This window comes from Deltaproteobacteria bacterium (assembly GCA_029860075.1).
GTDB lineage: Bacteria > Desulfobacterota > JADFVX01 > JADFVX01 > JADFVX01 > JAOUBX01.
The window spans coordinates 1-42,614 of the sequence record JAOUBX010000038.1 but is presented as its reverse complement, the minus strand read 5'-3'; the positions used below and the strand labels follow the sequence as shown (position 1 = coordinate 42,614).

Here is a 42,614-nt window from a genome sequence, read left to right as displayed (position 1 = left end):
TTAAGAAAGAAGAACATCGGAAAGCCGTATGCGGGAGAACCGCTAGTACGGTTTGATGAGGGGAGGCTGTGAACCATGTCTTATTATCGGCAGGTTCGCTGCCTTCTACTCTAAAAGTTAACTAGTTGATATTAAAGAGTAAAACCTTTGGAGTGCCCCTTTTTTGCCCTTAAAAGGCCCTTTTTAGGGGTGAAATGAGTGCTCTAAGAAATGGCAGAGGGGCCTCAGATATCCAGCCAGAGCCCAAGGGAGATGTAGCTCTCTTCGTCCTGGAAGAATTCCCCCATATTGGGACGCCCCTTGTAGTATTCAATCCCGAGCCGCCAAGTGCGGTCTCCCTGGTCCATGAGGAGGCCAAGGTGGAGCGAGGTGTCGACACGCCAATCCCTCTCCTCGGTAGCTGAAAGGTCAAGAGCGGTATACCACCCCATGCGTTCTTTCCAGAGACAACGGGCATTTTCAAACTCCAGGCCTAGCTGAAAGCGTCCGGGCTCCTGAAGCTCCTCATTTCGCAGACTAAAGCCCCAACCTCCTTCGGCGTAGGTCCGCCACTTTTCATCGATGGCCAGGCTAAGGCCGGCTAACAGTTCCTGACGTGTATAGCCGATACGCTTTCTTCCTGTTGACTCTACCGGAGTATCTACAACCGTCCCCTTCCCTTTAGATTTGATTTGACCCCATTGACTTTCAAAAAAAGGCAGAGCCGAAGCCCTGCCTTTTTTATTTACCCTATGCCAGGTAATAGCTGTTCGTTTTCTTCCTCGTTACGCATTATATGCCGTAATCAGGATTACATGTCTCTCCCATAATGGTTTGGTTAGGGCACGCATTGGACACTCCGGGACATCGCATCAGATGGCACAATGGGTGATATATTCGGATCGAAGCCTCCCACTGTCGCAATATTTCCATTGATCGTTGCACCGTATGACTTCCTCGAATTGATGGGTTCGTCAAAATGCCATAGCCCTATCAGCTCTGCCTTATCACCGCGCATCGGGCTGCACATGTTTGCCTGTATCTCTGCCTGTGTACGTGCTGTGTTCCACACACGGACTTCATCGATTTTTCCTTTAAAATGCCGTGAAGCCTCCTTGGCGCTCCGTTCCTGCCCGATACTGAAAAATGCCGTCTTTTTTGGTCTGCTGGTAGTGGAGAAAGATGCCTCCTGCACCCCATCAACCCACAAGATACCTTCACCCTTTATGTTAATCGTCACGGCCACATGGTACCATTTATCGAAAGCAAATGTGCCGGCACTACAAATCATACCGTTATCGCGATCATGATAACAAAAAGTCCCATTTGCGCCATCATAATACATCACGTGATGGCCATTCCCACCGTCCGATGCATTGAGTGCAAGAATAGCGGTCAGATATGGATGGTATTCAGGATAGACCCAGGCCTCAAGGGTCAGTGCCGAATCAGGAGCCCCGCTTATGTCACCGGAAAGCGTATCTGCCGCAACATACTGGTAATATCCTTCCAGACTCAATGCGTTTCCGGCTCCTATTACCGGCGTTACGCTTGTTTGATTGCTTTCATCATGAAACACACCAGTAACTTCCTTGATTTGGTAATAATAGATTGGTCCGAAGGTTATCTCCGTGTCTGTGAAAAATACTTTCGAATCGCTATAGAGGCCGTCATCAACATACCTTACAAGGCCAATTTGTTCCCACAGCGACTTATTTCTTTTTCTATATACATAATAATCATGACCACTACTGCCATATTTGCCTGGATGCTTTTTGGATATATCTGCAGGCTGCCAATGCAAATCTACTTTTCCATCCGATGCCCAGGCCGTTAATTCAGAAACGTGATATTTCCATACGGACAACAAAGTATCTTTATGGGTCTTTCCTCTTCCACCGAACCTTATTACGTCAAAATCCGTTTGGGCAAATGTTTTGTTTCTACCATCCTCAACCATGATCATATAGATCATCATGTCCGCAATGAGCCGATTCATGAATCCGGGATCATTAAAACCAAGTCCAGCATGATCGTTAGAAAGATAGTTCATGCGCATCAAATCATAAATTGCGTCATGAACAGCCGAACAGCGGACATAAAACGCACGGTTATCTTCAATGTTAAATGTATTCGCCGGCCTTGATGCGCCGTCCCATCGATAGCCCTTTTTTAGTGTCAAGATACCTTTTTCTAGTTCGATGAAGTCCCATTTTATGGGCTGATCAAAAACCACTCTTATATGATTCTGTATAGCAGTAAATTGCTTATCAGTTCCGAGCCATCTCCCGTAAAAAGCCGGTAGTTTACTTTTATCTGCAAAATATGCGTTTAAATCTATTGAATAGTCTTTAGCTACCTCATAGTAAAGAACCGTATCTAGAGCACCATGCCTGGGACCGATTTTATATTCCCACTTATTTATTTCATGGTAAGCCAAGTTGTCCACCGGCACTGGTTTTGTTGTCAACGCTGTAATGGTCACAGTATCCTCACTGCTGGCTTTGGCGCCGTCATTCACAGTCAGGCTTAAAACATATGCGCCATCAAGATCTGCGGTAAAGGTTGGATTGACCAGTGCAATATCCGACAACACAGCAGCACTGCCGTCAGGCAGCGAAACAAACTGCCACTGATAAGTGATGGGGTCAGCGTCTGCATCACTACTCAGCCTACCGTCAAGCGTTACCTCTGTGCCGGTTGCTACATTCTGGTCAGCCCCGGCATTGGCCATTGGTGTGGAATTGGATGATGATGCCGTAATTGTTACAACATCGGCTACACTGTCTACATCACCATCATTTACAATCAGACTCAAGGCATAAAGGCCGTCCAGGTCTGCCGTGAAGGTTGGACCATACGATGTGGCATCTGACAGCACGGCGGCACTGCCGTCAGGAAGGGAGGTAAATTGCCACTGATAAGTGATGAGGTCACCATCTGTATCACTGCTTAGGCTGGCATCCAGCTTTATTTTTGTGCCGGTTGCTACATTCTGGTCAGCCCCGGCAATTGCCATGGGTGCGGAATTGTTATCCCCTTCATTGTTTTCATTTTGTATATCACTGCCTGTTCCACCACCACAGGCGGTAACAAACACTGCGATAAAACATATAAGAGCAGCTTTACTGAATATGTTACTTAATCTTTTCATTTCAACATCCTCCAAAATTAAATTTAATTCTTGAGTTGTTATATTAAAAAGCGGACCTGACAGTCAATATTGTAAATCGTTAAAAAAATTGTTAAAAAAACTTGTATCTATAAGATTTTAAAGCATTATTTAGTTAGGCTTGCCACGATTGATTTTAAAATGAGGATAAAAAAGTGATCAGTTCTCCGAAAGTGTGGGTCAACTGGCAAGACTCATTAAAGCGACAGGACAAAGATAAATCGGGAACTCAGAGGATAGGTAAGAGAGAGATAAATTACGGTTTAATTGGAGTGTTGAAAATCATTAAGCGCTTTTTCCAGGCTTGTCCTAAGGGGGGATTCTTTTTCGCAGGCGTCGAGAATAAATTCAGCGCTGGCAGATACTTTATTCCAGCGAGGGTATTTTGGCAATTTTTTTATATCGAGGTATTTGTCGAGCGTCTGGGCACGTTCCCAGCCGTCAATGTTTGTGTAAATCTTCCATATATTTGACTCTTTGGCAAAATCGGTTTTCGTTAAACCAGTTGTCTCTATCCAATATTTAACAGCAAGGGTCATCACATTAACAGCATGTTTCTTTTTATTGGAATGGCTTCCTTCATTGAACAACTCCCGCCCAACCTTGTCAAGGACACCATCAATTGCCTTCATGTCTTCCTGAAGGTGTGGGAGATTCTCAAGCTTTTCCGGGAGCAAGCTCCCCATGGCTTCTTCAAGCTTGTGCATTCGCTCACGGTTACGGTTCAATTCATCGACAAGCGTCAGGGTATGAACGATTTCCTTTCCCTTCAGGTCCCCAGTTTTGAGATGGTCTGTTTTGCCAATGACCAGTAAAAAGAGTGTCTCCTCTTCAAGTTCAAGGGAAGTGCTCATCAGTTCAATTTCGATCTCTTTTCCGTGAGAGGTCTGTAATACAAAGGTGTGATTCCTTTGATAATTTTTATCAAATACCCAGTCTGATAATGAATTTACCTCATACTTTTGAGGAATTAGTTTATTGAAGTTTTTTCCAAGCAGGCTTTCGCTTGTATATTCCAGAAGTTTTTCACAATATTGATTGCAGAAGGTAATCTCCTCATTTTCATTGATAGCAATGATCCCTTCGTTAACATTATCTAGAAAAACAGACATTCGTTGTTGCATTATTCGAAGTTCCTGTTCTGTCTCTTTTCGACGTTGCAGTTCATCCTTGAGACGCTTGTTCTCTGCAAGTGTCGCGTAGGACTCCTTGATCTGCAGATGAGATTTTACACGAACCAGCAATTCCTCCCGGCTGAAAGGTTTGGTAATATAATCATTGGCGCCGACGTTAAAGCCTTCAACGAGATCTGATATGCCGTTTTTTGCAGTCAGCAGGATAACAGGAAGTTCCGAAACCGAATACTGTTGCCGTAGGTGGCGGCAGACCTCATAACCTGTCAATACGGGCATCATGATATCGAGTAAAACCAGGTCGGGGCTTTCTCCTTTTTCAATGTGATCCAACGCTGCCTTGCCATCTCTTGCAATTATCAGCTCCAGCCCTTCTTGTGACAGATGATTCATGACGACTTGAAGATTGATTGGCTCATCATCAACTATCATTACTTTAAAGGCACCTTCTTCGGGTTCTTGAATTTCAGTTAGATCAATTGTTTTATTTAATCCGGAAATGTGATCGAGATTAATATTAGTCCCACGATCTGCCAAAATGTTTTTTGTCATGTTGATCCCACTCCGATCATTCCCGCTGTAAATGGGAAGTGTTACAAAAAACACACTACCCTTTCCGGGCTCAGAGTTTACGTGAATCGAGCCGCCGTGCAACTCTATCAATTTTTTCGTAATTGAAAGACCAAGACCCGTTCCACCAAACTGCCGTGCCGTGCCTGAATCGAGTTGTTCAAATGAAAGGAAAATGTCCTTCAATTTGTTTTTCTCAATCCCAATACCCGTGTCAGAAACGGAAATTTCGATCATCTTCTCAACTTTTTTTGCTGATATTATGATGGAGCCTTCTGGAGTAAACTTGATGGCGTTTCCAATGAGGTTATAAAAAACCTGTTGAAGACGGTTCTCATCACCGGCGACATAGGGCAGATTTTCAGGAATGTTGTTTTTTATTGTAATCGCTTTACTTTGAGAAAGTATTTTGGTCACGTTGATCACCACCTTCGCGACTTCCCTGATTGAAATGGCTTTTTTTTGTATCTCAATCCCCCTTTCTTTGAGACGAGAGAAATCAAGAATGTCATTGACCAGGCCTGATAAGCGTCTTGCACTGTCAATTACAATGGTGAGGTTTTTTGCATTATTTTTTGACAAATCTTCTTTCCCGTCAACCAGGACAGACTCAGTGATACCGATGATCCCGCTCAGTGGTGTTCTCAGTTCATGAGAAGTGTTGCTTAAAAAATCATCTTTTAGTTTGTCCATTTTTGACAGGGTCATGTTTTTTTCTTTCAGTTCCACAGAAAGCTTTTCGACTGAAACAAAGGCTTTTGAAAAGCGCAATGAAAGAGCAAAAGACTGAAAAATAATGAAAAGCAAGAGTGCCAGAGGTGTCAGGTAAAGGGTCTGAATCACATAAGTATCATTAAGCATATCATTGGCACCGGAAAAAGCGACGATCATAAAACCAGTAAAGATGAGCACTGCGCCCTCCCGTCTATTTGAGATGGCCTTGATAAGAACAATGGCGCAATAAATGAGCAGTAAAAAAGTAAAAAAATGGTATATCTGAATGTAGCCTGTAAAAATTCTTACGGGCAACATTATTGCGGATAAAAAGAAACCCACACCCAGGGCCTGGTAAAAGTGAACAACCCTAACAGAACATTCCTTTGGATATAAAGAATGAATAAGCATCATAAGGACAGGACAGGATAGGTAATAAGCAGCAACAGCAACGGTGATTGAAAATTTCCACGGTAGATCGGGCCATACAAAGTTGATTGCCCATCCTGAGGGTGACCCAAATGTATTATTAAGTTCCCACAACAGACAGTAGATCGCAAGAAAGAGATGCGAAGGATCATTTCTTCTCATCATGAATTGAGCAAAATGATAAATCCCCATAAACAAAAGAGAAGATAAAACAAATATTACAAAAACATTGAAATTGTTTTCGTTATTTTGAATAATCGATTCAGGGCCGAAACTGATGGAAGTCGAAAGACCACCGGCATTGTAGTTATGATTAGAGACCTGCAGAATTAGTGTAAGATCAGTCCTCTCCGGTTTAAATGTGAAGAGTTCCCGAGATAGGAGTGGTACCTCCGAATTGTGGTCTTTTGCGACAATACCGCGTGAGACGATTTTTCGACCATTTATCCATAAGGTATAAGCGGATAAAATTTTCGATAAGCGCAGTGCATAAACGTCATTATATAAGTTATTTTTTATAATCAGACGAAAGGTTGCATAACCATTTTTATTCAGCTTTGTCCCATCAAAAATGTAGTCATTCCATACCATGGGATGATTAATGTAACCTGTCTTTTTCGGAGTCGCTTTGGCAAAATCCTCTGGAGCAAGAAGCTGATCCCAGTAAAACTCCCACTGGCCGTCAAGGTGGACAATGCCCTGTTTTTCAAAATCCCAGCCAGAGAGGTCCAGTACACCATTTATAGCTAGCGGACGTTTGTCACTTGCAGCACAACCTGATAAGAATAGAAATAGGAGTGCAATAAAAAAAAGACGACTTAAATGATTTTGTAAAATCATTCCCCACTCATCCTTCTCTTCAGTTTTTATCGATTTTTATGATCGTTCATTAGTTCGAAATATTGACAGAGTTTATCATATGGTGATGAAGTGTGTAAATTCAATCATCATCGACCAAAAACGGATTTGGTAATTCCGGGGATACAATACTTAATACTATTTTAAACCTTCCCCTCTCTACAAACTTGCCATAACCGATCCCTTATCGTAAAATCAAAACTATGAATAAAAGAAATCCGATAAAAAGCAGCACCCTTTTTTTTACCGTTCTTTTTTTCCTTTTCCCCCTTCCTGCCTCGGCAGGAATGCCTTTTTTCACCCTCACCGATGTTGCCCGCTTCCGGGTATCTACAATTTCTCTATTTCTAATTATTTATGTGTTGACCTCTTTCGGAGTTTACAAAATCTGGAATTTACTCCGTAAAGATTTTAGCCGCCTCCCCAAAATCTCCTTCAAAAGGGCTCTTGTCCTTGTCTTCATCTGGGGCATGGCATTTCACCTTATCCTGGTAATGATTTCAGGAACGAGAGAATTGATGACTCCCGACGCATGGAAAAAAACGGGTACAGTCTATAAGTTGTCGTCCGATACTATGCAGCAAGGGATGGATGCACGTCGCCTCAAACTGGAGCATTTAAAAAAAGTTCTCTGGCAGTATGCTGAAACGCATAAAGGCAGCTTTCCGCAGGATCAAAAAGGCGTTTCCATTCCCGCGACTTCCTGGTTCGATACTTCAGGACAGTTTGCCTATATATACCATAGTGGTTTATCGCCTGATTCTTCTGCCATCCTCCCCCTTGCCTATGAGCCTGACAGCTATGGAGAGGAAAGGTTTGTATTGCTGACAAACGGCCAGGTTGAGCTGCTCCCTCTGGATAGGATCTTCTCCCTGAAAGAAGGTAAATAATTATGGCCTTTTCGAAAGGATTTTCCAGATTTATTAAGCTTTTTTTATTCCTTGTTTTTGTCTTCATATCAGGTGCAATCGTTCTGCTTGAAATCCCTTTTTTCCTGGCCTTCGGATGGATTTATTACCTGTACAGGGTTTTTCCCAATATAGAGTTCAATATAGTTCCTATCCTTGAAGGGATCGGTGCGGCAATCATTTTGACAATAGCGGCCCACTACTTTCTGGCCTGGTTATACAAAAATTACGGAAGAGGCGATGTGGAGCTTGAGGGGGAAAGGTTGTGGAGTTTGAGATGGACCCTCATGGGGGTAGGCCTCTTCATCCTTATGTTTTCAACGAGCATCTCTATTACGGGACTTGTTCATCAGACAGGCTGGCTCCTGCGGGGGCCAATGATCAAGACAGCACAAAACTTTCGACCCCGTGCAACGGGAACGCAAATGAGAATAATCGGTGAAAGGCTTGACGCCTATTATGAAGAGTTTAAGCATTTCCCCCTTTCAGCGAGAAGTGTCAATCTCGAGGATGTGGGCATCCCTGCTTCATACTATGATGGGCCGGATAAAGATGCATGGGGTACGCCCTTTAAATACAAATCTGACGGCAGTTCCTATGTATTGAAAAGCCTGGGGAGAAACCGAGTTCCCGGCGGTGAAGAGGGTGATTTTGATGACCTTGTTTTTTCTGACGGTCTGTTTATTGTTTCTCCCTACTATAATGATTGATATATCTATATAACGCTTCTCTTTTAAGAGAAAGAATAAATTAAATTCTTAAATGTCAATAGCTTAGAGAGAGTACATAGATAAAAACAACCGTCCCCTTTTCTTCCTTTTACAGCGTATTTAAATATCTTTTTCAGACCAGACCCCGTATTCATTACCATTTGGATCTGTGAAATGGAAGCGACAGCCACCAGGGAATTCAAATGTAGGTTTTACTATTGAACCTCCAGCTTGCTCTACTTTTTGTTGTGTTTTCTTTAATTCCTTGCAGTAGATTACGATAAGTACACTTCCATTAGCTACGGAAGAATTTTGCTCTGACTTGAAAAATCCTGCATTCACGCCTGCATTCGCAACAACGGAATATTCATCGCCATAATCAGAGAATGACCATCCAAATACAGTTGAAAAGAATTTTTTAGTTGATTCAATGTCCTTTGTAGGAAACTCGATATAACTGATTTTTTCATTTTCATTCATTTATTTATCTCCATTTTAATTATTTTATTCGTCCTAATACTAATGGGGTAAGCTATCGATTACAAGAATTATCATCCCCCAAATGGCTATTTCCAGGAGTCTGTCGGACTTAGGGGCCATCATGGGCCATCGTGGGATCGGACCAAGTTAACTAGTCGATATTAAAGATTAAAGTTTCTAGAATACCCCTTTTTTACCCTTAAAAGCCCCTTTTTAGGGGTGAAATGTGTGCTCTAAGAAATGAAAGAGGAGCTTCACATATCCAGCCAGAGCCCAAGGGAGATATAGCTCTCGTCGTCCTGGAAGAATTCCCCCATATTGGGGCGCCCCTTGTAGTATTCGATCCCGAAGCGCCATTTGTGGACTCCCTGGTCCATGAGGAGGCCAAGGTGGAATGAAGTGTCGACACGCCAATCCTTCTCCTCGGTGGCGGAAAGGTCCAGAGCAGTATACCACCCTATATGTCCTTTCCAGAGACTGGGGGCACTTTCAAACTCCAGGCCTATCTGAACGCGTCCGGGCTCCTGAAGCTCCTCATTTCGCAGATCAAAGCCCCACCCTCCTTCGGCGTAGGTCCGCCACTTTGCATCGATGGCCAGGCTGATGCCGGCTAGCAGTTCCTGACGTGTATAGTTGATGCGCTTTCTTCCAGTTGTCTCTGCATATTCGTCGCCAATGTGACTCGATGTGTGAAGAAGGCCGAACTTAAGGGCCATGTGCCGGTTTTGGGCTCCCGTTAGAACCAGTCCGTAATTGCCGTCCCAGCCGATGTTGTCGTAGGCGTGGTCGGCGTCAAACTGTGCGTCATAACCGACTTCGAGACTCAGCTGCCATCCCCTGTCCGTTTGATCCGGTTGAAGTAATCTCATTAGGCCCAGCCTGCCCCCCGCCTTTAGGTTGTAGCGGCTGCTGCCTGATTCGGTTATTCCTGCGTGGGACATGTGAAGCCACTGGAGAGCAAAGCCTACCCTGTGCGGATCAGCGAGGTAGGGAGGATAGTAGATATCTCCCTGCGGAAAAATGATGAGCTTATGTTCTGAGGTAAGGTCAATGGCAGACTCTCTGTGAGCTTTTTCTTCCACTTGAGGATTGTCTTGGGCAGCTGCGCCATCTATAAAAAGGAAGAGCATGCTAAGGAGTAGAATGGGCAGCCAACGTTTCAGAATTATTTGCTGAGAATAGTGCATCAGCTACCTCCTTTGGTTAAGTTAAATATACCAAAAGTGTTACCTAATTACTAAGCATCTACAACAGCGACCATTTATTGTCTTTTTTTCCATATCTCACCTCATTTCCCCCCCCATTAGAGATAAAAAAAGAACCTCTAGCGGGGTAAAGTTCGCACAATCAGCCCCCCTCTGGTTGCCTGCCAAAGAATTAAGCAGCCCATTTTGATTAACCTATAAATTAATTTAATCTTGCAAAAATTAATTTTTATGTTAATATGATAGCTAGTTAAATTAACAAAGAGGTTAATTATGCTAAAGGATCGCAAGCGGCTTGTCCGTGAACAGCTTGAAAAAACGCTTTCGCAATTTGCCGGATTAAAATCTGTGTCTCTCCCACCGAAGGGTTGGATTCGTGCTATACGGGAAGCGCTTGGAATGTCGGGCGCGAACTTTGCCGACAGGCTCGGCGTTAAACCGCCGCGTATAACAAAGCTGGAAAAAGACGAACTGTCGGGCTCAGTTACAATCAAGAGCATGAGGCAGGCAGCGGAAGCACTTGATGCCGTCTTTGTTTATGCTTTGGTGCCGCGCGAAAGCCTGGAGTCAACAGTAAGGAGGCAGGCAGAGCGTGTGGCCGGAATGCGCCTGGACAGGGTCTCTCATTCAATGCGGCTTGAAGATCAGCAGCTGTCGGATGAAGAGATGAAAAAGGCCCTCAATGAGGCTGTGGAGGAACTGATACGCACCATGCCGAAGGATTTGTGGAGTAAGTCATGATGGATATGAACGGCGATGACGGGGCCACCCCGCTTACGCCGGAAGAGTCTGAGGGACTCCGTCTTACCCATATCACGACACGGGGTGAGCTAAACAGATGGGAACAGGACAATATAGCAGAGGGAGAGGCATGGGCTTTCGGTCGCAGACAAAAGGATATCCTTAGTGAAGGGTTTCTGCGGCGCCTGCATAAAAGGATGTTCGGGGATGTCTGGCGCTGGGCCGGGGAGTTTAGGATGAGTGACAAAAACATAGGCATTCACTGGCGTCATATCCCTGTTCAGTTAAGAGAACTCCTTGAAGACGTCAAGGCCTGGGTAGATCATGGCAGCTATTCGGCTGACGAGATAGCCGTCAGATTTCATCACAGGCTTGTTTTCATTCACCTATTCCCCAATGGCAACGGCCGCCATGCCCGTACGATTACGGATCTCTTGCTGGTCCAGGTTTTGGAGCGCCCCGGATTCAGCTGGGGAGGTGGTGATATTGTCGACGTCGGTAACTGCCGCAGGTTCTACATAGAAGCGCTTCGGGCTGCCGATGCGCACGAATATGGGCCTCTCCTCGAATTTGTCAGGTCCTGAATGTAATTCTGGGGACATAATACTTATCTTCCACCTTAATCGACTCTTTCAAAACAAAATACAACCCGACAAAAGATGAGAAAAAGGAAGAAACGTGGACGCAACCCGTTTTTTTCACCTGTCGCATAAATAGAGTCAACGACTCTTTAAACACCTCATTTCCCCCACAGATTTGCTTTTCACTGATTGGTCATGTTACACTGGCGTCAGCAAATCAGTAATTTACTGAAAATATTAACAGAAAAAAGAAGTTTTATTTAAGGTGTTAAAGAGCGCAGGGCCCTGAATATTGAGGGCCCTTTTTTTAAACTTAAACCAGGAGGATCATGCAGAATGCTGAAAGAGTAACCAATGAAGAAAGCTGCCATAGCTGGCAGGCAGAACTGAAGAACAATGTAACAACCATTGAAGAGTTGAAAGACTTTATAGAGCTTGGTTCCGAAGAGGAAGAAAAGCTTGAAAAGGTGGTCGGTAACCATCCCATGAACATACCCCGCTATTACCTTGGCCTTATCGATAAAGAGGACCCTCAAGACCCTATCCGAAAACTTGCAGTGCCCACAGAGGACGAACTGGTTCTGGCCGGCTCAATGGGCGAGACGACACCTGACCCTTACGGCGACGACAAGCACGACAAGGGAAATGGAATCCTGCACAAGTACCCCTATTCGGCACTCGTCGTTGCCACGGAATACTGCTCCATGTACTGCCGCCACTGCTTCAGAAAGCGGATGGTGGGCCTGCCTAACGACCAGACGGTAGAGAACTTTCAAAAGGCCGCCAAATATATAGCGGAGCATGACGAGATTACCAATGTAATCATCTCCGGCGGCGATCCCCTGTTCCTTCCCACATCGTCATTAAGGAAGATGCTCGAGTCGCTTGTTCATATCGACCATGTCAACTACGTGAGGATCGGCACCAGGGCGCCTGTCGTTTTTCCCCAGCGGCTCATGGATGACGAACTGATAGAGCTTTTCCGGGATTTCAATTTAAGGAAAACCCTTTATGTTCCCACACATTTCAACCATGCAAGAGAGATAACTCCCGAGTCGACTAAAGCCGTTGCCAGGATAAGAAGCGCAGCTGTGGCCGTCAACAACCAGGCCGTTTTGCTAAGAGGTGTAAACGACTCCGCCCTGGCCCTGGCAGAACTCATGAACAGCCTTGTCAGGATAGGTGTCAACCCCTACTACCTGTACCAGTGCATGCCCGTATCGAGGGTAAGGCACCACTTCCAGGTGCCCCTGGCCGAAGGAGTCGATATGGTGAGCGAGGCGAAGCGGCAGCTTGACGGTTATGCCAAAGGCTTCAAGTTTATCATGGGCCATGATATCGGCAAGATAGAGATCTGCGGCAGGGATGGCGACAAGCTTGTCATGAGCCAGATACACGCCAGGCCGGAATACCCCGAAGAGGCATCGAGGATACTTGTGCGGCAGTTGATGGAGAATGCCGGCTGGCTGGAAGATATGGCGACGGTTGAGCTATGAAAAGAAGAGAAAGGGGGAGCATTTTCCTCTTTCAAAGCCCTTTCTTTTACTCTTAAAAGCCCTGTTTTAGGGGTGAAATGAGTAGTTTTAAAAAAGTAGCTTTCTTGATTAATCTATAAGTTAATTTATTCTTGGAGTAATTAATCTTTAAAAATCCCCGTCCTTTGGGCGGGCTGAGAATTAAAAGACTATGCCATAACAAGTTTTACTTTTCTTTTGCGGACAAAGAAAAGTAACAAAAGAAAGGCCGCCCTAAAACTTGGTCCCACCAAGGCGGGACTTCCTTCGCTTCGGCTTTAGCTGTGGCGGGTTTATAAACTCGCTTTGCTCAGACAGTATAAACCCTTTTCTCCACAGATAAAGCCTTCACTCAGCTGCGTTTTAATGGGAAGGAAAAGCAAGCCCTTTTAGGGCTCAAACAAAGCTACGCCCTTTGGGCGTGGATTCTTTACTATCTCACCCCCGTTAGAGGGAAACCTCTAACGGGGTAAATCACAATCAGCCCCCGCATTTGCCTGCCAACGAATTATGAGATAACCTTTTAGTGAAAGCCACTTTATTAACTAGGTAATTAAAGGTGATGCAATTCACCCCTCCTTGGTAAGGAGGGGACAAAGGGGTGGTCAAAATCCAGCATGCCTATTCTAAGTGGCAGACGGCAATTCATACCCCCCTCACCCTAGACCTCTACCCTCAAGCACCCCTGCGGAGCATAAAGGGCATCGAGATCCCACCAGGGGAGAGGGGATTATAAGGTTCAGTTTAATGAAAAAGCGCTTCTCTGCAGCCATATTGGTAATGGGATTTAGCGGACTCGTTGCCCAGATACTTCTTTTAAGGGAGCTGCTCATTGTTTTTTCAGGCAATGAACTTTGCATCGGCATAATTCTGGCCAACTGGCTTATCCTGGAGGCGTTTGGATCATACATTCTTGGCAGGAGGGCCGAGCAATCCCAATATAAACTTGAAGCATTTACCCTTATTACCATTCTTTTTTCTCTATCGCTCCCCATCGCAATCTACCTGACTCGCATACTGAAAGGCGTCATGGGCATTTCCATTGGTGAAAGCATAGGATTTTTGCCCATGCTCTACTCCTCCTTTCTTGTCCTTTCTGTCGTCAGCATACTTCACGGCGCACTCTTTACTTACAGTTGCCGCATTTATTCCCTCTTTTCCAGCGTCAACGCATCCCCCGGCGCATCTTCTGTGGGCAGGGTTTATGTCTATGAGACGGTGGGCACCATTATGGGCGGCATTGCCTGCACCTATCTCCTGGTTCCCTATTTTAATAGTTTTCAGGCAGCTACAGGGCTCGCTCTGTTGAACTTTATAGTATGTCTTGTTTTACTGGCTCCTTCCCGGCTTAGCGGACTATTTCAAAAAACAGTCCTCGCTGTATTGAGTCTGCTTATCCTTTTTTCAGGCTATTTACTCTTTGCCGGCAAGGCGATTGAGCTGCATCATTATTCAATCAAGGCGCAATGGAAAAACCAGAATGTCGTTCATTACCAGAACTCGCCATACGGCAATATATGCGTTCTGGAAAATGAGGGCCAATACATTTTCTTTATCGACGGTATTCCCAATCTCATCACGCCCATTCCTGATATCCCAACAATGGAAGAGTTTGTTCATCTTCCGCTACTTGCCCATCCTTCTCCGGCAAAACTCCTCATCTTGAGCGGAGGAGCAGGGGGCATGATAAATGAGGCGCTAAAACATCCATCAGTAGAAGCCATTGAATATGCAGAACTTGATCCCTTGATTCTTGGTCTTGTAAGAAAATTCCCCACGCCCCTCACTGAATCGGAACTGAATGATAGTAGGGTAAAGATAAAACATATTGATGGCCGACTGTTACTTAAAACAACAGGTCATAAGTACGACGTCATTTTCGTAGGGATAGAGGAGCCCTCTAATTTGCAGGCAAACAGGTTCTTTACCAGTGAGTTCTTTTCCCTTGTAAAAGAAAGACTAAGTAGTGGGGGCATACTTGTCCTTCGATTGCCCGGTTCTATGACTTACTTAAATGAAGAACTGAGAAACCTGAACAGCTCTATTTTCAATACCCTGGAAAGTGTCTTTTCTCATATAAGAGTGATTCCCGGTGACGGCAGGAACCTTTTCCTTTCATCAGACTCCCGGGAAATCAGATCGATTGACAGGGACCTGATTATAGAAAGGCTGACTGAGCGGAATATTGCAGCCAATGTGATTGTTCCCTGGCATATTGAGAAAAAGCTGCACCGGGGATGGCAGGACTGGTTCTCCCGTTTTATTGAAGGGGGCAGTGAGAAGATCAATTCAGATTTCACTCCCCTGGGACTGTTTTACAGTATTTCTCACTGGAATGCCGTCTTTGCTCCTTCACTACGGGGGATGTTTAGTCAATTTGAAAAGATAAACCTGAAGGTTGTTGTTCTTCTCTTTGTCCTTTTACTTCTTGTCTATTTTTTTATCCGGCTTTTTTTTGGGCTTTTTCCCCCGTTCTTTTTCCGGCCCCAAAAGGGGCAATTCTTCCGGGGAGGCATTGCCTTAGCCATTATGACAACAGGCTTTGCCGGAATGATGTTTGACCTTATGATTATTTTTACCTTCCAGTCCATTTATGGCTATGTCTTTTCATGGATCGGCATTCTTGTGGCAGCCTTTATGGCAGGGGCAGCCTGTGGGGCAATGCTCATAACAACACTTCTGGAGCGAATAAAAAATTATTTTAAAGTTTTTATAAACATTGAATTGGCCATCATCGGTTTTTCTATTGCATTCCCTTTTCTATTTCTTGCCGTGCCGACATATAGGGGCAGCCCGGAGGTTTTCTTTTATTTCAAGATGCTCTTTTTGCTCATTTCCTTTATAAGCGGATTTTTAACGGGTTCGCAATTTCCCCTGGCAAATAAGTTATACTTAAAGTATAGGGGCAGTTTAAGTGAGACGGCAGGGCTGCTTTATGCTTCCGACCTGCTGGGCGGATGGTTTGGAGGCATTGCAGGGGCTGTCGTGCTTTTGCCTGTTCTTGGTCTAGGTGATACCTGCATAACCGTTGGGCTTCTTAAATTGACAAGCTTCACCGTGATAGCTACCCGGCGTGACCGGCATCTTGCGGAAGGGGAGAAATGAAGGATTTTTGCCCAAAAAAGATGACACGAAGATCTTTTCTGGAAAAGGCGGTCAAACTCTATTTCTCAATAGGGTTGCCTTCCCTTTTACTTGATTTCGGTAAGGCAGAAGCTTCCCTTAATGGGGGCACAGCTTTTGAACCGGCATACCTCAAACTTCACAAAACAGGGGAGCTTAAAAAGCGGGCGGAAAAACTCTGGGCCATTATGGAAAGCTGCCGGCTCTGTCCGAGAAGATGCAGAGTTAATCGCCATAAAGGGATGCGCGGAGTCTGCCGGGCACCCGGCACACAACTTGTTATTTCAGCCTCTCATCCCCACTTTGGCGAAGAACGACCCCTCGTGGGAAGGCGCGGTTCAGGGACAATCTTTTTAACCCATTGCAATTTACGGTGTGTATTTTGTCAAAACTGGGAAATAGCCCACCTTGGCAGGGGGGCTGAAAGAAGTATTGATGATTTCGCCACAATGATGCTTGAGCTGCAAAGAATCGGTTGTCACAATATAAATCTTGTGACGCCGACGCATTATTCGGCACATATCCTTAAGGCTATTGACATCGCTGCAGGGCGGGGTTTAAGGCTGCCCATTGTATACAACACCTCCGGATGGGAACGTCTTGAAATCGTCAAGCTTCTCGATGGAATCGTTGATATCTACCTTCCTGATTTCAAATACTGGGACAGTAAAATGTCGGCCAAATATTCCTATAAAGCAGAGAGTTATCCTGAAATTACGGCTAAAGCAATCCTTGAGATGCACCGTCAGGTGGGTGTGGCAAAACCTGCAAAAGACGGGATTATGCAAAGAGGCCTCATGATTCGGCACCTGGTTATGCCCAATAATACAGGTGGCTCGGAAAATGTGATGGAGTGGATAGCCCGAAATTTGCCGAAAGACACCTTTGTTAATATTATGGCACAGTATAATCCGCTCTATAAAGCCTATGATTATCCGAAGATATCAAGGAGAATTACGAGAAAAGAATATGTATCGGTTGTAAAAAAAGCAAAAGATTTGGGGCTTACCAATCTTGATATTCAGGGATACTGGTGGTTGAAAGGATGAGGGAGGTTATTTCATGCTACGATGCTAAAAATGCATATCCGCAAAAGTGCAATATAGTAACAGCTTATCTGCGAAAATAATAGGGAGTTGAATCATGTCAGAAAAAAAAGGACGACCGGTTCCTTATCAGATGGTATCCCCCGGTTTTGAGGCCGTATATACAGGCGAGAAGTCTTCATCTGAAGGCGAAAGAGTGGAAGTAAACACCACCCTTACTGCCGATGAAGCAGGTAATGAGATAATAAAGTGGTCCGTCTTTTCCTGGACATTTCCCGGCCGGGAAAAAGACTGGGATGAGGAAATCAAATACATCAACAACATGCAGAGCAAGTTAGGGGATCTCGAAGACGGCACTCGCCAGATTCGCACTCACATCGCAAGCCTCGTACCCTGTGATAGTGGATTCCCCGTTACCGTTGACGAATTGCTCAACGCCATTGGCCGGGGAAAACTGGATGAGCCCTCATTTCGCAACGGCTGCTGGTGTCCCGGTATGTGGTGGAAACAGAAAACCACCCAGCCCTTTCATATGAAGAGCATGAGGGCAATATATGCCGTATTAACCGGTTATCTTGCGGAAAAGAGCAGGGAAAGTCTTATCAAGGAATTTCCGGACGCTGTAGGATTCATCAGCCGCGCCTATGAATGGCTCGGCCCGGTATCACAGTTGACGGAAGCCCGGAAACTAATGATGGATCGGATGCTTCTTACCATTGATTTCTTTACAAAGATCAGCGATACAGTGCCCTGTTCTCTAATCTCCGATGTCTCACAAATGGAGCAGGGAGAGGCACTTGTAAAGGAGCTTTTTGAAGAAGGCGGGCAGGGAGCTCGTCTCGATCTGGAAATATCAAAGAAGGAAAACCTGCCGCCCATCTATCCGCTATGGAAACGGTCGTATTCTGAAAACCTTGAACGCCTCGAGGATTCCCGGAAAAAAGAGTTGTATAAGACCTGTTGTTCTATCGCCTCTGGTGTATGCACCTTATCCGATTGCCATCATAACACTTTTCGTTACATCGAAAGCTGGATTCATGGTATCGGCACCGGCCGGTCAGGCATTCCAACCCGGAGAGCGGGGACCGAGAGAGAAAGACTGGGGCATTTACTCTTCGGCTATGTGCTGGGGCTCGATAAATGGCTGTCAGGCGTGCCGATGCAGTTCTTGCTCCTTGATTTGGGCCATATAGACCTGGGCTTCGATCCAAGAAATGAGATACTTCGCGTATACGCTTATCTCGGTGAAGAAAAAACTCCTGTGAAAGAATGGCTCGCCGCTTGTTTGTGGCACAATCTCATGTACTGTCCTATAGACGCCGGCAACCCTGGTGGCCTTATCCGCCACAAGGTTCTGATCGACGGCGCTGCTCAGGCAGGGATCAGTCTGCGAGAGTGGATGGATTCCCGGCTCGCAATACCGTAGGGTACCTTGTATGATGCTATAGGCTGCAATTTTTGTCTTGAACCTGACTTTTTTGATTCCTTTATATACTCGCCCGGAATTATTAGAGGTTCCCTAAATAAATATGAAAAGAAAATTAGCCTATAGCCTTTACATTTTATCGGTGCTATTAATTACTTCATGCGGTACGACTAAATTGCCCGGTAAAGATATTTCTGATTTTGAGGCCGGCAGGAAAGCAATAGTAAGAGCAGATAATATGCCTCTATGGGCAGAGATCTTATTGTGGAAAAAACCTGTCGTAAGAATAAGAGCTGTAGACGGAAAGGATGTTGTTTCAGAGATATTTAGTTTAAATGACCAGATCGTGCTTGATGCAGGACTGCATAAAATAGAGTTCAGTTGTTCAGATCGCGCCGGTTATAATGAAAAAGATTTTACCGAAATACTTGAATTAGATCTTAAGTCTCACCACGAATATTTAGTCGACTGCTGGTTTGAATCCGGTTTTCGTGTTGAAGAAAAGAGTTTGGAGTAACCAGGGGCAGCCCGCTTGATTGCTTTTAAGCGATTCCTGATTCCTGTATAATATTTTAAGAGATATTTATTGAGAAACAACCCTATTGGCTCCGGTTATTTACAAGCTATGTACTATGGTGAAAAATTCAATAGCATTACTCATCTGGTAGGCGCCGTCTCGGCGCTTGTCGGGTTTGGCGCCTTGCTGGCTGTCAGCATCCAGCAGAGAGACCCCCTGTTAATCCTGAGTTTTACCATATTTGGGCTTACACTGGTCCTTCTCTACACCATGTCTACCCTCTATCACAGTTTTCATCCCCCTAATCTAAAAAAGTTATTTCAAAAATTTGATCATATTTCAATTTACCTGCTTATTGCCGGTACCTATACGCCCTATATGTTGATATCGCTCAGTAACGGCAATGGTCCCATTATGCTTGCCTTTGTCTGGGGACTTGCCCTTGTCGGTTTACTCTTCGACACCTTAATCCCGAGACGAATTGAAGTGCTGCAATTGCCCATTTATCTGGTCCTGGGCTGGGTGTGCATACTGGAGTATTCCAACCTTAAGGCGGTTATCCCCATGCCGGGCATGGTGTGGCTTACCATTGGCGGTGCGGCCTATACGGCAGGCGTCATATTTTATGTTTTAGACGATATGAACAAGCTGCCCCATGCCCATGGAATTTGGCACTTATTTGTCCTCCTGGGTTCTATGAGCCATTTCATCTCTATTGTTGGATATGTGAGATCGTAGAGCTTAAGCCTGAAAAAAAGAGACCTAAAAAAGTCAATTTCTTCGCTTCCTGCCAAATACCACTGGAAATGAAGGCTAATTTTGATGCTCCGGGAAGAACCTCGCAGTTGAGAATATCACTTTAATCTATATTTAGATTGTGCTTCCGTGACAATTCTAAAAGCGATAGGTTTGTAATCCCTAACAGGGTGCCCACTGCACCTCAACTCTGCCTCTGACCAGTTACTAGATAAGGGATTATCAGGAATGATTCTTTGGACAGAAACAAATTGCCAATATTTACATTCAGGGTGTTTTTTAAGTTCATCGTTAAGGATATTGAGAAGCTCAAATTCACAGATTGGTTTTTTATTAAGCAATACTACCTCCTGCTGAGTATTTATTATTATGAGTCTCCAATTCTAAAAGGCATGATTCTAAGTTCTTAATGCTAACTGACTGATTAAATTAGCAGCAATATTGTCTATTGGGGACGAACCAAGCCAACCACCCGATAATAAAGAATAATCCCCCCCGTCTTTTAGTCCCTGGAATTCAGCTGTATTTGTTAACTTTAAATTTGGGCAATTTTCAAGCCTTACAGTATTGCTTGCGTCTCCTTTGCCCTGTTGGTTTCTTCAAATTGACATTTATTTGCCAATACAGGGAACCTCTATTAATTCTTAAAAGCCATCCATCTTTTGTTCATTATCGACTCGGCGTCCATTAACCTGATTATTTCATCTGCAACATCTTCACTAAGCTCCAGATGAGTCGAAAAACCGACGCATGACGAATTTATTTCACCAAGTATATATTTGTCATCTCCTGATTTTTTACAAGTGTCGAGTATGAAATCGGCTGTCCAAATTAATGGCACATCAAAATCTCCCAGCCGTTCTCTTAACATGGGAATATTTCCCTCCATAAGTTTCACAAGTTCCGGCCACTTCTCAGGAGATTCATAAGTATACTTTGCACCAGAAAATAGTGTGGCGGAAAAGGCGTCAGGAGTCTCGGCAGGTTTTTTATGAACAATATTCACAACCTTGTTTCTTAACATGAAAAGCCTTATTTCTCCCTCCGTGATTCTCTCTAAAAAAGGCATATCCAGAAGCATTCCATTCTTTCCATCGAGATATTGGACGCAAAAATCGATAAATTCACCTAAGGGCATCTTTTCAACATGATTATCTGCAGCTTCAGTGCATTTGACTATTGTATCGAGAAGGCCTTTTTTTGATTTCTTGTTTGAGTTATTTAAAATCTCCACTCTCCATATTCCCTCACCGGCTGATCCCCGGTTTTGTTTCAGCACTCTAGTCCCTTTTTTTAATGCTTTGGGAAAGTTCTCTTTAAAGGTATCAAAGTCATAATATGTGTAGACATCATTTGGAACGATATCGGTGCCCTTAAATTTTTCAATAGCATTCTTTGCTCCATAATTTACCATTACATCAGGGTGTGGCAACCCTTGTATTCCCCTTTTTACCAGCTCTCTCAGCAATTGAAAATAGGCTGTCTCATCTTTAAGGTTACCCGGGTTAACGCGGCTAATATAGGCGCCGGCTTTTTCCACAGTGTACATAAAAATTTCACCTCTGCTTTCGTCATCGTAAAAAATTATTTCCGATGTCCAATCTCTTTTTTTCAGAGAGTCAATTATTGCTTTTGAATCCGGTCTGTAACCATATGCGCCTTTATCTGTGCCACCTCTTGCTTCAAATATTACAACATGCGTTTTCATTAAAAATAACCTCCCGGTAGAAATTTTTTACTCATTAATAATTGTCTGATAGGCAATTTCATAAATATACAGGAGAATATTATTGATGTAAGTCGGGGTACTACTTTTTTTTGTGTAGATGTTTTGGTGTTATCCTGTCAGGATTAAACTTACAAAAAGAAATGGTCCGGCGTCCGGCCACGTTAACTACTTGAAATCAAAGAGAATCATACTTATATTTTTGCCCCTTTTTCTGCCAATAATGGGGCAGGGGAGAGATCAGTATGTGCAATTGGCACAGCAATACGCAGCGACACATATGCCTGATGAAACCGGTAAATTTGCACTGCTTGAGGCGTCGGCAGTGGGTGGATCAATGACAGTACGTGATGATTTAATGGACAGGGTTTCCGAGTCAATAACAACCTGCGATCCGTGGCCAGGCAAAATCAGCGTGACATTCAATCTGGTCGAAGCTATACCGCATATTCCCGATTATAATAAGCAGGGAGGCAGCGCCTGGACTGAAACGCACGACCTGCGGTTGTTTGCCGATCCCTCTGCTGCGGTCGGTGACCCGCCGGTCTATACGGTGACCGGCGACGATACGGTAGATATTGCGATGCCGCTAACCACCTATCGAACGATACTGCTACATGCCGGTTGTCCGGATGGTTTTGATGAATAGCAACCTCTTTTCCACTCCGGAATCCAGTAATATCAATCTTGCCATCTATGGCACTTATTGTCCGCAGGGTTCCGGCTTTGCTTTTAGCAGCATTAAAAAGCGGTTTTGGGGGGCGGCTGTCCAGAGCGTTCGGATTGACCGGCGTTTTACGCATATCAAGCAACAATAGGACAACGCTCAGCTAACCATTGAGGAAATGCCTCGGTGTCCCGGTCACTGCCAGGAACCTGAAGACCACTGACAAACTTTCTGAAATGATGAAAAAAATGTGACAAGGAAAACCCGGGAAACTTCCCTGCCGCAGAAATGCAGAATTGGTTGTGTTGCCGGAACTATTATGAAAGGAACCAATAAATTCTAAAAAAAACTGCAATTTATTAATTACGCTTGTCAGGATAAAGCAATTGTGATAGAAGGTAGAAAAGATATAAATCAAAGGTGGTGGGGATGAATTACCAATCTATTGAGGAAACAATAAAAAGCTTGATACAGTTAAACACTGTAAAGAGCTTTTTTTGTTAAATGCAGGGTCCACCTTTGCAATTAATGGAAATCAAAATAAATTTAAAGGAGGGGGGGAAACTAATAAAGTATTTGATCAAATAACTATCGATTTTTTGTTAATTTATCAAAATATTCTATTTTAAGGAGGTTTGTCATGAAAAAGTTGCTTGCTTTATTTTTAATATCTGTATTTAGCATTACCGGTATCGCTGTGACGGACGCAAAAGCGGTAGGCCTGGGGTTTTTCCTGGAAAAAGGTACCGGCAGCGGTGAAAGCACAACCTATGATGTCTTTATCTCGGGCAACGATATTGATGATGATTATGATACGGATCACTTTGCCCTGGGCTTTCAGCTCGACACAAACCCTTTTGATGAAGGCACTTTCAATTACAGACTTAGTGTTGGCGTCGACTCTATTGAAGGAGATGCGGATTCAGGGAATGATGTCGAGTTGGATGGTCTCACCATAGAAAATGATTTCGGCTTTAGAGTAGGAGGAAATGACAAAATCAGAATATGGATAGGGCCTGAAGTAAGAGTCGGGTTTTATGAAGGGGACAACGATGCAGGCGGGGATTTAGATCTTGTTTCTTTAGGGGTAGGTCCTGTAGTGGGAGCGAACTTTGGTGTCTCTGACAGCGTGGCGATTACCGTAAAAGCCGGATACATATTCAGCGCTTTTTACGGTGAAGTAGATTACTCTTTTGATTCTTACGATTATACGGGGGAAGTAACAATGCTTTTCATCAGTGCAGGGATGCTTTTCATACCTTAAACCCTGCTTGTATTTATGAGGTTAACTTTCTTTATGAGTACGCTTTTATCATTACTATGGGGGGGGATCCCCTCCCATATTTTTGTTGATGATTAAAATATTTAGTGTTAGCCTGTTCATAATAGTATTTTCCATCCTGTTAACGAGGGATAATTATGAAGCGTTCCATTGCAGAAGGTATATTCCTTGTCTTTGCGCTTGTGCTCTTATTGCCTGTGCTCTCCTGTGACTGGCCTGATGACAGCGGTGAACGGACGGCGGCGCCTGCCTTTAGCGGGAGCAACTATCAAGTACACAAGGGGCCCCACAGGATCACAGCAAGCCCCCACTTCTGATAACACTGCAGGGATAGAATATAACCAGCCCCTCAGCATTGACGGTACGACGACTATCCACACGGTTTGCTTTAAACCCGGTATGCTTGAGAGCGTAGCATCAGCAACCTATATCATTACCGGGTGCGACTGTCAAAACGATCTTTTTTGCTATGATTTTGAAACAAACGATCTTTTCGGGATCTGTCCCGGATACTGGCAGACCGACGGCAGCAATTATACGTCCAGGGAGGTCCTTCCCAATGCGGGCCAGAGCAGCAGTTTCGGCTTGACCCTTATCGGGTCTTCAAGCCGTGCGCGTGATGGTCTTTTTCACCACCTGAGCGACATTGCCCCTTCAGAGATCAGTTTCTATGTGGCGACAATGACGACGACCGGAAATACGGGATATTTCTCGCTCAGTCAGAGTATCGGCGGCACGGGCCATTACGGCATCGTTTTTCATTTCGCCGATGACGGCACAATGCATGTCAATGATGTTTCTTATGATAGTTATCAAATAAGCCGGTATTATTTTATTGAATTCAGGAACATTCAGTGGAATAACCTGGCTGCGTCTTCTACATTTGATTTTTATGTTGATGGAAGCCTGGTTGCGAGCACTATAAGTTTTATGGACCCGAACCTGACAGGCTTTGATTTTCTCATGATATACAGTCTGGATGCCACGCAGGTCTGGTACGACGATATTATAATGTTTTAATAGGAAATACAGGCGCAGGGTGGGCAAAGGTTGTCTCCGTGCTCATAGCCCCTTGCCTGGTTCATGAGAGACTTTTTCATAAACGTCAAAAAGCTGCCGGATTATTGGGTTTTTAAAAAATGTTTGACATTGCAGCAATTTGTGTTTTACTTTAGTATAAACATAATTTAGTAGTTGGGAAGAAACAATCGATCCGAAAGGTAGGCCAAATAAAGGTTGTAGGTTAGAGGATAGTTTTAATACAACGATTTCCGGGGTGGGCCGATGACGCTTTATGATGCAAAAGGGGAATGGGGAACCGGTGATTGAAGTGATTCCCATATTTACTGTTAATCAGCATTGCTGGACGAAGAGGGATTGTAAACCGAAGTTTTTTTGTCACCCTTAAGGGGTAAAAAAATAGTCTGCTCAGAGCAAACTCCGGGAAACCGAAGGACGCAGAGCCGCGGGACTAAGAATATCGCTGATGATAATGTTTGCAAGGTATACTGCCGGGCCATATAGTCATGCGGTCGTTCATGTCAGCCGGGCCGCCAGAAAAAAAATCTGGCGGCTTTTTTTGTTTATGGCTCTTATGTTAACGATAAATTAAATCCCTTGCGGGATAAGGCTGGAATCTAATCACCTTGCTCATAACTCCTTAGCCGGCCCGTGTTTGGACAGATTGATTTATACTTAATTAAGGACAGAAGGAGGAAAAGATGAAGATCAGAACTAAGTTATTATTACTGTTTACCGCTCTGCTGCTGGGGGCATGTTCACCCAAGATACACGGCACCATAAGTTTAGTTGATGCCGGTATGAATCCCGTTACCGATGAGAGTCCGGAAGGGACTGTCATCAATATGATTAACACTACCAGTAATCTGGAGAATGCTTCTTATTCAACAAAGGCAGATGAAAAAGGAAAGTATAAATCGGAAAAGAAGGCTATTTTCAAGGGTACCTATAAAGTGGAAGCCCGCAGATTAGGCTATGAAACGGCAACGGAAACCGTTGAAATAGGCGGCAGTACAAAAAAGAAGATCAACTTTAGCCTTAAAAAGATTGCCGAAGGGGATCGAAAATCCCTTGAGGGCGCTTCCTCGGATGAGGACAAGATCATTAATCCGGGCGAGGTAAACATACAGCCTCCATCCATGTAAAAAAACAGGATGCGCCTTTTGAGGTTTGTTCAAGGTTATGCAGTTCCAATTCTTTTCATGGATTCGCTGCAAAAAAATTTTGATACTAATTTAGAGGAGTGATTAGGATGCTTAAAAAAGATATTAAATGGCTGCTTCTTCTCATTATACCGGTAATGTTCCTTGCCTGTACATCTGATAAGAAGGCTGAACCGGAAAAGAAAGAGTTTCAGCTTGATTTGACCGTTAGGCTTGAAGGCAAGGCATTGGATGGCGCCAAAGTCACCGTTAACGGTATTGAAGAAGGGACGACTGATAAAAAGGGGAAGTTTTCAAAGGTATTAAAGGAAGCGCCCGGGAAAGAGGTTACTTTTTCTGTGAGCAAGGAAAAACCTGGCTACAAGATCAATTCCTGGACCCAATCTTTTGTAATGAAGGAACCTGGTGAAACTCCCCTCAAATACGTATTTGAGGCAACTCTGGAGTGGTCAAAGTATATAACGCTCTTTGTCTCCGAAGATGGGCGGCCTTTGGGGGGCGTATCGGTTACTATAGGCGGAAAAAAGAGCGGTGAGACTAATCAAAAGGGGGAGCTTGTCTATAAATACAGGAAGGCCCCGAAAAAAGGACTTGCCATTGCCGTCTCCCAAAAGGGGTACAGCAGTTGGAAGAAGAGAAAAAAGCTGAATGCCGGAGAGCGGGTAAACATTGAGCTTTATAAACAGAGCGTCGTTGCCGTCAAGGCCATGACCGATGAATATGGTTTCACAAAGGGCGTCCCCGGCATTACTGTGGCTATTGACGGTAAAACAATGGGCAAGACCAGGGCCAACGGCTCCTATCTTTATAAGTATAAGGGTAAACCCGGTAAAAAGGTTCTCCTGTCACTCTCCGCCCCCGGCTTTATTCCTGACAGATGGGAACAAAAGGTTGTTCTCGACGACGACCTGTATGTACAGAGGTATTTCTACCCCGCTACTCCCAAACCGATCAGGGTCGGTATTGTGGGATATGTGAACAACAGCCCTGAAGAACCTATGGATAATGTGATTTCCCGTATTGAAGAGGCTGTCGGAAACCGCCTTTTTAGCTATATGAGCTTTAAGGGGGTCCCCCGTGCCAAACTACTTCAAAAGATGAACAAGTCAAAGACGACCATTGAAAAAATGACAACCAGGGGATGGCAGAAAACAAAGCTTATGCGAACAGTCGATATGGTTATCCTGGGGAGTGTCGCGAAGAAAGAAAAGGGCTATATCTTTGAGACAAAGGTCTATACGTCGAGTGGAAAACTTTTACTCAGCCAGATCAGCACGGCTAAAAAGGCAAAACATATTAAGAAGGTGGCCAAGAAACTGGTTAATAACATTATGAGACAGTTCCCTTTTGAGGGAACGGTAGCGGCTGCTGAAGAAGATGAATATAAGATAAATCTCGGCAAGGTTGACTATGGGGTGAGAAAGGGGATGGAATTTTCCCTCATGGAGGCCCGCCTCGACAATCAAGGCAAGGTTAAGAGTTTCAGTGAAATTGGGACTTTCAAGGTAAAAAGCGCTAAAAGTGATGTGTCATGGGGTGAGGTGGAGTTTCTGAAAGCCAAGGGGGATGTCAAGGTTGGCAGCAAAGTGGTGAGGCGCTTGTTTAAAGAAGAAGAGCAAAAGGCAGCCCGGAACTTCTTTATCCTTAAGGTAAACGGAGGACTGCCGCCGGACGTAACGCCCCTTGCCGGAACAAATGTTTATCTCGATGGCAGATGGGTTGGAACGACGGACCGCAATGGTAAAGCCAAAGTACCGGTCAAGCTTGGTAAAGGGATGGATATTGTTTTATACAGGCATGGGTACAAGCAGTTGGTTGATGAGGTATGGATAGAAAAAGAGATGGAAGAGAAGGCCTTTGTTCTTAACGTAAACAACGCGCTCTTCAAGGTTGAATCGGCGCCGAGCAATGCCGCCGTCTTTATAGACGGCAAAAATGTGGGGACAACGCCTATCGTTGAGGGTAAATCGGTTACATTCGGTTTTCACAAAATAAAAATTTCAGCGCCCGGTAACTACCGCCATTGGGAAAAGATAATAGATTTTAAAGAAAAGGTGGTGGACCGTACGGGCAGCAAGAAAATCGTTCTATTTAAGGATACGCTCAAGATCGGCAGGGAAGCGGAAAGAAATGGAAATGTTGACGCCGCTATCAAGGCCTATGCCAATGCGGAAAAGAACCACCCTGACTATTCTGATATCCGTCACAGTCTGGCCCGGCTCTATATGGATGAAAAGAAAGATTACGTTGCAGCCATTCGGGAATTTGAAAATGTGCTCACGCTTCCTGAAAACAAGCAATTGGTCTATAAACAGTTTGCCGTTACCTATACCAATCTTGGACACGCCTATTATGAACATGGAAATAGTCTGCTAAAGTCCGACAAAAGGGAAGCCGCTAAAAATTTTGCGGCAGCCATAAAAAACCTGGAAAGAGCGAAACAAAATACAAGGTTCTTCCCCACAGCGCACTATGATGAAGCGGTGCATGACACTTATTATTATCGGGCCATTTCATTTCACAAGCTCTACATGGCAACGAGAAAAAATTCAATACTTAACAAGGCTGACCTTGCCTGGAGGGAATATTTTGACTTTTTCCCGAAAAAGCTGGAGAGCGATGGCAATTTTGCCGGCATACGCGAGGCGGCCCAAAAACGGTGGACCCAGATTAAAGACCTTATGTAAGGAGGGAAGATAGTGAGCAGAGGCACTGTGATTGCAGCTTTGGCCGTTTTTACTATCATTCTGTTCTATAGCAATGCTTCCTTCTCGGAGACCTGTTCCCCCGTCGAACCCTCCGCCGGCCGGGTTTCGGCAAAGGGGGAGACCTTTGAAGAAAGTGGCCCGGGGGAGGGCAAGGCATTGGATGAACCCGGCCGCCCCCCTGTATGTGAGGGAAGTGAAGGAACGGGCCAGTATGAGGAGGCCCTTCCGGAGAGCGCTGTAGAGAGAGAAACAATAGCCGGGGGAGTTCAGAAGGAGGGCAGTCCTCAAGAGGAAGAAAGCGGAGTTAAGGCTGTTAAAAGGGAAAAGGGCGCCGTGCCTGCACCCAGGTTCATAGAGCCGCTCTATGTCCGCCCTCTGACAAAGAGCAAATCGGGCAGCAATGATTCCAATCCCGTATGGTCCCCGTCGGGAGATCTGCTTGCTTTCGAGAGAAGCAGCGGCGGGAAGAAGGAAATTATTATATCGAATTTGTTTGGGTCTGTTATGGAGAAAGTATACTACCGCTCCTCAGATGAGGAAGGGGGAATGGATTTCTTTTTTTCAGGCGTTCTTGAAGAGATGAGCTACAACTCGGGAATAAGCTGGTCCCCCGGAGGAGACAGGTTCGCCTTTATGAGTAACGGCGGGAACGGCAACTATGATCTTTATCTTCGTAATATGGGGAATGAGACCATCAACAGGCTTACCGAAGATGAGGGAAAAGACGGCCATGTGCAGTGGTCGCCTCTTGGCGATACCCTGGTGTTTGTATCGAGCCGTTCGGGTAAAGCAGAGGTCTATTTTCGAAGCCTTGTAAAAACTGAAACAAGGAAGGTAACGAGTGGTGAAAAGTCTTATCTCTATCCCCGGTGGTCTCCTGACGGCAAAAAACTGGCCATGATTTACGGGAGTAATGAAAACCATGATATTTCTGTAATACATAACGTAAAAATTCCCCGTAAGTCGGTGGGGTTTCTAACAACATGGAAATATGACGACCTCCGGCCCAGCTGGTCTCCCGACGGAGAGAAGATCGCATTTTATTCCAACTATAATGATAAAGATGATCCCAAGGTCTGGGCGCTTGTCGTCGTTTCTTCGGACGGTTCCGATCCTGCCGGAGGAGAAGGGCTGGCAGCGAAGGTGGTGGCCAAAAATGTAATACCCGATGTTGAAACAGGGCCGGCCTGGATGCCTGATGGCAAAAGGATCGTCTATGTTAAAAACGATGAGAAGGCCTTCAATCCAATCTATATCGTTGATATTGAAAAGAAAAGCGAAGTTCATCTCAAAACGGGAACAAAGATGAACCATGACGTAACGAGTTCAGTGGCCGGGATAATTGCCTTTCGGGCGCAGGTTGAACAGTGGGACCACATTTTTATTGCGGAACTGAAAAAAGCGGTGCCTCTTGTCGATAGCAAGGAGGAGAAAGAAACCGGCTCGGATAAATTTAATGAAAAGGCTGATGATCTGTAGCAAACCTTAATAATTGTAATTGATAATTGATAGCCCAGGAGCAAGCATGAAAATATTTTTATCTGTAATGATCTCGGCAGCCCTCGTATTCCCTGCCCATTCAGCGACAGATCCGGTGAAGGGAGCGTTGGCGCTCTACAAAAAGAACCATTATGAGGATGCGGCGGGTATGCTGCTTCCCCATGTGAGTAAAAGTAAACCGGCTGAAAGTGGCGCGGCAAACCTCACCCTTGGCATGATCTTTCTGAACAATGCCCGTTTGCATGACAAACTGTACCAGCTCTCGCTCACGCTGCATAATGATTACCTGGAAAGACTCTCTAAAAGATCGGGCAAGGACAAAAGCCGTTTCATCAGGCTCTATCTGGGGGAAGCTTTTCTGGAAGCGGGCCGGTCGAAGAAAGCGGCCGCCTATCTCGGTAAATTTATTGGCTATAAAAAAACACCGAAGAAATACAGGGACATTGCAAGGGCCAAGCTCGGCCTTGCCTACTTTATGCAAGGGAAGAAAAAGAAGGCAAAAGCAGTCTGGTCCCGCCTGCCGGGTTCCGACCCGGAATTGCTGTCGGAACTTGCCCATATTTACGTTAAGGCTGGAATTAGCAAGCCTGAACCGGTTTCACTCTGTAAAAAAGCGCTTCAACTTTTAAAGAAACGGCAAGGAAGGCCTTCCGCGCGAATGGTAAAAAATATTATCGGTGTTTATGCCGACAAGGGGCTTGTCGATGAAGGGCTTGCCCTGCTGGCCCTTTCCGATCTGAAAGGCTATTCCTATGAAGAGAGGGCGGCAAAAAACAAGGTAATTCGTTATTATGATATCGACCTGCTGAAAAACCTGTCTCTTTTCTATGGCGCTGCGGCTATTCATTATCTCGACAAGGCGTCAACAGACGCTAAGGTCAAAGGACCCTCCGCCTATTATCTGGGTGAAGCCTATAGTGCCTTTGGTTCCCTTGACAGATCAATTGTTGTAACGGATTCCTTTTTATCGTCAGCGGGAATGCCCGGACCTTTCAAGGTGAAGGCCAGAAGCAGGCAGGCATACAACAGCTACAGGAAAGGAAACAAAAAAGCGCTGACCTCTTTCTGGAATAACCTTTCCCCTAAAGAAAAGGCCAATGCTGATCTCCTTGCAGAGGTCCTCTTTGCCTGCAACAGGCTAAAAATCGATTTCCCCCAGGTCTTTTCAAAGGCGCTGGCTGTGGCAGCGCAAAAGAAAGGAAAAAAGCATTACGCTCTTAACTTTGCTATCGGCAGTCATTATCTTGGGAAGAAGGACTACAAAAATGCCGTTATTTATATGGAGTCCGTTCGCGATAAGGGGAATAAAAACAGGATCGAATTCAATGCTCCCCTTTTGCTTGTCTCCCTTTCCGAGGCCTATTACAAAACAAAGCAGTTTTCCGAGGCCCTTGAAATATATTTTGAAATGAGTAAGCAGTTTTCCGCCCTTCGGCAGATACAGGTTGTTATGCAGGGAATCTATTCACTTGAACAAAAAAGCGCGGGAGATGTAAAGATATTTTAAATAGTGTTCAATGAGAAAATCCCCCTTGTTCGACGGGGAAGACATTTATTTCCCTTTTTTGAAAAAGGGGGGTGAGGGGGGATTTGAAGTTCACCGATGAAAACCAAGTAACACTTTAGAGGCTGTTTAATATTAAAAGAAGCATAGATAACGTTGGAGGAGGAGTTTATGAAAAAATTACAGAGGATTTCCTTATTAATGGCTGCCGGTGTCTTGCTGCTCATGTTTCCCCAGGCGGCAGCAAGTGAAGAAAGTGGCGCCAGACCGGACGGTGGAACGATGAACTACGCTGAATACGGCAGACCTGCAACGCTGGATCCTGTTACCAGTAATGACATGATTGCGCTGAGGATCAGTGAGCTTGTCTTTAACGGCCTTGTGGGGATTAATGAAAAACAGGAAATAGTGCCCGAACTTGCAGAGAGGTGGGACATATCGGAAGATGGACTGCTTTATACCTTCTATCTCAGGAAGGACGTTACCTGGCATCCGAAGGATGAGAATGAAGAAAAACTATTGCTCACGGCCGACGATGTTGTCTTTACTTTTAACGTAATGATGCATCCCAAAACGATCACCGCTTTAAAGGTGCGTTACGAATTTATTGCCAGTGCGACAAAGCTGGAAGAATATACGGTTCAGTTTAAATTGAAGCGGCCCGTCCTCAATGCCCTTGCAAAATTCAGTTTCAAGGTTATTCCCCGGCATGGGCCTGTGAACCCGGAATACCTGACCCGGGAAGATCCCTTCGTGCATAAACCTATCGGCACGGGACCCTACATGATAAAGAATATCACTTCCGACAGGGAAGTCATTCTTATGGTCAATGAAAACTATTTCAAGGGCCGTCCTCATATCGATAAATTCATTGCCAAGCCCTTTGCCGATCAGAACATCATGTCACAGGCGCTCATGTTTAACGCAATCGATATGATGGTACTTGTTAATCCCCGTATTATTCCTGAAATCCAGGGAGACAAGCGCTTTGTCCTTGAACCTTACAATGCGCTCTCCTACTCGTTTTTCGGCTACAATATGCGCAATCCCGTGCTTTCAGACAAGCGTGTCAGGAAGGCCTTCTCCTATGCAGTCAACAGGCAGGAGATGCTTGACTCCTTTTTCAATGGGCAGGGAACGCTCATTTCAGGGCCTTTTGCTCCCGGCAGTTGGGCCTATAACCTGGATGTGCAGACCATCCCCTACGATCCGCAAAAAGCGAAGGACCTTTTAACGGAGGCGGGATTTAAAATGGGGAGTGACGGTATTATGGAGAAGGACGGCAACAGGCTTGGCCTTACCCTTAAAGTCCCCATTGAAAAAGAGAGTGAGGCCGTCAAACGGGTCGTTCTCGCCTTCGGCAGTTATCTTAAAAAGATCGGTGTTCATATTAAGGTCGACTTCAGGGAATGGTTGTCCTGGAAAGAGGACGTTTTCCTAAAGCATGATTTCGACATCATTTTTGCGTCATGGGTATTTGATGATTCTGCCGATATATCCTCCCTCTTTCACTCCTCTGAGATAGGACCCTGGAAAAACAATTTTTCGGCCTATTCCAATCAGCAAGTGGACAGTCTCATTGTGGAAAGTAAACTGACGCTCGATCATGAGAAGAGGCGGACCATCAACAGAAAGCTTCATGCCCTTATAGCGGAAGAAGCCCCTTATACCTTCCTCTGGACTTTGACTAACTATGCCGCTTACAACAGGAAATTGAGGCATGTGGCGATCCACCCGTACAAGTTCTTCTCTTTTGCCGACGGATGGTACATCCCGAAAGAGGAGCAGAAATGAGCGTTTCCGGATAATTAAAAGAGGGCTTTTCAGTACTGAAAAGCCCTTGAACCTGAAAAAAGTAGTGGCATCACAGTATGTAGCGCCAGCTTTTGATTGCACAGTACTTCCCCCTCAATGTCTGTTCGTCTGTGGGTGAAGCCAGGGGTTTTTAAAAGCGCTGTGAACGCCATATATTGCGCTCGCTATGGGCGCCCAACATTTTTTCCAGGTTCAAACAACCTCAACAGAAGCTTATATGTCATGAAAATTTCCGCCATAAAACCGGTTGCCCTTTTGCTTGCCAGAGAATTTGGAATAACGGCGCTGCTGCTCCTTGGCGTCAGTTTTGTTGTCTTTATTATTCTCTACCTCTCGCCTGGCGATCCTTTCTCTCTCCTTTTAAAGGAGCAAATGGCTGATGATGGGGCAAGGCAATCCTTGCAGAAAGCAGCAGAAGCGTCAACCGCCTGGTATGGACAATACTTTTCCTGGCTTGCAGGCATGCTCAGCGGAAATTTCGGGACCTCTTTAAGAACAGGCCTCCCTGTGCTGGGCGAGGTCGTCAGGGTGGGCATAAATACACTCTATCTCACCGTCGGGTCCATGTTTATCACCTTAATTATAGCTGTTCCCATTGCTCTTTTTTCTGCCAGAAGGGGTGTTAACGTTTTGAGCTGGTCTTTTACCATCTTCGCCTACGTCATTTCGGCGCTTCCTGTTTTCTGGCTCGGCTATATCGCAATCTACGTTTTTACCCGTAAGTTAGGGCTCTTCCCTATTGCCTTCGGCTCTTCGGGAACAGAGAAGTTCGGCTGGCTCTATTTTATTCTTCCCATGTTTGTTCTTGGAATCGGCAACGGAACCGTCAGTGAAATTGTTCGTTACCTTCGTGAGGAAATGTCAAGGGTCTTTTCTGAAGATTATATCCGGACGGCGCGTGCAAAGGGAGCTTCGGTATGGCGTCATGCTTTTAAGGAGGGAATCCTTATCCCTGTCTCCTCCATCATTGCATCAAAGGTTCCCTTTATTCTCGGTGGTGCCGTCGTCGTGGAACAGGTCTTTAACTGGCCCGGCATGGGCAGGATGGCATGGCAGGCTGCGCAGGACAGGGATTATCCGCTCATTATGGGCATTACCATTATTGCCGCCGTCATCGTCCGTTTTGGGAGTCTTATGCAGAAGGTCGTCTATATCATGGTTAATCCCAGGGCGTCAAAAGGACATTAATAAAAAGGTGACCCATTAATGAAGAAATACAGTCAGACTTCAAGGGAGATAGGCGAATTTTCAGACCTCCCCTTCTGGAAGAATACAGACAAGCTGGACCTCCTTTATATCGGCTATGGTCTTTTCGTTGTCATCCTTGTAGTGGTTTCTTATCTCCTGGGCACATTTAAGCTGCTTCCTCACGATCCCGACGAAATGAGCTTTGATCTCCTTATGGCCGCTCCCGGCACATCGGGGTACATACTGGGAACCGATTATATGGGGCGGGATATCCTGTCGAGATTGATTGTCGGCATCCAGGCATACTTTCTGCCCGGCCTGCTGGCTGTGGCGATCATGCTTTTTTTAGGTACTCTATTGGGAACGCTGGCCGGTTTTAAGGAGGGCTGGATTGAAACGGTCATTACCTATGTGACAAACCTCATCGATTCCTTTCCGCGCCTTGTCCTTATTCTTCTAACTGTGGCTGCCTTCAAGCCTGATATCTATTACATTATGATCATTGTGGGTATCACCAATGTTCCTGCCGTTGCGCTTCTTGTAAAGGGGAAAATCCAGTTTCTCAAACAGAAAAATTTTATTGAAGCAGCCATAGCGCTCGGTCTCTCCAATGGCGATATTATCGTGAGGCATGTTCTGTGGAACAACTGCCGGTCCATTCTGATAATTCAGGCAACGCTCGGCATGGCCGAGGCCATATTGATGGAGACCAGTCTCAGTTACCTCGGTTTCGGCGTTCAGGAGCCCGTCCCTTCCTGGGGCAACATGGTGCAGTCCGGTTCAAACTACTTTTTGCAGGGGAAATTCTGGCCCTCTACGGCGCCGGCTCTTGCCATACTCTTTACCATCATGGGTTTTCATCTTCTTGGCGACGGGCTGAATAATGTTTTGGAGAGGAAGAGAGGACGATGAGCGAAACGCCGGTTTTAAAAGTGGAAGAGCTCAAAACCTATTTTTACTCAAGCGGTAAAAAGGCTTTCATCCGTTCCGTAGACGGCGTCACACTCCGCATAAATCAGGGAGAAACCCTGGGTATTGTCGGTGAGAGCGGGAGCGGCAAGAGTGTTACGGCCCAGTCCATTATGGGTCTCATCGAGGCAGCGCCGGGCGTCATTAGCGGCGCTGTGGAATTTAAATCCAGTGGAATGTTAAAAAGCCTGCTCCACAATCTTGATAATTATGTGAAGGTAAAAGAAATTGACGGCATGATCATGGCGCTGCAAAAGGACAATGGGGGCTGGCAAAAAAAAATAGACAGGGTCATGAAGGAGATACGGGGCAGAGAAATATCAATGATCTTCCAGGACGCGAAGGCGTCCATGAATCCATTTATGACGGTAGGCAGCCAGATTACGGAGTCCATACTGCTAAATACTGAGATTAATCAGAAAAAGGAGGCCCGTGAAAAGGCCCTCTACTGGCTTGAGAAGGTGAGAATCGATTCACCGGCGCTGCGATACAACACCTATCCTTACGGGCTGTCGGGAGGGATGTGTCAGCGGGTGATGATCGCCATGGCGCTGGCGTCGGAGCCTTCTCTCCTTATTGCCGATGAACCGACAACGGGTCTCGATGCGACCATACAATCGAAGATCGTCGATCTCCTTGCGGAGCTCAAGTCGACACTCGGTATTACTACCATGCTGATCAGTCACGATATCAATACCATTTCCCGTCTTTCAGACAGGGTGGCCGTCATGTACGGGGGAAAAGTCATGGAATCGGGGCCGGCAAGGGGACTGCTCTCCACTGAGACTGAATCAAAGCACCCCTATACGGCAGCCCTGCTCGCATCAATTCCGACGGAAAAGCATATCAATGGGGAAATCGATCTGCAAGCCATTGAGGGGGATGTTCTGGATACGATAAACATACCTAATGGCTGCAGGTTCTACGCCCGGTGTAATCGCATTAACGAGAAGGTAAGGGAAAAGTGCAGGTCCCGGGAACCGGAATTGAGGGCTGTGTCGCCCGGTCATGAGGTGAGATGCTGGCTCTACAATTCCGAAAGCCGGGAGCCAAATGCGGGCTAAAAGTAAAAAACCGATTATCAGGGGAAGAGATGTCCAAAACGATACTTGAAGTGAGAAACCTCAAAAAGCATTTTCTTCAGCCAGGAAGGTTCTTTACTCCCTTTGGCGGAGAGACGGGGACCATTCCCGCCGTTGATGACGTTTCCTTCTATATTAAGGAGAATGAAACAATGGGGCTTGTGGGGGAATCGGGCTGCGGGAAGACGACGATCGGCAAGTCCATACTAAAACTGATGCCTGTTACGGCAGGGAGCATCAACTTTGATGGAAAGGAGATTGTTGATCTCACAGAAGGGGAATTTCGCCCTTACAGGCGTCAGATGCAGATGATTTTTCAGGACCTCGACGCCGCCCTTAATCCCAGGATGCGGATCAGAGCTGTTCTCAAGGAAGCCGTCTGCATCGGCGGCAGACTGAGTGACTCGGAAGTCTCCCGGAGGATTAGTGAACTGCTGGAACAGGTGAACATAAAAAAAAACAAGCTTTCCAATTATCCCCACGAGCTTTCCGGCGGTGAAAAGCGGAGGATAGGAATTGCCCGCACCCTTGCCGTCGGCGCCCGGTTTATTGTCGCCGATGAGCCGACAAGCGCTCTTGACGTCTCTATTCAGGCCCAGGTGGTAAACCTCCTGAAAGACCTGCAAAAGGAACTCGGTCTTTCCTATCTCTTCATATCTCACGACCTTCCCATTGTGGAGCTTGTCAGCCACAAGGTGGCCGTCATGTATCTTGGGAAGATAGTAGAGACGGGGCTTTCCGGGCGTATTGCTCATGCACCGCGCCACCCCTATACGAAAATACTCTGGTCGTCGCTCGTTGAAAGACAGAGCGAAGAAGCCTCGAAGGTATCGAAGAGCCTGCAGGGACTTTTTGATTTTGAAAGACCTTTAAGGGGCTGCCGCTTTTCCCCTCGTTGTCCTGTATTTGAAGCCAGGGGGCGGCCCTCCCTCTGCACCGATCCTGACAGTGAACCTTTGCTTGAAAATGTTGATGATGTTCACAAGGTCGCCTGCCACTTTCCCCTTTAGAAAAATGAGAAAAAGAAATTAAAAGCTTGTTTCAGGCGGGATTGGCAGGATAAGGGCCGCAAGAAAAGGCTTGTCCTTCCTTCCCGGTAATTAAGCATTATGCTCCCGGAATTCTGTCCTGAAATTTCAATTGCTAGTACTGCGTTGCTATTTAAATTGAGTTTGATATAATAAGTGAGTTTTGTGCCGAACTTTCGGCGGGAATATTTGATTTGCAAGGTCTGAGATGAAAAAGGGCAAATGCAATATAGTTTCTAAAAACAGCTTTATCCTTTTATTTGTTTTTATACTGTGCCTCTTTTCAGTTTCCCTTAAAGCGGCTCCCGGCGTAGGGGACATGGCCATGGATTTTGATCTTAGAGAGCTTGGAGGGGAGAAAAAGTATTCCCTCTCTGATTTTAAGGGACAGGTTATTTTGTTAAATATATGGGCAAGCTGGTGCAGCGGTTGCAAGGAAGAGATGCCCCACTTTATCTATTTTCAGCAATTATATAACAAGGCAGATTTCCTTATTGTCGCTGCCTCTGTTGACAGGAAAGAGGAGGACTCCCTTAAATTCTTAAAAAAGCTTGAAAAGAAAGCAGGAAGAGAGGTCAACTTTCTTGTTCTTATGGATGAGGACAAGAAGATTGCTAAAGACTACAATCCCTTTGGATTACCGGCTTCTTACCTGATAGACGGGGAGGGTAAAATAATCAAATCTTTTTATGGTTCCTTAAAAGAATCGTCCCTTAACGATTTAAAGGCAAAGATAGAAAATCTGGTTAAAGAAAAATGATGAATCGTCTAGTAGCCATTGTATTATTATTGCTTTTGACCCCGGCTTGTTCCAGCCGCCTGGAAAGAGTGAAGCCTTATGAAAAAGAGGCCTTTTCAAAGGACAAGATGCTTTTAAATCCCATGCCCCTGAAGGTGGAATATGAGGAACATATTTTAAGTATCCGGGAGGCTTCTCAGGGTGGAGGAAGCTCTTTCCAGGGTGGATGCGGGTGTAAATAAATGATGAAGCAAACTTCCCTTCTGGCCATCCTGTTGCTGCTTTTCGGCACGATTTTGAGTTATGCCGAAGGACTTGAGGAAAAAGTCACCTATTCTTTAAATGCTTACCGTGATAATAGCGAAGGGTTTATTCTTACCAATAAACTGGGCATGGTTAAGTCAATAAAAGAGAAGTTTGCAATCGGGGTGAATGGCGGTGTAGACGCTATAACCGCTGCGTCATCTTCAAACAAGTCAGACAGGGGCCCCTCTGAAAAATCGCAAAGCTACAGGTCTTATGCTTCTTTATCAGGGATTTATGATGACAGGGAAAACAGTCTGATTCTTGGCGGTTACCTCTCTGAGGAGAATGATTATTCAGGACGTTCTCTGTTTATCAATTATGTGCGTCAGCTTAATAGGCAAAATACATCTTTGGCGATAGCCCTTTCCACGCTATCGGACAGGTGGAAGATTAATACCCTGCCCCGTGATGACAGAAAAGGGACTCAGGCCGACCTGTCGATAACACAATTTTTATCACCCACGGTACAGTTTCAGCTGGGCTATTCAAACATTTATTCCCGGGGTTACCTGGCGTCACCCTATCGTTTCATAGAGCAGCCCACGCCGCTTCCTTTGATTGAAGAAAGCCTTCCCGCGTCAAGAAGGGGTGAGGCTTATAGTCTGCGGGTGGTAAAGGCGTTAAGCGGGGCCACAAGCCTGAACCTCAGTTATCGCTACTACCGTGACGACTGGAAGATTACCTCTCATACGATTAATACGGAAGTCTACAGGGACCTGCGGGATAATTATACCCTTGGAGGGCGGCTCAGGTTATACCGGCAATCCGATACGGCTTATACAAAAGATATCGGCGCCTACACAGGAACCGAAAAATACGTACCTATTGACTACAAATATTCAGCCTTTGACTCTTACATGGCCGGGGTAAACCTTATCTACACGATTGAAAGGCCGGACTTGAAGCGTTACGTCATTAAGGGGAGCCTCGATTATTACAGGACATCAAACAATGATTTCATCAAGTACTGGTACCACAATAGCTACCTTGACGCCGTGATTTTTTCCTGTAGTGTCGATTATCTTTATTAATCCCACATATTCAGAATCTCTCCATTTTAGCGGAATGTGGGATTTTCATTATGGCCCTCATTCAGGGAAGAATATACTCGCTGTTAATTTAAGGCGAATAGCCTCCCTTTTCCCTCTCTATTTATTTCTTCTTTGATGCCTTTACTTCTTTAAAATAGCCAACTATGCCCTGGACCACTTTTTTTCCGAGGCCCTTCTTTAAATATGTGGGAGGGATTAGCCCGGTAAAAACCGAAGCTGAATTTATCGGGGCTGAAGGTTATGTTACTTCATTTATGGAAGCCCCATAAGGGAGGTTAAATTTATTACCTTTGCAAAGTTCAGCCGATTAATGTATAAACAAGTGGCAAAAAGTTTTGTGGAGAGTAGATAGATGAGGAAAGGGGAGTTGAAGGAAAAGTGTAAAGCCCGGACCGGTGATGATTGCCGGTTCTTTCTTTAAAGAGTAAAAATATATTGAAACGTAAGGAGTATAACATGAAAAGATGGGTTGTAATTATTGTATTACTGGTGTTTCCAGCCGTTGCATATTCGGGAGAGTTAAATAAGAGGCACAAGGTTGAGGCCTTACTGGTGCTGACTAAAATAGACACAATGGTTGATTCAATGTATTCACAGATGGATCAGATAATGAAAGGCATGTCCCGGCAGCTGGGTATAAAGCCTTCGGAAGAAGAAATGTTTAATAAATTCATGTCCAGATATGTTTCGATTATGAGGCAGGAGATGAACTGGGAGAAAATGAAAGGCCCGATGATAGATGTATATATGAAACATTATAGTGATAAAGAAATACAGGATATGATTACTTTTTACAAGAGTGAGACGGGGAAATCCATGATAGAAAAAATGCCGGAAGTTATGAAAGATTCGATGCTTATATCCCAATCGATGATGAAAGATTTTGTTCCTAAAATGGAATCCATCTTTCTGGAAATAAAAAAAGAAATAGAGAAGGAAAGAGAAAAGCAGAAGTAGCAGTGAGGGGAAAAGGGGGCTTTTTTCAAAAGCAGCAAGCGTAGGGCAAGTTACGTCCCCTTTTGCCGCTAACTAATTCCTTGAATTAAGTTATTTTTATATGAACATGCCTAAGCTACATCAGCCCCGCCCTGGTTACGGGTATTATCAAAAGTGATGGGTTCGCAGTTGCAGCATGTGCACGGTAATATTAACCTTTATATTGTGTGCATGACGCACGCTGCGAAGCTGTCAAGAAAAAGAATTTCAGACGGGATTAACGGGATGAAGAGCAAGAGAGTAAACTGGGGGTATTGTTCATGTTCTTCTGCGACATTATATTCAACAAGGTAAGAGTAACAACAGAGCTTATCAATGCTTTTTTAAATGCCTTAGGTTCCGCTTTGTCGGTGGTGCCCTGCTAAAGGTTAAAGGAGTACGAGTCTACAAATAACTAAAGGATAGTATATGAAGAAGTATCTATTACTAATAACAATGATTATTGCAGTTACCTTGCCTTTCATGTTAGAAGCAAATGATAAAAAAGGCACATTTGCCGACCTTCGAAATCTGGTTTTTAGCCTGAATCCAAATGATATTGGACTTTCGAAAGAAAGTTTTACTTATCCTCTGTGGGGAATAGTTATGGAAACGGGATTTGTGGAAGGTTCATTTACCCTTGTTTCTCTGGCAGATGGTGCAACAAGTCTGTATTTTAGTAATGGTAGCGAAAAGCGAAGCGAAAAGCGGGTCAGACTTGACTATTGACTTAGTGGTCCATGACTGTTAAGTTGGTTACATGCCGAGAAAGCCGAGGATAGAATTCGAAGGGGCCTTTTACCATGTAACTACCCGTGGTAATCAGCGGCAAAATATATATAAAGATGAAGAAGATTTCCGTAAATACCTGGAGATACTGACCCGGTATAAGAAACGGTATGGATTTAACCTATATGCTTATGTACTAATGAGCAATCATGTTCACCTACTGGTCGAAACGGGGAGCATATCACTTTCAAAGATTTTTCAGGGGATCAATCAGAGCTTTACGCTCTATTTCAATAAAAAATACAATCTGTCAGGTCACCTCTTCCAGGGGAGGTACAGAGCAATTCTATGTGAGAAGGATGCCTACCTCCTGTCATTGTTGAAATATATCCATCTCAATCCCGTCAGGGCCGGGATGGTGAAAGATGTTAAAGATTATCGTTGGAGTTCTCATAAGGTATACACAGGGGAGACCAAACAAACTGAATTGATCGATGCTGATGATGTGTTGGGCATTTTTTCGATAAAGAGATCAAATGCCCGAGAACTTTATCAATGCTTTATCAGCGACGCAGAGACAATAGAGAAGCAGGATGTTTATCGAACTGTTGATCAACAACTGTTAGGTAATGAAGCTTTCATTGATGAGGTGATAAAAAAATCGTCAAGAGTAATTGAAAAGAAGAGAATGACGAAGGAATACACCCTGAATGAGATTGCAATTGCAGTGGAAAGGATGTTTTGCGTTGACATTGAACAGTTAAGAGGAAAAGGTAAGTCTGAAAACAGCAGGAAAGGAAAAAAGCTGTTCAGTATTGTATCAAATGAATATGGATATAAAGGAAGTGAAATTGCCACCTTTATAGGAAAAGACCCATCCGTCATTACAAGGCATCTGAAAGAGAAAAAAGAACTGGAAAAGGAAGTTGAAGAAGTGATAAATTCTTTGTCAAAGGCTCAGGAAAGTCAATAGTCAAGTCTGACCCCTTCCTTTCCTTTGCTTCCTTGTACTTCCTTGTACTTCCTTGTACTTCCTTGTAAAAGGCGGCATCTTCCTGCTAGCTCAAATATTTTGGCCTGAAACAGTCCAGAACCAAGGCTACATGGCTTTCTTTGGTGTATTGGTTTCCTTCTTTATATTTGCAACTGTCATTGCAATAATATCTTTTTGTGGCGGTGTTGTAGGCCGTATAAGCCTGCGCCATACGCCGAATGATTAAATAACACTGATAGAAAAGACGGATAATACTCAAAAAGGAGTGTTATCGGGAAACTCCAGAATAACTTGTTGAACTCAAC

The 42,614-nt window shown here is 44.9% G+C and carries 36 protein-coding genes and 1 riboswitch; of the genes, 29 read left to right on the top strand and 7 right to left on the bottom strand.

Annotated features, from left to right (window positions below):
* Positions 1–224: 224 nt before the first annotated feature.
* From OEV42_12315 to OEV42_12305, 3 genes are all read right to left on the bottom strand, one after another.
* Positions 225–569, bottom strand: a complete 345-nt coding sequence (locus tag OEV42_12315; protein ID MDH3975056.1) for a DUF1207 domain-containing protein — start codon at positions 567–569, stop codon at positions 225–227.
* A gap of 248 nt (positions 570–817) precedes the next feature.
* The gene (locus tag OEV42_12310) at positions 818–3,133 is read right to left on the bottom strand and encodes a PKD domain-containing protein (protein ID MDH3975055.1); all 2,316 of its coding nucleotides are present in this window, start codon (positions 3,131–3,133) and stop codon (positions 818–820) included.
* Positions 3,134–3,414: 281 nt separating this feature from the next.
* Positions 3,415–6,837, bottom strand: coding sequence for an ATP-binding protein (locus tag OEV42_12305; GenBank protein MDH3975054.1), 3,423 nt, complete (start codon positions 6,835–6,837; stop codon positions 3,415–3,417).
* Between the two features lie 221 nt (positions 6,838–7,058).
* Here OEV42_12305 and OEV42_12300 point away from each other — a divergent pair, with 221 nt between their 5' ends.
* A complete protein-coding gene (locus OEV42_12300; GenBank protein MDH3975053.1) occupies positions 7,059–7,745 on the top strand; it encodes a hypothetical protein in 687 nt (228 codons plus the stop codon).
* Between the two features lie 2 nt (positions 7,746–7,747).
* On the top strand, positions 7,748–8,473 hold the full coding sequence (locus OEV42_12295) for a type II secretion system protein GspG (GenBank protein MDH3975052.1): 726 nt from the start codon (positions 7,748–7,750) through the stop codon (positions 8,471–8,473).
* A gap of 120 nt (positions 8,474–8,593) precedes the next feature.
* On the opposite strand, the gene OEV42_12290 is transcribed toward OEV42_12295, so the two are convergent.
* Together OEV42_12290 and OEV42_12285 are read right to left on the bottom strand one after the other, a co-directional pair.
* A complete protein-coding gene (locus OEV42_12290; protein MDH3975051.1) occupies positions 8,594–8,953 on the bottom strand; it encodes a VOC family protein in 360 nt (119 codons plus the stop codon).
* 254 nt (positions 8,954–9,207) lie between these two features.
* A complete protein-coding gene (locus tag OEV42_12285; GenBank protein ID MDH3975050.1) occupies positions 9,208–10,140 on the bottom strand; it encodes a DUF1207 domain-containing protein in 933 nt (310 codons plus the stop codon).
* A 291-nt stretch (positions 10,141–10,431) separates the two neighbouring features.
* Here OEV42_12285 and OEV42_12280 point away from each other — a divergent pair, with 291 nt between their 5' ends.
* The 8 genes from OEV42_12280 (at position 10,432) to OEV42_12245 (ending at position 19,844) form a co-directional block, all read left to right on the top strand.
* A complete protein-coding gene (locus OEV42_12280; protein MDH3975049.1) occupies positions 10,432–10,899 on the top strand; it encodes a mobile mystery protein A in 468 nt (155 codons plus the stop codon).
* Positions 10,896–11,483: a mobile mystery protein B gene (locus OEV42_12275; protein ID MDH3975048.1), complete on the top strand. Its 588-nt coding sequence runs from the start codon at positions 10,896–10,898 to the stop codon at positions 11,481–11,483. Before OEV42_12280 ends, OEV42_12275 begins: the two co-directional genes overlap by 4 nt.
* A gap of 326 nt (positions 11,484–11,809) precedes the next feature.
* A complete protein-coding gene (locus OEV42_12270; protein MDH3975047.1) occupies positions 11,810–12,976 on the top strand; it encodes a KamA family radical SAM protein in 1,167 nt (388 codons plus the stop codon).
* A 765-nt stretch (positions 12,977–13,741) separates the two neighbouring features.
* Entirely contained in the window at positions 13,742–16,099 is a 2,358-nt protein-coding gene (locus OEV42_12265) for a fused MFS/spermidine synthase (GenBank protein ID MDH3975046.1), read from the top strand.
* Between the two features lie 20 nt (positions 16,100–16,119).
* Positions 16,120–17,166: a radical SAM protein gene (locus OEV42_12260; GenBank protein ID MDH3975045.1), complete on the top strand. Its 1,047-nt coding sequence runs from the start codon at positions 16,120–16,122 to the stop codon at positions 17,164–17,166.
* 94 nt (positions 17,167–17,260) lie between these two features.
* Positions 17,261–18,589, top strand: coding sequence for a hypothetical protein (locus OEV42_12255; protein MDH3975044.1), 1,329 nt, complete (start codon positions 17,261–17,263; stop codon positions 18,587–18,589).
* A 103-nt stretch (positions 18,590–18,692) separates the two neighbouring features.
* Positions 18,693–19,106 (top strand): hypothetical protein, encoded by a 414-nt coding sequence (locus tag OEV42_12250; protein MDH3975043.1) that lies wholly within the window; start codon positions 18,693–18,695, stop codon positions 19,104–19,106.
* 108 nt (positions 19,107–19,214) lie between these two features.
* Complete coding sequence (locus OEV42_12245) at positions 19,215–19,844, top strand: hemolysin III family protein (protein ID MDH3975042.1); 630 nt, start codon at positions 19,215–19,217, stop codon at positions 19,842–19,844.
* A gap of 116 nt (positions 19,845–19,960) precedes the next feature.
* Here the strand turns inward: OEV42_12245 and OEV42_12240 are convergent, their stop codons facing one another.
* Positions 19,961–20,203 carry a hypothetical protein gene (locus tag OEV42_12240; protein ID MDH3975041.1) on the bottom strand — a complete coding sequence of 81 codons (243 nt, stop codon included), beginning with the start codon at positions 20,201–20,203 and terminating at the stop codon, positions 19,961–19,963.
* A 296-nt stretch (positions 20,204–20,499) separates the two neighbouring features.
* Entirely contained in the window at positions 20,500–21,570 is a 1,071-nt protein-coding gene (locus tag OEV42_12235) for a Cj0069 family protein (protein MDH3975040.1), read from the bottom strand.
* A 118-nt stretch (positions 21,571–21,688) separates the two neighbouring features.
* On the opposite strand from OEV42_12235, the gene OEV42_12230 reads away from it, so the two are divergent.
* The 19 genes from OEV42_12230 (at position 21,689) to OEV42_12140 (ending at position 42,288) form a co-directional block, all read left to right on the top strand.
* Positions 21,689–22,237, top strand: a complete 549-nt coding sequence (locus tag OEV42_12230; GenBank protein ID MDH3975039.1) for a hypothetical protein — start codon at positions 21,689–21,691, stop codon at positions 22,235–22,237.
* Positions 22,238–22,895: 658 nt separating this feature from the next.
* Positions 22,896–23,519, top strand: coding sequence for a porin family protein (locus OEV42_12225; protein MDH3975038.1), 624 nt, complete (start codon positions 22,896–22,898; stop codon positions 23,517–23,519).
* A gap of 155 nt (positions 23,520–23,674) precedes the next feature.
* Positions 23,675–23,854, top strand: a complete 180-nt coding sequence (locus tag OEV42_12220) for a hypothetical protein (GenBank protein MDH3975037.1) — start codon at positions 23,675–23,677, stop codon at positions 23,852–23,854.
* An 82-nt stretch (positions 23,855–23,936) separates the two neighbouring features.
* Positions 23,937–24,557, top strand: a complete 621-nt coding sequence (locus OEV42_12215) for a hypothetical protein (GenBank protein ID MDH3975036.1) — start codon at positions 23,937–23,939, stop codon at positions 24,555–24,557.
* 402 nt (positions 24,558–24,959) lie between these two features.
* Positions 24,960–25,095, top strand: a riboswitch (cyclic di-GMP riboswitch).
* A 163-nt stretch (positions 25,096–25,258) separates the two neighbouring features.
* Positions 25,259–25,702: a carboxypeptidase-like regulatory domain-containing protein gene (locus OEV42_12210; protein ID MDH3975035.1), complete on the top strand. Its 444-nt coding sequence runs from the start codon at positions 25,259–25,261 to the stop codon at positions 25,700–25,702.
* Between the two features lie 107 nt (positions 25,703–25,809).
* Positions 25,810–28,407: a PEGA domain-containing protein gene (locus tag OEV42_12205; GenBank protein MDH3975034.1), complete on the top strand. Its 2,598-nt coding sequence runs from the start codon at positions 25,810–25,812 to the stop codon at positions 28,405–28,407.
* 12 nt (positions 28,408–28,419) lie between these two features.
* Positions 28,420–29,907 (top strand): DPP IV N-terminal domain-containing protein, encoded by a 1,488-nt coding sequence (locus OEV42_12200; GenBank protein ID MDH3975033.1) that lies wholly within the window; start codon positions 28,420–28,422, stop codon positions 29,905–29,907.
* 46 nt (positions 29,908–29,953) lie between these two features.
* A complete protein-coding gene (locus OEV42_12195; protein MDH3975032.1) occupies positions 29,954–31,435 on the top strand; it encodes a hypothetical protein in 1,482 nt (493 codons plus the stop codon).
* Positions 31,436–31,603: 168 nt separating this feature from the next.
* Positions 31,604–33,226, top strand: a complete 1,623-nt coding sequence (locus tag OEV42_12190) for an ABC transporter substrate-binding protein (GenBank protein ID MDH3975031.1) — start codon at positions 31,604–31,606, stop codon at positions 33,224–33,226.
* A gap of 243 nt (positions 33,227–33,469) precedes the next feature.
* Positions 33,470–34,435 (top strand): ABC transporter permease, encoded by a 966-nt coding sequence (locus OEV42_12185; protein MDH3975030.1) that lies wholly within the window; start codon positions 33,470–33,472, stop codon positions 34,433–34,435.
* Between the two features lie 18 nt (positions 34,436–34,453).
* A complete protein-coding gene (locus OEV42_12180) occupies positions 34,454–35,347 on the top strand; it encodes an ABC transporter permease (GenBank protein ID MDH3975029.1) in 894 nt (297 codons plus the stop codon).
* Positions 35,344–36,468: an ABC transporter ATP-binding protein gene (locus tag OEV42_12175; GenBank protein MDH3975028.1), complete on the top strand. Its 1,125-nt coding sequence runs from the start codon at positions 35,344–35,346 to the stop codon at positions 36,466–36,468. The genes OEV42_12180 and OEV42_12175 overlap by 4 nt, the downstream gene beginning before the upstream one ends.
* A 29-nt stretch (positions 36,469–36,497) precedes the next feature.
* Complete coding sequence (locus tag OEV42_12170; GenBank protein ID MDH3975027.1) at positions 36,498–37,496, top strand: ABC transporter ATP-binding protein; 999 nt, start codon at positions 36,498–36,500, stop codon at positions 37,494–37,496.
* A 226-nt stretch (positions 37,497–37,722) separates the two neighbouring features.
* Positions 37,723–38,274: a TlpA family protein disulfide reductase gene (locus OEV42_12165; GenBank protein ID MDH3975026.1), complete on the top strand. Its 552-nt coding sequence runs from the start codon at positions 37,723–37,725 to the stop codon at positions 38,272–38,274.
* Positions 38,271–38,495, top strand: a complete 225-nt coding sequence (locus OEV42_12160; protein ID MDH3975025.1) for a DUF4266 domain-containing protein — start codon at positions 38,271–38,273, stop codon at positions 38,493–38,495. Before OEV42_12165 ends, OEV42_12160 begins: the two co-directional genes overlap by 4 nt.
* Positions 38,496–39,590, top strand: a complete 1,095-nt coding sequence (locus OEV42_12155) for a DUF3570 domain-containing protein (GenBank protein MDH3975024.1) — start codon at positions 38,496–38,498, stop codon at positions 39,588–39,590. It begins immediately after the preceding gene.
* A 477-nt stretch (positions 39,591–40,067) separates the two neighbouring features.
* Entirely contained in the window at positions 40,068–40,568 is a 501-nt protein-coding gene (locus OEV42_12150) for a DUF2059 domain-containing protein (GenBank protein ID MDH3975023.1), read from the top strand.
* Positions 40,569–41,015: 447 nt separating this feature from the next.
* Positions 41,016–41,315, top strand: a complete 300-nt coding sequence (locus tag OEV42_12145; protein ID MDH3975022.1) for a hypothetical protein — start codon at positions 41,016–41,018, stop codon at positions 41,313–41,315.
* A gap of 31 nt (positions 41,316–41,346) precedes the next feature.
* Positions 41,347–42,288: a transposase gene (locus OEV42_12140; protein MDH3975021.1), complete on the top strand. Its 942-nt coding sequence runs from the start codon at positions 41,347–41,349 to the stop codon at positions 42,286–42,288.
* The last annotated feature ends 326 nt before the right edge of the window (positions 42,289–42,614 follow it).

Excerpts from the sequence above, each read along its gene's own strand:
- OEV42_12260 (MDH3975045.1), top strand. The coding sequence starts at position 16,120 with ATGACACGAAGATCTTTTCTGGAAAAGGCGGTCAAACTCTATTTCTCA.
- OEV42_12185 (MDH3975030.1), top strand. The coding sequence starts at position 33,470 with ATGAAAATTTCCGCCATAAAACCGGTTGCCCTTTTGCTTGCCAGAGAA.
- OEV42_12175 (MDH3975028.1), top strand. The coding sequence starts at position 35,344 with ATGAGCGAAACGCCGGTTTTAAAAGTGGAAGAGCTCAAAACCTATTTT.
- OEV42_12280 (MDH3975049.1), top strand. The coding sequence starts at position 10,432 with ATGCTAAAGGATCGCAAGCGGCTTGTCCGTGAACAGCTTGAAAAAACG.
- OEV42_12310 (MDH3975055.1), bottom strand. The coding sequence starts at position 3,133 with ATGAAAAGATTAAGTAACATATTCAGTAAAGCTGCTCTTATATGTTTT.
- OEV42_12180 (MDH3975029.1), top strand. The coding sequence starts at position 34,454 with ATGAAGAAATACAGTCAGACTTCAAGGGAGATAGGCGAATTTTCAGAC.
- OEV42_12270 (MDH3975047.1), top strand. The coding sequence starts at position 11,810 with ATGCAGAATGCTGAAAGAGTAACCAATGAAGAAAGCTGCCATAGCTGG.
- OEV42_12225 (MDH3975038.1), top strand. The coding sequence starts at position 22,896 with ATGAAAAAGTTGCTTGCTTTATTTTTAATATCTGTATTTAGCATTACC.
- OEV42_12140 (MDH3975021.1), top strand. The coding sequence starts at position 41,347 with ATGCCGAGAAAGCCGAGGATAGAATTCGAAGGGGCCTTTTACCATGTA.
- OEV42_12190 (MDH3975031.1), top strand. The coding sequence starts at position 31,604 with ATGAAAAAATTACAGAGGATTTCCTTATTAATGGCTGCCGGTGTCTTG.
- OEV42_12155 (MDH3975024.1), top strand. The coding sequence starts at position 38,496 with ATGATGAAGCAAACTTCCCTTCTGGCCATCCTGTTGCTGCTTTTCGGC.
- OEV42_12235 (MDH3975040.1), bottom strand. The coding sequence starts at position 21,570 with ATGAAAACGCATGTTGTAATATTTGAAGCAAGAGGTGGCACAGATAAA.
- OEV42_12295 (MDH3975052.1), top strand. The coding sequence starts at position 7,748 with ATGGCCTTTTCGAAAGGATTTTCCAGATTTATTAAGCTTTTTTTATTC.
- OEV42_12285 (MDH3975050.1), bottom strand. The coding sequence starts at position 10,140 with ATGCACTATTCTCAGCAAATAATTCTGAAACGTTGGCTGCCCATTCTA.
- OEV42_12265 (MDH3975046.1), top strand. The coding sequence starts at position 13,742 with ATGAAAAAGCGCTTCTCTGCAGCCATATTGGTAATGGGATTTAGCGGA.
- OEV42_12275 (MDH3975048.1), top strand. The coding sequence starts at position 10,896 with ATGATGGATATGAACGGCGATGACGGGGCCACCCCGCTTACGCCGGAA.
- OEV42_12290 (MDH3975051.1), bottom strand. The coding sequence starts at position 8,953 with ATGAATGAAAATGAAAAAATCAGTTATATCGAGTTTCCTACAAAGGAC.
- OEV42_12160 (MDH3975025.1), top strand. The coding sequence starts at position 38,271 with ATGATGAATCGTCTAGTAGCCATTGTATTATTATTGCTTTTGACCCCG.
- OEV42_12165 (MDH3975026.1), top strand. The coding sequence starts at position 37,723 with ATGAAAAAGGGCAAATGCAATATAGTTTCTAAAAACAGCTTTATCCTT.
- OEV42_12205 (MDH3975034.1), top strand. The coding sequence starts at position 25,810 with ATGCTTAAAAAAGATATTAAATGGCTGCTTCTTCTCATTATACCGGTA.
- OEV42_12255 (MDH3975044.1), top strand. The coding sequence starts at position 17,261 with ATGTCAGAAAAAAAAGGACGACCGGTTCCTTATCAGATGGTATCCCCC.
- OEV42_12220 (MDH3975037.1), top strand. The coding sequence starts at position 23,675 with ATGAAGCGTTCCATTGCAGAAGGTATATTCCTTGTCTTTGCGCTTGTG.
- OEV42_12210 (MDH3975035.1), top strand. The coding sequence starts at position 25,259 with ATGAAGATCAGAACTAAGTTATTATTACTGTTTACCGCTCTGCTGCTG.
- OEV42_12230 (MDH3975039.1), top strand. The coding sequence starts at position 21,689 with ATGTTTTGGTGTTATCCTGTCAGGATTAAACTTACAAAAAGAAATGGT.
- OEV42_12150 (MDH3975023.1), top strand. The coding sequence starts at position 40,068 with ATGAAAAGATGGGTTGTAATTATTGTATTACTGGTGTTTCCAGCCGTT.
- OEV42_12305 (MDH3975054.1), bottom strand. The coding sequence starts at position 6,837 with ATGATTTTACAAAATCATTTAAGTCGTCTTTTTTTTATTGCACTCCTA.
- OEV42_12250 (MDH3975043.1), top strand. The coding sequence starts at position 18,693 with ATGAAAAGAAAATTAGCCTATAGCCTTTACATTTTATCGGTGCTATTA.
- OEV42_12195 (MDH3975032.1), top strand. The coding sequence starts at position 29,954 with ATGAAAATATTTTTATCTGTAATGATCTCGGCAGCCCTCGTATTCCCT.
- OEV42_12245 (MDH3975042.1), top strand. The coding sequence starts at position 19,215 with ATGTACTATGGTGAAAAATTCAATAGCATTACTCATCTGGTAGGCGCC.
- OEV42_12170 (MDH3975027.1), top strand. The coding sequence starts at position 36,498 with ATGTCCAAAACGATACTTGAAGTGAGAAACCTCAAAAAGCATTTTCTT.
- OEV42_12300 (MDH3975053.1), top strand. The coding sequence starts at position 7,059 with ATGAATAAAAGAAATCCGATAAAAAGCAGCACCCTTTTTTTTACCGTT.
- OEV42_12215 (MDH3975036.1), top strand. The coding sequence starts at position 23,937 with ATGCTTGAGAGCGTAGCATCAGCAACCTATATCATTACCGGGTGCGAC.
- OEV42_12145 (MDH3975022.1), top strand. The coding sequence starts at position 41,016 with ATGAAGAAGTATCTATTACTAATAACAATGATTATTGCAGTTACCTTG.